Source organism: Rhodoferax mekongensis, assembly GCF_032191775.1.
Classification (GTDB): domain Bacteria; phylum Pseudomonadota; class Gammaproteobacteria; order Burkholderiales; family Burkholderiaceae_C; genus Allorhodoferax; species Allorhodoferax mekongensis.
The window spans coordinates 250,958-306,522 of record NZ_CP132507.1 but is presented as its reverse complement, the minus strand read 5'-3'; the positions used below and the strand labels follow the sequence as shown (position 1 = coordinate 306,522).

Below are 55,565 nucleotides of genomic sequence, written 5' to 3'. Positions count from 1 at the left end.
CGTTGGTCTGGGCGCTATCGGCGCATCTATCGGTATCGCACTGATGGGTGGCAAGTTCCTCGAATCTTCTGCTCGTCAACCCGAATTGATGAACGAACTGCAAACCAAGATGTTCATCTTGGCTGGTCTGATTGACGCTGCGTTCCTGATCGGTGTTGCTATCGCTCTGCTGTTCGCATTCGCCAACCCCTTCGTTCTGAAGTAATCAACGGCCCCTTCACGTTAGAGAAGGAATCAAACCGTGAACATTAACGCTACCCTGTTCCTGCAGGCTATCGTTTTTGCGATCCTGGTGTGGTTCACGATGAAATTCGTGTGGCCCCCGATCACAAAAGCGCTGGACGAGCGGGCACAGAAGATCGCCGACGGCCTTGCTGCCGCCGACAAGGCCAAGGCGGAACTCGCCAACGCCAACAAGCGCGTGGAAGCCGAACTGGCTACATCACGCAATGAAACTGCAACCCGCTTGGCTGATGCCGAGCGCCGTGCCCAGACGATTGTCGAAGAAGCCAAGGCTCGCGCCGTGGAAGAAGGCAACCGCATCATTGCCGCTGCAAAGGCTGAAGCCGAGCAGCAGTCCGTGAAGGCCCGGGACGCTTTGCGTGAACAGGTCGCCGCTCTTGCCGTCAAAGGTGCTGAGCAGATCCTGCGCAAGGAAGTCAATGCTGGCGTGCACGCAGATCTGCTGTCCCGCCTGAAGACTGAGCTGTAAGGGAATCACATGGCTGAACTTGCCACCATCGCCAGGCCTTACGCCGAAGCTTTGTTCAAGGCTACGCAAGCGGACTTGAGCGCTGCAGCTGTGTGGCTGGACGAACTTGCTGAAGTTGCGCGCAACAGCCAACTGCAGCAATTCGCCGGCAACCCCAATAGCTCCAACACTCAAGTTTTTGACTTGGTTGCCGGAGTTATCAAGGCTGCATTGCCTGAGCAGGGAAAGAACTTCCTGCGCACTGTGATCGATAACGGACGCCTCGCAGCGTTGCCGGAAATCGCAGCCCAGTTCCGTGCACTGAAGAACGCCCAAGGCGGCTTTTCTGATGCCGTTGTGTACAGCGCCTTCCCGATCGATGCAGCTGCATTGGCGGAAGTCGCCGCTTCTCTCGAGAAGCGTTTCGGCCGCAAGCTCAACCTTTCCGTTGAGTTGGACGCTGAATTGATCGGCGGGATCCGCGTGGTGGTGGGTGACGAAGTTCTTGACACATCCGTCAAGGCCCGTCTGGAACAAATGAAAGTGGCTCTTTCAGCGTAAGGCTTAGCCTTTCGCTGTCAGCCCAACCAAAGAAAGAAGGAAAGAGTCATGCAACTCAATCCCGCAGAAATTTCTGAATTGATCAAGAGCCGCATTGACGGTTTGTCCGCGAGCGCAGACATCCGCAACCAAGGTACCGTGGTCTCTGTGACCGACGGTATCTGCCGTATTCACGGTCTGTCCGACGTGATGCAGGGCGAAATGTTGGAATTCCCCGCCGGTAGCGATGGCTTGCCCACCTACGGTCTGGCTTTGAACCTGGAACGTGATTCCGTGGGTGCCGTGATCTTGGGTGAATATGAGCACATCTCCGAAGGCGACACTGTGAAATGCACAGGTCGTATTCTGGAAGTGCCCGTGGGTCCCGAGTTGCGTGGCCGCGTGGTCAACGCGCTGGGTCAGCCTATCGACGGCAAAGGTCCTATCAACGCCAAGATGACTGACGTGATCGAAAAGGTGGCACCTGGTGTGATCGCCCGCGAATCCGTGAGCCAGCCTATGCAGACCGGCCTGAAGTCTATCGACTCCATGGTTCCCGTCGGCCGTGGTCAGCGCGAATTGATCATCGGTGACCGTCAGACCGGCAAGACTGCCGTGGCGATTGACGCGATCATCAACCAGAAGGGTCAAAACATGACCTGCGTGTACGTAGCGATCGGTCAGAAGGCTTCTTCTGTCAAGAACGTGGTGCGCGCACTGGAACAAGCCGGTGCCATGGAGTACACCATTGTGGTGGCTGCTACTGCCTCTGAGTCTGCAGCGATGCAGTACGTGTCTGCCTACTCAGGCTGCACCATGGGCGAGTACTTCCGTGACCGTGGCGAAGACGCCCTGATCGTGTACGACGACTTGTCCAAGCAAGCCGTGGCCTATCGCCAGGTTTCCTTGCTGTTGCGTCGTCCTCCAGGCCGCGAAGCTTACCCCGGCGACGTGTTCTATCTCCACAGCCGTTTGCTGGAACGCGCAGCTCGCGTGAACGCCGACTACGTGGAAGCGTTCACCAAGGGTGCTGTGAAGGGCAAGACTGGTTCTTTGACCGCATTGCCAATCATCGAAACCCAAGCAGGTGACGTGTCTGCCTTCGTTCCTACCAACGTGATTTCCATCACTGACGGTCAGATCTTCTTGGAAACCTCGTTGTTCAACGCCGGTATCCGCCCCGCTATCAACGCCGGTATCTCCGTGTCCCGCGTCGGTGGCGCAGCGCAAACCAAGCTGGTGAAGAACCTGTCCGGTGGTATCCGTACCGACTTGGCCCAGTACCGTGAACTGGCAGCGTTCGCGCAGTTCGCTTCCGACTTGGACGAAGCTACCCGCAAGCAGTTGGATCGTGGCGCACGCGTGACTGAATTGCTCAAGCAAGCCCAGTACAGCCCCCTGACCATCAGCCTGATGGGCGCTACGCTGTTTGCCGTGAACAAGGGTTTCATGGACGACATCGAAGTGAAGAAGGTTCTGGCGTTCGAACACGGCCTGCATGCCTTCCTGAAGGACAAGCACGCTGCCCTGTTGGCCAAGCTGGAAGCAGACAAGGCCATGGACAAGGATGCTGAAGCCGAGTTGAACGCCGCAATTGCTGCGTTCAAGAAGTCTTTCGCCTAATTCCGACCTGATGACCCAAGGAGCCTTGTATGGCAGCAGGTAAGGAAATACGCGGCAAGATCAAATCGGTGGAAAACACCAAGAAGATCACCAAGGCCATGGAAATGGTGGCCGCATCCAAAATGCGCAAAGCGCAGGACCGGATGCGGGCTGCCCGTCCGTATAGCGACAAGATTCGCAATATTGCTACCAACCTCGGCAAGGCCAATCCGGAATACACACACGCATTCATGCAAACCAACGACGCAAAGACCTCCGGGTTTATCGTCGTGACCACAGACAAGGGTCTGTGCGGTGGCATGAACACCAACGTGCTGCGTTCCGTGACCGGCAAGTTGCGTGATTTGCAAGCCGCGGGCGTTTCGGCGCAAGCGGTGGCTATCGGCAACAAGGGCTTGGGTTTCTTGAACCGTGTGGGCGCCAAAGTGGTTTCTCACGCTACCCAGTTGGGCGATACGCCCCACCTCGACAAGCTGATCGGGCCTGTCAAAGTATTGCTGGATGCGTATGTCAAGGGTGAAGTGAATGCGGTGTACCTGTGCTACACCAAGTTCATCAACACCATGAAGCAGGAACCCGTGGTTCAGCAGTTGTTGCCTCTGTCTGCTGCGCAGATGGAAGCGGAATCCCAGGCCAGTGGTTCCCACCACGCTTGGGATTACATCTACGAACCCGATGCGCAAGCGGTGATTGACGATCTGTTGACCCGTTACGTCGAGGCACTGGTGTACCAGGCCGTGGCCGAAAACATGGCGTCCGAGCAATCGGCGCGCATGGTGGCCATGAAGGCTGCGACGGACAACGCTGGAAGCGTGATTGGTGAACTGAAGCTGGTCTACAACAAGACCCGCCAAGCCGCCATTACCAAAGAGTTGTCGGAAATCGTGGCCGGTGCCGCGGCGGTGTAAGCCGGACCGCACGGAAGCATCCGAGTTTTTGTTAAAGATTTAATTTTTGGAGCGAAAAATGGCTCAAGCTAACTCCCAAGTCCAGGGAAAAATTGTTCAGTGTATTGGCGCTGTGGTGGACGTTGAGTTCCCACGTGACAAGATGCCCGGCATTTATGACGCGCTGAAGATGGAAGGCTCTACCCTGACGCTGGAAGTTCAGCAGCAGCTGGGTGACGGCATCGTCCGTACCATCGCTTTGGGATCTTCCGACGGCTTGCGTCGCGGCATGATCGTGTCCAACACCGAGAAGCCCATCATGGTCCCCGTGGGCCAGGCTACTCTGGGTCGCATCATGGACGTGTTGGGTGCGCCCATCGACGAACGTGGTCCTGTAGCTTCCGAGCTGACAGCATCTATCCACCGCAAGGCTCCTACTTACGACGAGCTGAGCCCATCGCAAGAGTTGCTGGAAACCGGCATCAAGGTGATTGACTTGGTTTGCCCGTTTGCCAAGGGCGGCAAGGTCGGTCTGTTCGGTGGTGCCGGTGTGGGCAAAACCGTGAACATGATGGAACTGATCAACAACATCGCCAAGGCGCACAGCGGTTTGTCCGTGTTTGCCGGTGTGGGTGAGCGTACCCGTGAAGGGAACGACTTCTATCACGAGATGGCTGACTCCGGCGTTGTGAATCTGGAAGACCTGCCCAAGTCCAAAGTGGCAATGGTGTACGGCCAGATGAACGAGCCACCAGGCAACCGTTTGCGCGTTGCATTGACTGGTTTGACCATTGCGGAATCTTTCCGTGACGAAGGCCGTGACGTGTTGTTCTTCGTGGACAACATCTACCGTTACACCTTGGCCGGTACCGAAGTGTCCGCTCTGCTGGGTCGTATGCCTTCTGCTGTGGGCTACCAGCCTACACTGGCCGAAGAAATGGGCCGTCTGCAAGAGCGTATTACTTCTACCAAAGTGGGTTCCATCACTTCCATCCAGGCCGTGTACGTGCCTGCCGATGACTTGACCGATCCATCTCCAGCGACCACCTTCGCTCACTTGGACTCCACCGTGGTGTTGTCCCGTGACATCGCGTCCTTGGGTATCTATCCTGCTGTGGATCCTTTGGACTCCACCAGCCGCCAGTTGGACCCCAACGTAGTGGGCGAAGAGCACTACAACACTGCCCGTGCAGTGCAGGGTACTCTGCAGCGCTACAAGGAATTGCGCGACATTATTGCGATTCTGGGTATGGACGAATTGGCCCCTGAAGACAAGCTGACTGTGGCACGCGCTCGTAAGATCCAGCGTTTCCTGTCTCAGCCTTTCCACGTGGCTGAAGTGTTCACCGGCTCTCCTGGCAAGTACGTGACCTTGGCTGAAACCATCCGCGGTTTCAAGATGATCGTTGCCGGCGAATGCGACCACCTGCCAGAACAAGCGTTCTACATGGTCGGTACCATCGACGAAGCGTTCGAAAAAGCCAAGAAGGTCTAAGTCATGAACACCATCCACGTTGATGTGGTCAGTGCAGAAGAGTCCATCTTCTCCGGTGAAGCCGTCTTCGTGGCGCTTCCCGGCGAGGCTGGCGAGCTGGGCATCAAGCCCCGCCACACGCCACTGATCACGCGCATCAAGCCCGGCTCGGTGCGCATTCAAAAAGCCGATGGCGGCGAAGAATTTGTATTCGTTGCTGGTGGGCTGTTGGAAGTACAGCCGAACTGTGTGACCGTGTTGTCTGACACGGCCATACGCGGCAAGGATCTCGACGAGGAAAAATCCAATGCTGCCAAAGCGGCTGCGGAAGAAGCCTTGAAGAACGCCAAGAGCGAAATCGACATTGCCCGTATCCAATCGGAAATTGCAGTGATGGCGGCAGAGATCTCGGCAGCCCGCAAGTTCCTGAAAAAGAAGTAAGCCCTCGGTTTACCTCCGTCACAAAGCCACCCTCGGGTGGCTTTGTTGTTGGCGGCTCGGGACTATCGAATGCTCGGAGTGTCCGAAAGCTCATTCGGGTTGTGCTGGCCGGATGCCAGTGGGAAATGCGTCTGTAGCGTCTGGCTCACCGCATCAATGGCCGTGCACAATCCGGTCTCCCAGCGGCCAGCCTGCAAGCTCTCGCCTAAAGAGCCAATTAACTTTGCCCAATGCGTGTCGTCGACCTTGTGCTGTATGCCGCGGTCTGCCACCAACTCTATGGCTCGCTCAGCCAGGCACAGGTAGATAAGGACCCCGTTGTTGTATTCAGTGTCCCATACCCGGAGGCGCGAGAACTCGTCCACGGCGCGCTGGCGTAAAAGCGTCTTCATAGCCGCAGACTGCAACAGGTAGCTACTTGGCAGCGCTGACTCGATAGAGACCCTGATCTCTCCGCTATGGGTGCGCTCAACTCGGCGAACGTGGGCTGCCAATCGATCACTCAAACCTGAGGGCAACTGCCGCACGGCGTCGTCGGCCCAACAATGGCGAACCCAACGGGTCCAAAGCTGCAACATCACCATCCTCCTGAGGCGCCACCGCCTCCGAAATTACCCCCACCGCCTGAGCTGAAACCGCCGCCGTTGTCGCTACCGGACCAGCCACCCGTGCCGCCACCGGAATAGCTGCCCGCATTTACAGAGCCTGTTCCAACGCGACTGAGGCTGGAGATCAAGGTCATCACTAGGCCTGCAAAGCTGGCTAGCAGCGCCAGCCACCAGGTCTTTGTCACAAAGAAGACCACGACCCCACAAGTCACACCTATTAGCATGGAGCCTAATCGTGTCCCGAAGGCCCGGCGGGCCATGGAGCCTGCAATGGCGGACGCAAAAAATAAAAACACGGCCAAATCCATCCATTGAAATCCGGAGCCACTGCGTTGCTCGCTCTGCGGCGCAGGAAGCTGCTCGCCACGTATCAGGCCGGATAACTGGTCTACGCCGGCATCCACACCACCCGCAAAATCCCCTTGCTTAAAGCGGGGTGCAATGGTCTGCGAAATGACCCGGCTGGCCAAAAGGTCTGGGATGGCTCCTTCCAGTGTTTTGGCTACCTCAATCCGGATTTTCCGGTCTTGTTTGGCGACCAACAGAAGGAGGCCATCGCCAACGTCTTTCCGCCCCAATTTCCAGGTGTCACCGACACGTTGGGCAAACACAGCGATATCTTCCGGCGTTGTGGTCTCTACTATCAACACCACCAGTTGTGCTCCAGTCTGTTTCTCTAATGCGGCTAATTTGGATGCAAGAGCCTCACTCTGCACAGCAGTCAACGTGCCTGTTTCGTCAATCACACGCGAAGACAGTTGAGGAACGAGCCGAACGGACTGGGCCCATGCTCCCATGACGAGCAGACTCCACAGGCAGGCGGTGCAGATTGCACGCCCAAGGAGACGGGAGGCCAATAATGCAGACAAGGTTTCTACTTCTTGTTGAAGTCGACCACCGGCGGCGCGCTGATGGCCGCCTCATTGGCCACGGTGAAGGCTGGCTTGGGCTGGTAGCTGAAGACCATGGCCGTCAGGTTGCTCGGGAAGCTGCGCGCCAGTACGTTGTATTCCTGCACGCTTTGGATGTAGCGATTGCGGGCTACGGCGATGCGGTTTTCTGTGCCCTCCAGTTGTACGCGCAGATCGCTGAAACCTTGATTGGCCTTCAGGTTGGGGTACTGTTCACTCACCACCATCAGCCGGCTGAGCGCTCCGCCCAATTCGCCTTGGGCTTTCTGGAACTTGGCGAAAGCATCCGGGTTGTTCAAGGTCTCGGGGCTGACTTGCATGGAGGTTGCCTTGGCACGTGCCTCGACCACCTTGGTCAAGGTGTCTTGCTCAAAGGCCGCTTCGCCCTTGACGGTGGCTACGATGTTGGGCACCAGGTCGGCACGGCGCTGGTACTGGTTCAACACCTCACTCCATGCCGCTTGCGTCTGCTCATCCAAGCGCTGGAAATCGTTGTACCCGCAACCACTCAACAGGAGAGCCAAGGCCACGGCAACACCGCCCGCCAGTCGATGCAACCAACGTGTGCAACCCGATTTCAAAGTCGATTCCATACCCGATCCTTCCATACAAACATAGCCTCACATCCTACAGCCAGCGTACAGCACAGCCGCCGCAGATGCGAGAGAATCCCAGCATGCCAAGACAAAAAGCAAAACTGCATGCCGTAATGGGCGGTACACCCGACGAAGTCGAAGCTGCTTTCTACGAGGCCCTGCAACTGGGTGATCTCGAGAAACTCATGGCTTGCTGGGCTGATGAGGACGATATCGCCTGCATTCACCCCGGCGGCGGCCGCCTGATGGGTGCGGGCGCCATCCGCGCAGCATTTGAAGCCATGTTTGCGCATGGTGGCGCCGTGCAAGTACGGCCGGAACACATACGACGGGTGGACTCCATCGCGAGCGCTGTCCACCATGTGCTGGAAAAGGTCGATATTCTCACGCCTGAGGGGCCGAGCAGCGCCCATGTGATTGCCACCAACGTGTATCACAAGACCCCGCAAGGCTGGCGCCTCGTCGTGCACCACGCCAGCCCCGGAACACCTGAAGATGCAACGGGTCATCTGCACTCTCCCCAGGTATTGCATTGAATAGGCATCTAGCGCCCATGAATAATGCGCGAGCAGCTATGAATTATGTAGCGCCAGCCTGGCTCCCCGGGGGTAACCTGCAGACCATCTGGCCGGCGCTGTATTCCAGGCGTGTATTTGGGCCTCACCCTCAATACCGCAGGGAGCGCTGGGATACCCCCGACGACGACTTTGTCGATGTCGACTGGCTCCACTCGTCCGTAAGCAGCGAAGCGCCATTGCTGGTGCTGTTCCACGGGCTCGAGGGTACCTCCCGCAGCCACTACGCGGAAGCCTTCGCTGACTTTGCACAATCGCGCGGCATGGCTTATGCAGTGCCGCATTTCAGAGGGTGCAGCGGAGAGCTGAACCGTGCGCCGCGCGCCTATCACTCTGGCGACTATGAGGAGATCGGATGGGTGCTCCAGCAGTTCCGCAGTCGACATCGCGGCCCCATCCTCGCTGTGGGTGTTTCCTTGGGTGGCAATGCCCTGTTGCGCTGGGCAGAGGAGTCGGGCGACTCTGCCGCGTCAACGGCCATGGCAGTGGCTGCCGTATGTTCTCCGATCGACCTTGCGGCTGGTGGCTATGCCATCGGCCGGGGTTTCAACCGGCTGGTGTACACACGCATGTTCTTGAACACCATGGTGCCCAAAGCACTGCAGAAGCTGGCTCAGTTTCCGGGGCTGTTCGATGGAGATGCATTGAAGGCTGCGCGCGATCTCTATGAATTCGACAACATCTTCACTGCCCCGCTACATGGCTTCAAAAGTACCGAGGACTACTGGGCCCGTGCATCTGCAAAGCCCCATTTGCACCGGATACGGATACCAGCACTCGTGGTGAACGCGCGAAACGATCCGTTTGTTCCCGCTTGGAGTCTGCCTTCACAGGCAGATGTAGGGCAGCACGTGACACTCTGGCAACCGGCTCACGGTGGACATGTCGGTTTTCCGCAAGGACGGGTACCGGGGCACGTGCGCACCATGCCGGAAGCCGTAGGGTCGTGGCTAGCTGGCTCCCTTTCAGGCGGAATGAACTAGCTATGGACGATATCGTGAAGCAGGCGATGGCCAAGTGGCCGAATGTGCCGGATTGTTTTGGATGGCTGGGCTTGGACGGCCGCGGTGATTGGTACCTTCGAGACGACGCCGCACAGGCGGCCGGAGCTTTCACCAGCGGGGCCCAAGGTGCCAAAGGCAGCCGCCTGCAACACGAGAAACTGATTGACTTCATCCAGCGCAACTACGCTGTTGACGCTGACGGTTGCTGGTACTTCCAGAATGGACCGCAGCGGGTGTACGTCGAACTGCAACACACGCCATGGGTCTGGCGCGTCAGCTCAAGCGGCGAGGTGGCCTCCCACAGTGGCTTGCCTACCCAAGTCTCGGCCAGCTATCTGGACGAGGCGGGCCACCTCTATCTGGCAACTCCACTCGGCATGGGTCTTGTGCACACGGCTGACATGGAGAACGCTGCTGCTATGGTGGAGGCGGGCCATTGGGCCCCGGAGGATGTGAGTCAGGCGACCCTAGAAAGCCGCTTTGGCTTTCTTCGCAGTCCTTCAGCCCGGCTGAAAACAACGTAGAGGTGCTATAAAAAAAGTAGCTGCTCGCGCAAGTTCTACGGGCGCCTGGCACAAAAAAGCCGACGTGAAGTCGGCTTTTTTGAAGTCTGTTGAAAGCTTACTTGGCTTCGGCAGCAGGCTTCTTGGGCTCATCGAATTTGGCACCACCGGCGTTGGCCATGTAGACCACAGCACGGGCAACTTCATAATCAGAGAAATCACCACCCCCTTGAGCGCCCATGGCGCCTTTGCCTTTGATGGCAGAGGTGTACAGAGCCTCAAAGCCGGTCTTCACGCGTGCGCCCCAAGCGGCGGTGTCGCCAAATTTAGGTGCGCCTGCAGCGCCAGTCGCGTGGCACGCAGCGCACTGGGCCTTGAACACTTCTTCACCGCTCTTCATTTCGCGGTTGGCATCGCGGATTTCCACCATGCCGACTTTTTGAATGCGCTCAGCGGTCGCTTTTTCCATGTTGACCGCACCAGCCGCGGGTTTGTTGGCAGAAGTGACGTAGTACACGAGCCCGATGATCACGAAGATGGGGATCACAAAAGAGAAGAATGCCGCCAACAGCAATTGTTTGGGCGTTTTGATAGGGCCAGTGTGGTCTTCTTCGTGCCCGGTGGCTTGGCTGTTGTCGCTCATGTGTGTCCTCAAATTAATCGGGGGCTTTCAATCTGGTCGCGATTATAGCGGCCGCCCCTTTGAAAACACCTACAATCCCAGCTCTGTTGCGGCTGTAGCTCAGTGGATAGAGTATTGGCCTCCGAAGCCAAGGGTCGTGGGTTCGATCCCCGCCAGCCGCACCACATTTTTGCAAAGCATAGCCTGCACTTGAATGTTTCATTAGCGCTCTGTGCGCTCACCTCCAGGGGTGATGTCCCCAGTGTCCGTAGCCGAAATGCAGATTTACCGGCGGAAAGTAGTAGGGGCGCGGGTAGTACGGCTGATAAATCACACGGAACTCAATAACCGGCGCGGGCACGTAGGTTTGCTGCACCACAGGCGCCTGTGGGGTGTATGCCGGGTTCGGGTTGTTCAAACCCACCGGAGTGACTTGCAACTGCACAGTCGGGCCCGGGTCGTGGGGCATCTGCACCGAATATTGCCGGCCTGCGTACTCGTAAATCACGTTGTAGCCCACCGTCCGGTTTTCATAGAAATTTTGCGTGTTGCAGTTGCGCACCGTCTGCATTTGGGGTGGAGGTGATCCCTCAATGCGGTCGCCAAGTACAGCTCCGCCCAAGACACCGATCACCGTCGCAGCCGCATTGCCTGCGCCACGACCCACTGCATTCCCGATGGCACCGCCCGCAACTGCGCCCATGGCGGCACCGGCCCCTGATTTCTGGGGAATGACTTCAACCTGCTGGTCGGTACACACTTGCCGCGGAGTGGCTACTTGCTGAACGATAGCTTGGGTGGAGATCACCCGTCCGACCTCCTGTGCTCCGCTGGCTCCTGCAGCGCAGAGCAAGGACAAGGTGAAAAGTGTTTTGAATGTCATGGCATGGTGCTCAAAGTGGCGCCCATTCTGGATCGGGGTCGTCAATCAAGGACGAAGTAGATTTGCTGCCGGGTAAAGAGCCTGCGCCGCAAATCAAATCCAGGGCTTTGTTCCATTAACTCCGGGTGGTACCTCGGGGTTTACCGTTGCAATGTAAAGATGCCGGTGGAGCCCACCGTCACTCTGAAAGGCTATCCGCCCACACCAGTGCTTCCATGTGCGCCATGTTGATATGCCGCAGGGAGTAGGGCAGTCGACTGAATGCCACCGAGAACGCGGCCTCATCGTCCGATTCGCAAGCGCACACCAAGGCCAGCAATGCACCGAACTTCCCGTCGCCGGTCAATAGGGCGTGCGAGACCGCATCGTCCAGCGCCAGTTGTTGCACCAGATCTTCCATGGGCTGACCCAGCAGGGTATCGATTTGCGACAAAAGCCCCACCAAGAACGCAGCCCCAGCCTCTTCCGCATCCATGCTGTGCTGGGCCAGCAGTTCCATCATCCGTCCTCGAACGACTGCAGCTGTGCCTTGAATGTTGGTATGCGCATGGGTGTTGGTGAGAAGCATGGCCGCCCAGCGCACCAGGCGGCCATAACCCAGCAGCATGATGGCCTGGCGGATAGAAGTGACCTTTTGTCGCATGCCTGAGGAGGCAGAGTTGATGATGCGCAGCAGGCTGACCCCCAAGGCAGCGTCCTTTTTGAGCACGGTTTCCACTTCATCCAGGGACGCCTCGGCTTGCACCAGTTTGAACAATTGGATGGCACTGGCTTGGCTCGGGGACAGAACCTTGGACTGCACCGTCTCGGGAATGGAAAACCAATAGCCTTGAAATTCCTCAACCCCCAACGCACGCATGGCTTCAAACTGGGCGCTGTCCTCCACTTTTTCCGCGATCAAACTGGCGGGTGTGCGTTGCCTGGCCGCGGCAACCAGTGGCTTGTATTGCTGAACCTCGGTGCTCGAGGCATTGAGCTTGACGAAATCCGCCAATGCCTGCCAGGGCTTGTAAACAGGCGCGACCACACTGTGCTTAAAGGCCAGCCTGAAGCCCCTCGACTTCAATGCCACAAGTGCCGGCACCTGCGATGCGATGAAGTCTGCAGCGTGTTGGGGGGCGGGCGCTATCTCGATCACGGTTTTGGCCGGGGTCAGAAAGTCCCATTGCGGCCCCGCCAAGCCCTTGTGAACCGAATGAATAAAGATGTCGTGGTTGCTGGTGGCAAAAGGCGCTGCACTTTGGGCAACCGCATGCAGCGCCAGGGCGACATCGCTGGCCTGTGAATGCCCGGATGCCACAGCCGACCGGTTGAACAGCTCATAAGCCAATACGGAACGCTCCGCGTTCACGATGGGCTGTCTGGCGATGGAAATACGGTCCAGGACTTCGCCGGGTACCGGGCTGTGGTCAGGCATGATCTGCGTTCTCCCCCTGCATGGGGCTCAGACTAACCCAGACAACGAAAGCAGACAAGCGGCGGGGAGATTCCGCCGCGCTGCAGCCCGGTTACAACGGCAAGCCGACGTAGTTTTCGGCCAATGCGGTAGACGCGGCCTTGGATTGAACCAGATAGGCCAGCTCCGCATCCTGAAGCTTTTGGCCGATCGCGCCGCCGTCTGGGAAGCGGTGCATCAGGCTGGTGAACCACCATGAAAATCGCTCGCCTTTCCAGATCCGTTGCAGGCAGCGCTGCGAGTAATGGTCGATACCGGCGTTGGAGCGCTCGGTGTAATACTCGGTGAATGCGCTGGAAAGGTACTTCACATCCGTGGCCGCCAGATTCAGCCCCTTAGCCCCGGTGGGGGGAACAATGTGCGCCGCATCGCCGGCCAGGAACATGCGGCCGAAACGCATGGGTTCGGCGACAAAGCTCCGTAGGGGCGCAATGCTCTTTTCCAGAGAGGGGCCCGTGACCAAAGTCTCACGTGCTTCTGGGTCCAGACGTTGTCGCAGCTCGTGCCAGAAGGCTTCGTCCGACCAGTTCTCCGCCTTTTCGGTCAGGGGCACTTGCACGTAATAGCGACTGCGCGTCGCGCTGCGTTGAGAGCACAGGGCAAAGCCCCGGGTGCTGTTGGCGTAAATCAGCTCATGGTGTACCGGAGGCGTATCTGACAACACCCCCAGCCAACCGAAGGGATACACCTTTTCATATTCCGTCACCGCGCCTTCCGGCACGCTGGCGCGGCATACGCCGTGAAAGCCGTCGCATCCGGCGATGAAGTCGCAGTCCAGCGTGTGCCAGGCACCGTCTTGTTGGTAGCGTACCTGGGGGTGCTGGGTATCAAAGTCATGCACCGAAACATCACCGGCCTGGTACACCGTGGGGAGCCCCGCTGCCTGCCGGGCGGCCATCAAATCCCGGGTGACTTCTGTCTGTCCGTAGACCATGACTTGCTGCCCGCCTGTGAGCGAATGGAGGTCAATGCGGTGGCGCTCGCCGCCGAAGAGCAAATCAAAGCCGGTATGGGGCAGTCCTTCCTGATGCATGCGCGTGCCAACGCCAGCTTCGTCCAGCAAGTCGGTGGTGACTTGTTCCAACACCCCGGCGCGTATGCGCGAGAGCACGTAATCAGCGCTTTGACGCTCCAGAATCACGTTGGCTATGCCTGCTTTGTGCAGCAACTGACCGAGCAAAAGTCCGGATGGCCCCGCTCCAATGATGGCGACTTGAGTCCGCATGTGGTGTCCTTCAGAGAGATGGAAGTGAGCGTAGAACCCGCCGGCTCGGAAGTCACCACACAGATTTCAACTTTGTGCGATTATTGGAATCGATGCGCGAATGTCGCGCAAAAACAGAGAGTTTCCACATGCCAAGAACCCCCAAGACAGACCCTGCCTCATCCATCGCCAAAGCGGATCTGATCGCCGGAATGGCCAAGGGCATGGCGGTGCTGGAAAGCTTTGACACCGAGCGCCAACGCCTGAATGCCACTTTGGCCGCCCAGCGTGCCGGAATTACCCGCGCAGCAGCACGCCGTCATTTGCTGACGCTGGCCTCGCTGGGGTATCTGGAGAGTGATGGCAGCTATTTCTGGCTGTCCAGCAAGGTGTTACGGTTCTCCGGCACTTATTTGTCATCCGCGCGGTTTCCCCGGGCGGTGCAACCCACGTTGAACCGTTTGGCAGCCCAGACCCAGGAATCGTTTTCCGCCGTGGTGCTGGATGGCAGCGAGGTGGTCATCGTGGCCCGTAGTGGCAATGATTGGCGCAGCTCCGCCACCGGCAAAACCCAGGTGTTGGCCTATGGCCTGCACCTGGGCGCGCGACTGCCGGCCCATGCCACTTCTACCGGGCGCGTCTTGCTGGCAGGACTCAGCCCCGCCGGATTGACCGGGTGGCTGCAGGCTTACCCCTTGCGCAGGCTCACTGCACACACCGTGACCGATGTGCCGACCTTGCTCTCTCACATCGAATCGGCTCGCCAAAAAGACTACAGCCTTGCTGTGCAAGAGCACGAGTTGGGGGTGCAGGCCTTGGCAGTACCCTTGCGTAATGCCGGTGGTCATGTCGTAGGTGCATTGAATGTAGTGGCCGCACCGCACCGGTGGAGCACGGATGAGTTCATCGCTGCCTTGCTCCCCGTCTTGCAAGACGCTGCGCAAGAGCTTCGCGCTTTGGTGTGATCCAAGCACGCGGCGCCGGGAGTTGGTCGGGATGAATGCTTAAACCTGGAGGTGGCGGGTAATCGTCTGCTTGTTTGAAAGTTGACAAAATACGACGAATCGTTATATTTCAAATACATTGAATTTAACGAATGAAAATCATGTCGCAATCTCGTAAACCAGTGGATCCATTTGTTTCCAGTTTTTGGCTGAATCCAAACGTTTCCTCCCGAATTCCCTCAGGTTTCAAAACTTGCTTGGAAAAACCCATTGAAATCCGGGATCCTGAGCCGGAATATGCGCTGACGGTGCCTGCTGAATTGTCCGCGTTGAACACTCCCGGCGACAAGAACGAGTGGCATTGAGAACACTTCTCGCTCTGCGAGAGGCTTCTGAAATTCATAAATTACTTGTTTTTGAATTTGTAAACCAAAGGGGCATGCTCTAAATCAGTGTACGGAAAGCCCGAGGACTTGCATAAAATGCAATGGAAGCCCCAAAACTGAGAGATTTAAATTTCAGTGCGGGTTAGTGAACTCCAACAGCAGCCGTACCATGACCAACAGCAGCGATGTCCTGACCACTCAACAAGCCGCCCGCATTCTGGGCTTGTCCACCACCTCGGTGCAGAAGATGGTGATCAGCGGTGAGCTCGAAGCCTGGGTCACGCCCGGTGGCCATCGCCGCATTTTCCGTAGCGCCATCGACAAGTTGGTGCAGTCCCGCGGCACCGCAGCGCCCAGCGAATCCGGCGCTCGTCCCATGCGCGTATTGTTGGCAGAAGACGATCCGGTTCAAGTCGCTTACTTTCAGGCATTGCTGGCCCGCGGTGGTCATGAAGTGGCCTTGACCGTAGCCAGCGACGCCTCCCAGGCGCTCATCCAACTGGAACGCCAGCGCCCCGATCTGGTGGTGACCGATTTGATGATGACGCCGTTCGACGGCTACCACCTCATCAATGCCATGGCGCAGGAGCAGGCCTATCAGTCCATCGAGGTCATTGTGCTTACCGCCTTGACCCGCAAGGAAGTGGACGAGGACGGCCGTTTGCCCAATTGGGTCACTTTGTATCAAAAGCCCTTGCAAGCAGAGCGTCTGCTGGGCTATCTGGATGCGTTGGCCACCCGTTTGAATCGCAACGGTCAATTCATCCACGCGCCTGCACAACCCAAACGCGGCCCTGCCGCTTGAACGGCTGCGGGGGCTCATGCCGCCGTGGCTGCCACTGAGTAACCCTCTATGCCGTTTTCCTCACTGGGCCTGACGCCGGCCCTCGCTGCTGCCATGGTGCAGCAACAGTTTTCCACACCCACACCGGTACAAACGGGAGCCATCCCGCCCGCCGTGGCAGGTCGTGATGTTTTGGTATGTGCCCAAACCGGGTCCGGCAAGACGGCGGCCTTCGCGCTGGCCGTGCTGCAGCGTTGGACGCCACCTGCCGCCTCCGGGGCTCGTCGTCCTCAAGCACTCGTTTTGGTCCCCACTCGGGAATTGGCCGTACAAGTAGGTGGCGTGCTCAGCACTCTGGCCCGTGCGGCGGGGCTGCCTGCCAAGATCTCGGTGGTGTTCGGTGGCGTGTCCATCAACCCTCAATTGATGGCCTTGCGCGGTGGAACAGACATTGTGGTGGCCACGACGGGTCGCTTGCTGGATCTGGTGGATCACAACGCGCTGCAACTTCAGCACATCCGGTGCCTGGTGTTGGATGAAGCCGATCGCATGCTCGATCTTGGATTTGCGGATGAGCTGGATCGCATCGATGCCTTGTTGCCCAAACAACACCAGAGCTTGCTGTTCTCGGCAACGTACAGCGCGGGGGTCCGGCAGCTTGCCGAATCCCGTTTGCGCGAGCCTGTTGAAATCACCATCAAGCAAGAAGAACAGGCCGCGCCCGCCATCACCCAGCATGCGATCACGGTGGATGCTTCACGGCGCACGCAACTGCTTCGGCACTTGGTGGTGCAAGAGGCGTGGCCCCGGGTCCTGGTGTTTGTGGCTACGAAGTACGCGGCGGAAATGGTGGCAGACAAGCTGCGCCGTGCGGGGTTGCAGGCAGAGCCATTCCATGCCCAATTGAGCCAGGGCAAGCGCACCCAGGTGCTGGCAGACTTCAAAGCCAGCGTGGTTCAGGTGGTGGTCGCAACCGATGTGGCCGCCAGGGGTGTGGATATCGCTGGCCTGCCGGTGGTGGTGAACTTTGATTTGCCGCGTTCCGCCACGGACTATGTACACCGCATCGGGCGAACCGCCCGTGCCGGGCAGGCTGGCATGTCGGTGAGTTTTGTAAGCGCTGACACAGCAGCCCACTTCGCGTTGATTGAGAAACGCAATGGCGTGCAGGTGCCCCGTGAGGCTATCCGGGGCTTCGAGCCAGAACAAGTCTTGCCCGTGGTGAGCGCCGATCAGGCGGCTGGTGGCGTGAAAGGGCGTCGACCCAGCAAAAAAGACAAACTACGTGCAGCCGGTCTGCTGCCACCTCTCGCTTGATTGTGGGTTGCTATCGAATTGGTAGCTGTTCCCGCCTATTGAGCGGGCGCTAGAGGCATTTTTGATGCAAAAAACTGATTCGCCGTTCGTAATCTTGTTTATCTGCATGGGCAACATCTGCCGCAGCCCGACTGCCCATGGCGTCATGCGCCACAAGGTGGCCGCGCGGGGCTGGAGTGAGCGTGTTCACGTGGACTCTGCCGGCACCCACAATTACCACCCCGGTGAAGCACCAGACGTCCGTAGCCAGACACACGCCCGGCGCCGAGGCTATGACCTTGCTGACCTGCGGGCCCGGCAAATGGTGGAGCAAGACTTTGCGCGCGCTGACCTGATTCTGGTGATGGACTGGGACAACCTCGCCTTGGTGCAAGCACTTTGCCCACCGTACGCAGGCCACAAGGTGCGCCGCCTGACTGAGTTTTGTCAGCGCCATGATGCTCCGGTGGTGCACGACCCCTACTACGGCGGTGACGCGGGCTTCGAGGCCGTTTTGGACCTCGTGGAGGACGCCTGTGATGGCGTGTTGCTCCATGTGGAGCGACAGGGCCGGCGCTTCTTGTAGGCGGGTTGGCGCGAAGCGCAGGGGGGCTGAGCCACAATGGCTCATGACCGAACACGCCCCCCAAATCGACATTCCCCCTTCCTTTTTGGCGTTGTATGAGCCTAGTGGGCGCAGCAAGCCCACTGCGCCATCGACACAGGTCCTTGCGGACTATGAGCTTTGCGAAGACATGGCCAACATGCTGGCCCCCACCGCGGCTGACCTGCAGTTCAAGCTGGGTGTGACAGAGCAAGACGTGATGGAGCGCTGTTACAGCGGATTACGTACAGAGCCTTGTGTCCTCAATGACGCTCAATCGCGCTGGGTCGTGCAACGAATGGCTGAAATTTTGTCGTGGCCGTGGCAAAATCTTGAAAACGTTGTCAAAACGTAACTCATAGGTAACTTTATTGCCAACCCGGACACGTCTCCTTGGGGTTTGCCGCCGGTGTGGCATCTTTGTACAAAATCGGTTTTGATTTTGTAAAAAAAGCTCCGGAAAATGCCTGATTCAAGGGTTTTCCCGAGGTGGATTGAAAGGTAATTTAATTACGATTCATGAAATCTTGTCGCAGCCACCAACCGGCTGCGCACCCCGTCAGGAGCATTTCTATGAGTCAGTCTGATGTCCGCTTGCGCGGAATCATCAAAAACTACGGCAAAGCCGATGTCATCCACGGCATCGACCTCGACATCGAGCCTGGCGAGTTCGCCGTGTTTGTGGGTCCGTCCGGATGCGGCAAGACCACGCTGCTGCGCATGATCGCGGGTTTGGAAGAAATTTCCGGCGGTGACCTCAACATCGGTGGCGCACATGTCAATGATTTGGGGCCTTCTGAGCGTGGCGTGGCCATGGTGTTTCAGAGCTATGCGCTTTACCCCCATAAAACCGTGTTCGACAACATGGCCTTCGCGCTGAAGATCGCCAAAACGCCAAAAGCCGAAATCGAACGCCGCGTACGTGAGGCCTCGGACATCCTTCAGTTGACCGAATACCTGGATCGCCTGCCCAAGGCGCTGTCCGGCGGTCAGCGCCAGCGCGTGGCCATCGGCCGTGCCATCGTGCGCGACCCCAAGGTGTTCCTGTTTGATGAGCCCTTGTCAAACCTGGACGCTGCGCTGCGTACCAAGATGCGCGTCGAGCTGGCAACCCTGCACCGTCGCCTGGGGGCCACCATGATTTACGTAACGCATGATCAGGTCGAGGCCATGACTTTGGCCGACAAGATCGTGGTGCTCAACAAAGGCCGTGTGGAGCAGGTCGGCAAGCCGCTGGATCTTTACAACAAACCTGCCAGCCTGTTTGTTGCTGGCTTCATCGGATCACCGCAAATGAACTTTCTGGGTGGCGAACTTGCAGCGCGTCACAACGTGGCAACCATTGGTTTGCGCCCTGAGCACTTGAAGGTCACCGAGGGCGGTCCGATTCAGGGCACCCTGAAACATTCCGAGCAGCTCGGCAATGAAACCTTTGCTTACGTGAGCGCCGGTGCGTTTGGCGACATTACCGCCCGCATGGATGGCACGCTGGGCCTGCAGCCCGGTTCAGCCATATCACTGGGCTTCGCACCAGAGCACCTTTACAAGTTCAACGCCGACGGCAAGCGCGTCGACTGAAGCCACCAGTTTTTTTAACGTGTCGCGGATGGGCCGCGATGCACCATGAGGAGAAGACGATGATGAAGAAGACCATGATTGCCGGAGCATCCGCTCTGGTGTTGGGTGCAGTTGCCGCTCCGGCGATGGCTGCAGATTACAAAGGGCCGGACCTGAAGGGTGAAGTCATCACCATCACCTGCCCTTGGACTGGTGCCGAAGAAGGCATGTTCAAAAAGGTAATCGCGAATTTTGAAAAGGCCACTGGCGCTACCGTGAAGCACTCCTGCTCACAGAGCTCCGAGCAGCAGATCGTGATCGACATCAAGGCAGGTTCTCCCTCCAATATCTCGGTGTTCCCCCAGCCAGGTCTGGCCGCCAACATGGCAGCTATCGACGGCCTGAAACCACTGGGCCCCAAGGCTCAGGAATGGGTCAAAAAGAACTACGCCGCAGGCAGCTCCTGGGCTGATCTGGGTACCTACGCCAACAAGGCCGGCAAAAAAGAGTTCTACGGCATGTTCTACAACGTGAACGTGAAGAGCTTGGTGTGGTACATCCCTGAGAACTTCAAGGAAAAGGGCTACAAAGTGCCCAAGTCCATGGAAGAACTGCAGGCGTTGACCAAGAAGATCGCAGCCGATGGCGGTAAGCCATGGTGTATCGGTCTGGGCTCTGACGCTGCAACCGGCTGGCCTGCTACCGACTGGGTAGAAGACATGATGTTGCGCACCCAGACTCCCGAGGTGTACGACCAGTGGGTCAGCAACAAGATGAAGTTCAACGACAAGCGCGTGATCGAAGCGATCGAAGCCTACGGCTGGTTCGCCAAGAACGACGCCTATGTGGACGGCGGCGCCAAGGCAGTGGCTACGGTGAGCTTCAAGGACAGCCCCAAGGGCCTGTTCGGCTCCCCACCCAAGTGCTACATGCACCGTCAAGCTTCCTTCATTCCTGCATTCTTCCCCGAAGGCAAGTCTGATGAAGCGGACTTCTTCTACTTCCCTTCTTACAGCAGCAAGAAGCTCGGCAACCCCGTTCTGGGCGGTGGCACCATCATGACCATCACCAAGGAAAGCAAGGGCGCACGTGCATTCATGGAATACCTGCAGCACCCCCAGTCGCATGAAATCTGGATGGCTGAAGGCGGCTTCCTGACACCGCACAAGGGTGTGGACCTGGCCAAGTACAAGACAGCCTCGCTGAAGAAGCAAGGCGAGATCCTGCAAAACGCCACGACTTTCCGCTTTGACGGTTCTGACCTGATGCCCGGCGCAGTGGGCGCAGGCAGCTTCTGGAAGGGCATGGTCAACTACTCCGGCGGCGCATCTGCCAAAGAAGTGGCTGACGAAATCCAGAAGAGCTGGGACGCTATCAAGTAAGTATCTCCTCTGACGTCGCTTCACAGCACGTCTTCAGGCCGGCGGCTTCGGCTGCCGGCCCTTTTGAAATCTCCTTCACGACACGCAAAAGCATTGATCCCATGACTGATCAAGTTATCCAGACCATATCCGCTGTATTGGTCAGCATTGCGTTCTGCCTGCTGTACTTCGCCGGCTCCAACTTTGTGTTGGACAAAATTATTCACCTGCCGATCGGCAGCAAGCACGGCCGTGAAATGTTGCGCACCCATGTGCGACCCTGGTTATTCATTGCCCCGGCCTTGTTGCTGTTGGGCACGTACCTCGTGTACCCCCTGTTTGAAACTTTCCGTTTGAGTTTCTATGACGCCACCGGAGAGCAGTTTGTCGGACTTGCCAACTTCCGTTGGGTCTTTGTCGATCAAAACTTCTTGCTGACCATCCGCAACAACTTCATGTGGCTGCTGGTGGTGCCCGCTGCCGCTACTGCGCTCGGCCTCGTGGTTGCGGTGCTGGCGGATCGTGTGTGGTGGGGCGGCTTTGCCAAATCCATGGTGTTCATGCCCATGGCCATCAGCTTTGTGGGTGCCAGCGTGATCTGGAAGTTTGTGTACGACTTCCGCGGCCCTGAGGCCGACCAGATCGGCATCTTGAACGCCATCGTCATGGGCATGGGTTTCCAGCCTCAGGCATGGGTCACCATTCCCTTCTGGAATAACTTTTTCCTGATGGCCATCCTGATCTGGATCCAGACAGGCTTTGCCATGGTGATTCTTTCCGCCGCTTTGCGCGGAGTTCCCAATGAAACCATCGAGGCAGCCCGTATCGATGGCGCCAGCGAACTCCAAATTTTCTTTGAAATCATGGTGCCGCAAGTTATGTCCACCATTCTGGTGGTGTGGACCACCATCACTATTACAGTGCTCAAGGTGTTCGACATTGTGATGGCCATGACCGGTGGCCAATGGGATACCAGCGTGCTGGGTAATCTGATGTACGACTGGATGTTCCGTGGTGGTGGCGACTACGGCCGCAGCTCTACCCTGGCGATGGTTTTGATGTTTGCAGTGGTACCGGTGATGGCATTCAATATCCGCCGCTTCCGCACCGAGGAGGCACAGCGATGAAAAAGTATTTCTCTCTCCCTTCATTGATGGCGCAGGGCCTGTTGCTGGTCATTGTGCTGATGTGGGTGTTGCCGACATTCGGCCTGCTGGTATCGAGCTTCCGTGAAAAGACACAGCTGGTGTCCAGCGGCTGGTGGACAGCCCTCTCCACTCAGACACGTGCCGACATGCGTCGTACCGCAGGAGCACAGAGTCTGGTGAAAGAGGGTGACCGCTATGTCATAAGCGGTCGCCTGTTTCCTGAGGGTGGCGGCGTCAAGATCAAGAAGTTCTCGCTGAAGTCCTCTAATCCCAACGAATTTGCAGTGGGTACGTCTGTGGAAGTGGCCGATGGACAGGTCTTTGATGAAGAAGACGGCAAGTCCGACGGCACCTTGACCGTACAAGCCGATGGCAGCTACCGCCTGGAGCTCAGTCAGCCCTACGACAAGGACCGCGGTGTCCGCGTGTTTTATGTTGCCGAATCACCCCCGGTGTTCATGACGCAAAACTACGAAAAAGTGATTGCAGGCGAGGGCGTGGGTCAAGCCTTCCTGAATACCTTCAAGGTAACAATTCCCGCCACGTTCATCCCCATCCTGATTGCCGCGTTTGCCGCTTACGCCTTCAGCTGGATGGAGTTCCCCGGCCGCAAATTCCTGTTCATTGTGGTGGTTGGCCTGCTGGTGGTGCCTCTGCAGATGTCGCTGATTCCGCTGCTGCGCCTGTACAACCAGGTGGGCGAGGCCTTCGGGACAGAGTCCAAAACTTACCTCGGCGTTTGGTTGGCCCACTCTGCGTTCGGTTTGCCGCTGGCAATCTACTTGTTGCGCAACTACATCGCTTCATTGCCACGCGACATTATCGAAAGTGCGCGTATGGATGGCGCCTCGCACTTTCAGATTTTTACCGGCATCGTGTTGCCTCTGTCCATTCCGGCGTTGGCCAGTTTTGCGATCTTCCAGTTCCTCTGGGTGTGGAATGACTTCCTGATTGCGCTGGTGTTCCTGGGCAAGGCGCCGGACCAGGTGGTGCTGACCATCAAGCTTAATGATTTGCTGGGTTCACGCGGTGAGAGCTGGGAGATTCTGACGGCCAGCGCATTCGTGTCGATTGCGGTCCCGGTCGCTGTTTTCTTCTCCTTGCAGCGCTTTTTTGTGCGCGGCTTGCTGTCCGGCTCGGTCAAGTAAATCCGGATACATCACACACTGGCGAATTTGCGCAAGCAGGTTCGCCGTTTTCATTTAAGGGAAATCTCAACTATGGCTAAGGCATCCAACAACAACTGGTGGCGCGGTGGCGTGATCTATCAGATTTACCCACGCAGCTATGCAGACAGCAATGGCGATGGCATCGGTGATCTGGAAGGCATCACTGCCAAGCTGGACTACGTGGCTGACTTGGGGGCGGACGGCATCTGGCTGTCCCCATTCTTCAAGAGCCCGATGAAGGACTTCGGCTACGACGTCAGCGACTACTGTGACGTCGATCCCATGTTCGGCACGATTGCAGATTTCAAGAAGTTGGTAGAGCGCGCACATGCGCTGGGACTCAAGGTCATGATCGACCAGGTACTGTCCCACAGTTCCGACCAGCATCCCTGGTTTGTGGAGAGCCGCTCCAGCCTGGACAACCCCAAGGCGGATTGGTACATCTGGGCAGATGCCAAGAGTGACGGCACACCGCCTAACAACTGGCTGTCCATTTTCGGTGGCAGTGCATGGCAGTGGGACACCCGCCGTTGCCAGTACTACATGCACAACTTCCTGACCAGCCAGCCGGACCTGAACTTCCACAACCCTGAAGTGCAGGACGCTTTGTTGGCGACCGTGAAGTTCTGGCTGGAATTGGGCGTGGATGGCTATCGCCTGGATACTGCCAATTTCTATTTCCACGACGCCCAATTGCGCGACAACCCAGCGCGCGGACGCCCTGATGGCGAAGACCCAGCAGTCAATGCCGTGAACCCCTACGGATGGCAATGGCACAAATATGACAAGAGCCAGCCGGAGAACCTGGCTTTCCTGCGCCGTTTGCGTGCCTTGCTGGACGAGTACCCCAACACCACCATGGTGGGTGAGATCGGCGACGACGATGGCTTGGCCCGTGTTGCCGAATACACCAGCGGTGGCGACAAGCTGCACATGGCCTACTGCTTTGACCTGCTAGGCACCGCTCACACGGCTGCGCACTTCCGCAGCTTTGTGAAGCGCTTTGAAGAGGTGGCGCCTGGTGGCTGGCCCTGCTGGGCACTTTCCAACCACGACGTGGTGCGCGTAGCGTCCCGTTGGGGTACCTCGGCACCTACAGCAGCCCCCGCGCTATTGCGCTTGGGGGCCGCCTTGCAAATGTCCCTGCGTGGCTCGCCTTGCATTTACCAAGGCGACGAACTCGGCTTGCCGGAGGCAGACATCGCTTTCGAGGATTTGCAAGACCCGTACGGCATCACCATGTGGCCGGAGTTCAAAGGCCGTGACGGCTGCCGTACCCCCATGCCTTGGAAAGCGGGTGCGTCTGACCTCGGCTTCTCGTCGGCGTCTTCCAGCGCCAAGCCTTGGCTGCCAGTGGCTGCAACGCATCGGGGCTTGACGGCTGATGCGCAGTTGCAGGATGCCGGTTCGTTGCTGCACTTTTACCGCCAGCTTTTGCGCTGGCGCAAGACGCGCCCCAGCCTGGTTTCAGGAACCCTGGAAGTCTTGGAGGCGCATCCGCAGGTGTTGGCCTATGTGCGTCGATTTGAGGGCGAGACAACTCTGTGTGTCTTCAACTTCAGCCCTGAAGCCGTCCAGTGGACTGTGCCGGCTGAATTTGCATCATTGAGCCTTGTGGACGGTAGTGGCCTTGCACAAGTTCATCTGCAGAACGCAGGGCTGGCGCTGCCCGCTTGGGGCGGTGCATTTTTGGGCGCCGCCTGAGCAACACGCCAGACGCTAACAGGGGTACAGTGCTCCCATGAGTACTCCACCCCGGTTGCGGCTGAATACGATCGCCGGGCCTTTGCTCGGCGAATTTCTTTTGGGCATGACCGTGGCCATGGGCGGGCTGTGGCTGGCATCGCACGAGTCCGATGTGGCGGCCGGCGCCTTCGGCCTGGTCAACCAGATTCTTGAAACCCTCAATGTCGCTTTTCGCGTCCTGGCCATCGGGCTGGGAGTGATGGTGACGCAGTACCTCGGCGGGGAGCAGCAAGCCGCAGCCCGGCGCGCTGCACTTTTGGCACTGGGCGCGAGCACCTGGGTCGGCAGCTTGATCGTTGTGTTGGTAGTCGCCGGCAATGACCAAGCGTTGGAGTGGCTCAATGCCCCGCAAGCGGTGGCCGCTTTGGCAGCACCGTATCTCCAGTGGTTTGCGCCTGCCTTGCTCCTGGATGCCTATAACCTGAGCATGGCCGCGGTGCTGCGCGCGCACCTGTTCGCGAAGGATTCCTTGCGCATCATGGTGGCCATGCATGCCACCCACTTGGGACTGGCATTTCTGATCATGCGGGGCTGGGGTGAGTGGGACGGTATGGGCCTGGAGGGTTATGCCATCGCCATGTTGATAAGCCGCGCCTTGGGCTTGGTATTGCACTTGTGGTTTTGGCGGGTGCGCATGCAATTGATCCCCGGCTTTCGTGATTGGTGGACTTTCTCCTGGAAGGACTTGGCCCCTGTGCTGCGTGTTGGCCTACCCGGTGCGGGGGTCGAAATGACCTACCGTGCCGCCTTTATGGTGTCGGTGGCTGCTACCGCGCGTTTGGGTGTAACGGCACTGGCCACCCACTCCTACACCTTGCAGCTGCTGAAATACGTGTTACTCACGAGCATGGCGATCGGCTGGGCCTGCGAAATCATGGTCGGGCGCTTGATAGGGGCGGGCGATCTGCGTGAGGCCAATGGATTGGTGCGCAAAGCCGTGCGCAATGGCTTGCTGGCATCCGGCTCACTGGCTTTGCTGGCTGCGCTAGGCGCTCCCTGGTTGATGCGAGCTTTTACCAAGGACGCTGCTGTCATTGAAGCTGCACAGACCTTGCTTTGGATCTCGTTGCTGTTGGAGACCGGCCGCGTATTCAACCTGATTTTGAATGGTGCCTTGCGTGCCACTGGCGATGCCATCTTTCCCGCGGCGTCCAGTGTGGCGTCGCTGGTGTTGGTGCTGGGTGTGGGGTCGTTCTGGTTAGGGCGCCTGTTCGGCCTGCCCGGCATCTGGCTGGCTTACGCGATTGACGAGTGGATCCGCGGGCTCTTGCTGTTGGCCCGTTGGGTGTGGCGCGGCTGGCTGCCCAATGCCCGGGACAGCCGCCGACGCCTGCGAGCTGACGCCCCTTAACCGAAGGCGAGGGGCAAGACCCCGGTCGCATCAGTTTGCAAGGTGAATACGCTGCCGGAGAGCGGGTATTCGGCCAGGACCGCATCGCTCAAGCCTACACGTGCCGAGGTCACCAACATGGTCTTCAAGTCATCGCCGCCGAAGCTGATGCTGGTGATCTGTGTGGCGGGCATTGGGATGGTTTGCAGGCATTCACCTTCCGGTGTGAAACGGCGTATGCAAGCGCCGCCCCAGAAGGCAATCCAGACGTTACCGGCGGCATCCAGCGTCATGCCGTCCGGAGTGCCTTCCTCATCGGTGAACACGCGCCATATGGTTTTTTCGGTTACCTTGCCTTGTGCATCCATGCGATAGCGGTACACCGTGTTCAGAAAGCTGTCGGTGTGCAGCATCCACGAGGCATCGGCTGCAATGGCGGGGCCGTTGGCAATGTAAATGTCCTGTTCCACCACCTCGCAACTGCCATCCGCATTGAGTCGCGCCAGCTGCCCTTTGCGGCGGCCGGGGTCGTCGTTGTCCATGGATCCGGCCCAGATGCGGCCGTGGGCATCCGCCTTGGCGTCGTTCAGCCGCACCGTGGGTTGACCTGCATGGGGTTGGGCTACCGGCTCCCAGCGTACCGAGGGCTCCAGCCAAAGCCGGACTATACCGCTCTGAAAACCAGCCATGAAGCCATCGCCGTCTTTGCGGGGAATCAGCCAACCCACGCGCTCAGGCATCTTCCAGCTCTGGCGAAGATCGGTGGACGGCGTCCAAGCGTGAACCGCACAGCCGTGAATGTCCACAAAGAAAAATCGCTTGCTTTGCGCGTGCCACAAGGGGCCTTCGCCCAGCAGCAAGTCTGCTGGCCAGGCGGGGGTAGGGGGCGTGTGCTTCAGGTCCATCCGGCGTCCACCACAAAGTCTTGCGCGGTCACCATGCCGCTGTCAGCTGCCGACAAGAACAGAGCCATATTGGCGACGTCCGCACCAAGGATGCGCCCCGGCAGGCAGTGGTTCTCTTTCATGGCACGTTCACCGGCTTCGTCCACCCACATGGCCAGCTGCTTGTCCGTCATGATCCAACCCGGGGTGAGCGTGTTCACGCGGATGTTGAATTCGCCCAGTTCGCGCGCCAGGCTGCGGGTGAGCCCCACAGTGGCAGATTTGCAGGTGGCGTACACGGGGTAGCCTTTGCCCTTGATCTTCCAGCTGGTAGAGCCCAAGTTCACGATGGCGCCGCCGCCTGAGCGCTTCATGCCATCGACCACGGCCTGTGCAGCAAAAAAGTGGGGCCGCAAGTTGACAGAGACACGCCAATCGAAATCGTCGGCCGTAACCTCGGAGAGCTCATGGCGCTGGTCGTTTGCCACGTTGTTCACCAGCACCGTGATGTCGCCGAAGCGCGCTGCCGCCGTGGCAATGGCCGCTTTCAAAGCATCCACGTCTGCGGCATCACTCTGCAAGAACAGGGGCTCGGGTCCGAGCGCTTTCGCTGCATCAATGACCTGTTGGGCCGCCTCTGCATTGCGACCGGTAAAGGCGACCTGGGCGCCCTGCCGGGCAAAGGCAATCACGATGTCGCCGCCGATGCCGGAACTGCCGCCGGTCACGAAGACGCTGCGTCCTTTCAGGCTGGGGTACTGCGCGAAGTGGGAGAGTGATTCCGGCTTCATAGGCTTCCAAAGGGTTAAAAACACGCCATTGTAGGTCTATTCATCATACAAATAAACCACCAATAAGCGCCTTATGTTTCCGGCTGGATGGTGGCGCGGATCAGGCTGCGGGTATCGGACAGCATGCCCGCCATGCGGTGCAGCGCGTTTTGCGGCTCCTGCAGGCGGATGGCATCGAATACTTTCTGGTGGTCCGGCAAGGCTTGTTTGAAGTTGTCCGAGGTGCGTGCCGTCACGCCCAGCAAAGACTCCAGCGCGCTGCCAATGATGGCTGCCAAAGGCATCAGCAACGGATTGTTGGTGGCTTTGAGAACCGCGGTGTGGAACTCCAGATCGGCCTGTACCCACTGGGCGATGGTGCTAGCCGTTTCCATGGTGCGAAGCGCCTGCGCAATGGACTCCAGCTGCTCCGGGCTGCGGCTGGTGGCTGCGAGCGCTGCCGCGGAGGGCTCAATGATTTCGCGCAGTTCTGTGAGGTGGCGCAAAAAATCGGCATCCACGCCGGTGGCGCAGCGCCAGGCCAGAATGTCTGGGTCCAGCAAATTCCATTGGTCTTTGGTGCGCACGCGCGTGCCGATGCGTGGCCGGGCTTCCAGCAGCCCCTTGGCTGCGAGCACCTTCACCGCTTCGCGCAATGCGGTGCGGCTGACCGCGAGCTCCTGGCACAACAGTTCTTCGTTAGGCAGTACTTTGTCCGCAGGGTATTGCCCGCCGACCACGCGACGCCCCAGTTCCTGAACGACTTGGCCATGGAGCTTTCGGCCGGTGTATGTAGTGTGGGGCGCTGAAAATGTCCTGTTCATGGTGGCAAGAGTATGCGCTGGAAACCCGATGAATCATCATATGTTTAAATCGGGGCACTCAACACAGGCTCAATTCCTTATGTCTTTGAAACCTTCTGCGTCCATTGTCGGTGTGGATTGGGGGACCACCCACCGCCGCGCCTATGCCATCACCCCCTCTGGCGAATGCCTGAGCGACATGAGCGACAGCGATGGCGCCATGGCGTGCAAAGGGCGCTTTCCGCAGGCATTGGTTGCTGCGATGAATCAACTCAATACCACGCCTTCGCTGGTGGTTGCCTCGGGCATGGTGGGCAGCGCACTGGGTTGGCACGAAGTGCCGTATGTGGATGCCTCGGTGCCGCTGCATGCGCTGGCGGAACACGCGTTTCGAGTGCCGGATGCACCTGCCGCCGTACCCGTGTTGCTCTTGCCGGGCTATTGCATCCGCAACTCGGCGGGCGTGCCGGACGTGATGCGCGGGGAGGAAACGCAGCTTCTGGGCGCGTGGGCCATGGGGCACCAATCGGGCTGGTTTGTGTTGCCCGGCACGCATAGCAAATGGGTGCTGCTGCAAGACGGCGTGGTACGCAAACTGCGCACTTACATGACGGGTGAACTCTACGACTTGCTGCGCAAGCACGGCACGCTGGCCGCTGCTGCGGGCGGACAGGCAGAGTGGGACGACGCAGCCTTTGCAGCGGGCGTGGATGCGGCAGGTGCCCATGCCTTGAGCCATGTGTTGTTCAGCGCAAGAGCGCGAGTGGTCAGCAAAGACATGCCGGCGCAGTCCACTGCGTCGTATCTGAGCGGCGTCCTGATCGGTACCGAGTTGAAAGATGTCCTCGGCGTGGACACGGGCGAAGTCCCCACCTTCCAGCTGATCGGCTCCCCGCAGCTAGCAGAGCTGTACCAAAAAGCGGCTTCGCGTCTGGGCTGCCGCTTTGACATTCTGGATGCCCGCCAGGCCTTTCTCGCAGCGGTGCAACACATTCATTCTCATTGGAGCGCTTGATGACTTCCGTTTTTCCCTTGTTGGCGCAAGCCCGACATTTGCCCTTGATTGCCATTCTGCGGGGGCTCAAGCCTGAAGAGGCACTGGATATTGGACAGGCCTTGTTTGAGGCTGGTTTCCGTACTCTCGAAGTACCGCTGAATCGACCCGGTGCTATCGAATGTATAGCTGCTCTCGCAGGTGGATTGGGCGCTGATGCCCTGATTGGTGGTGGAACCATGTTGACCGTGGCCCATGTGGATGCTGTGCATGCCGCAGGTGGCCGCTTGATGGTTTCGCCCAATTGCGAACCGGCTGTGATCCGCCGTGCCGTGGGTTTGGGCATGCTGGCAGCCCCTGGTGTGGCGACCCCCACCGAAGCCTTTGCCGCGTTGGCGGCCGGCGCGCATGCATTGAAGCTGTTCCCCGCAGAGTCGCTGGGGCACGGTGGCTTGAAGGCGCTCAAGTCTGTAGTACCGACCGGGACCGACCTCTGGCCGGTGGGAGGCATCACTCCCGAGAGCATAGGGCCTTGGGTCAAAGCCGGCGCCACAGGCTTCGGCATCGGCAGCCAGTTGTACGCACCGGGCGTCACTGCGGCGCAGGTTCACGATCGTGCCAGCGCCTATGTGCAGGCCTGGCAAGCCACCAAGGCCTAGTCTTCGCTCGTGGAGCCTTGCTTGAGCAGCAGTGCCCGTTCGTACAGCGCGTTGCGCGGCTCGCCGGTGATGTCGGCGGCCAGCTTCACGGCTGATTTAAGCGGCAATTGCTCCAGCAGCAAGCTCAGCACGCGGTCATCCGCCGTGCTGGCGGCCGCAGCCGCAGGGTGTATCACCAGCGCGAACTCGCCGCGCAAGCGGTTGGCATCTGCGGCCAACCATGCGCTGAACTCGCTCGCATCGACGGTGGCCACCTCTTCAAACTGCTTGGTCAGTTCCCGGCCTACCGTGACTTTGCGTGCGCCCAGGGGTGCAAGCGCCTTGGCCAGTGCTTCCAGCCGGTGTGGAGCCTCGAGCAGCACCACTGCGTCGGGCTGGGCGGCAATCGCCACCACCTCGTTCGCACGTTCGGTGGCCTTGGAAGACAGAAAGCCCCGGAAGACAAAACCGCCATGGCCTTCGCCCGCAGCGACCAGACCGGCTACAGAAATAGCGGTCACCACGCTGCTTGCTCCCGGCAGGGGAATAGCGCGCAAGCCTTGCGCCCGCACTTGGGCCACCAGCCGTGCGCCGGGGTCGCTCACGCCGGGTGTGCCGGCGTCGCTCACATAGGCCACGCGTTGGCCTTCCCGCAGGCGGGCGATCACCGTCTGCGCCGCTTCGGTTTCGTTGTGCTGGTGCACAGCCAGCAGGGCTGCGCCCGCTTTGTCGATGCCATAAGCGCGCAGCATTTGCTGGGTGTGGCGTGTGTCTTCACAGGCGATGCAATCAACGAGTCCCAGCACGTGCAGGGCACGCAGGGTGATGTCTGCCAGATTGCCAATGGGTGTGGCGACCACATAGAGGCAGCCTTGCGGATAATGCTGCTCACCGGCCGCATCCTTGGCGGCCTGGATGGCTGAAGAAAAAGACGCACTCATATGGGCTTACTTCCATCACGACCGGCCCGCGCCACCACCAAACAGGTTGGTGATGCGGCAGAAGAGCAGGCCTTGGGTTTTTTGCAAGCCAAAGGGCTGCAATTCGTTGCGCGCAATTATCGGACGCCCGGCCGGGGTGGCGGAGAAATCGACCTCATCCTTCGCGACAAGGACGGAACTCTCGTCTTCGTGGAGGTGCGAAAGCGCAATCGTACCGACCACGGCGGAGCTGCTGCCAGCATCGGGCATGTGAAGCAGCGGCGCATCATCTTCGCCGCCAGGCACTACTTGTTGGGCTTGCGTACCATGCCACCTTGCCGGTTTGACGTGGTGGTGATTGACGGTGATGCGGTGGAATGGCTGCGCGCTGCCTTTGACGCATCCTGATACAACCCTTAAGCGCGCTGTAACAAGGGCTTCTAGGGGGCACGGTATCATGCCGCCCATGCTGGAACAACGTATACAACAACACTTTATCGACAGCGCGGACCTCAAATACCAATCCGCGCAGGGCTTGAGCAAGCCCATCACAGACGCAGTGCAAGCCATGTTGGCCTGCGTCACCAGTGGCGGCAAAGTGCTGGCCTGCGGTAACGGTGGATCGGCGGCAGACGCCCAACACTTCGCTGCAGAATTTGTGGGTCGGTTCGAGCGTGAACGGCCCGAGCTCGGCGCCATTGCGCTGACCACCGACACCTCCATCATCACCGCGATAGCCAACGATTACGACTACAACGTGATCTTCTCCCGCCAGGTGCGCGCCTTGGGCGCGCCCGGTGATGTGTTGCTGGCCATCTCGACCAGTGGCAATTCGGCCAATGTGCTGGCGGCCATTGAAGCCGCGCACGAGCGCGAAATGGTGGTGGTCGGGCTGACCGGCAAAGGCGGCGGCAAAATGGCCCAAGTGCTTCGCGATACCGATGTGCACATTTGTGTGCCTCACGACCGCACGGCCCGTATTCAAGAAGTCCATATTTTGGCGCTGCACTGCATCTGTGACGCAGTCGACGCCCAACTCCTCGGTGAACAGGAACCCCAATCATGAAAAAAATCGTCTCCCGTATTGTTATCGGTACCTTGCTTGCCTCCAGCTTGAGCGGCTGCTTCCCCCTGCTGGTCGGTGGCGCAGTAGTAGGCGGAAGCCTGGTCGCTACGGACCGCCGCACTTCCGGCAGTTTGGTGGAGGATGAAGGCATTGAATTGCGCGCCTCGAGCCGCATCCGCGAAAACCTGGGCGAGCGCGTGCATGTGAACGTGACCAGCTACAACCGCCAGGTACTGTTGACCGGCGAAGTGCCCAACCTGCAGGACAAACAGCTGGTAGAAAAAATTGTGTCCGGCGTCGACAACGTGCGCAACATCGTGAACGAGCTGGACGTGATGGGCAATTCCACCTTGACCCAGCGCTCTTCAGATTCGCTGGTGACAGGCCGTGCCAAAGCCGCTCTGGTGGATGCCAAGGACCTGTTTGCGAGCGCCTTCAAATTGACCACCGAGCGCGGCACGGTCTATGTGATGGGCCGGGTCACCGCACGCGAAGCCAAGCGCGCCACCGACATCATCAGCAACACCAGTGGTGTGCAGCGTGTGGTGCGGATTCTGGAAATCATTTCCGAAGAAGAGCTGGCCCGTACCTTGCCGCAGCAACCCCCTGCCGAACAGAAAAGGTAAATAAAAAAGGCCCCTCGGGGCCTTTTTTGTTGGGGGCAATCAACTGCCGTTTACTTGAGTCGCTTGATCAAGCTGCTGGTGTCCCAGCGGTTGCCACCCATGAGTTGTACATCGGCATAAAACTGGTCGACCAGCGCCGTCACCGGCAGGCGGGCACCGTTGCGCTTGGCTTCGTCCAGCACCAAACCCAGGTCCTTGCGCATCCAGTCCACCGCAAAGCCGAAGTCAAACTTGTCTGCCACCATGGTCTTGCCACGGTTGTCCAGCTGCCAGCTTTGTGCAGCACCTTTGCCGATGACGTCCAGCACCTGGTTCATGTCCAGCCCGGCACGCTGACCGAAAGCTACCGCTTCCGACAAGCCTTGTACCAACCCGGCAATGCATATCTGGTTCACCATCTTGGCCAGTTGGCCCGAGCCGCTGTCCCCCAAGAGCGTGAACGCCCGGGAAAAGGCCATGGCCACCGGTTTGACCGCTTCAAAGGCAGTGGCGTCTCCACCGCACATCACGGTGAGCATGCCGTTTTGTGCGCCCGCTTGTCCACCGGACACCGGGGCGTCAATAAACTGCAGGCCCCGCGTTTGGGCTACCGCGCTCAGCTCGCGTGCCACGTCGGCAGAAGCGGTGGTGTGGTCCACAAAAATGGCGCCGGGCTTCATGCCCGCAAAGGCGCCATCTGCACCCAACACAACGCTGCGCAAATCCGCATCGTTGCCGACGCAGCAAAACACGATGTCCGCGTTCTGCACTGTCTCACGCGGGGTAGCTGCGTGCGAATGTGTGCCCAATTGGCTGCTGGCGCCCGCAAATTCTTCGCACCATGCTATGGATTTAGTAGCGGTCCGGTTGTAAACCGCCACTTGGTGGCCCGCGCGGGCCAAATGACCGGCCATGGGATAGCCCATGACCCCCAAGCCCAGAAAGGCAACCGAGTAAGCAGGGGAGGGATCGTAGGTTTTGTCGTTGATGTTTGGCATGGCTTACATGATGGCGAAGTTCTCAGTGCCGGCCGACAGGTCTTGCGACTTGCCACGGTGGCTGTTGAGCTTGATTTGGAGACGCAAGTCGTTGAGCGAGTCGGCGTTGCGCAGTGCGTCTTCGTAGGTGATGGCGTGGCCCTCGTACAGATCGAAGAGGGCCTGATCGAAGGTCTGCATGCCGGCCTGGCGGCTCTTCTTCATGATCTCTTTCACTTCCGAGACTTCACCCTTGAAGATGAGGTCAGAGATCAGCGGGGAGTTGATCATCACTTCCACCGCCGCCACTCGGCCCTTGCCGTCCTGCTTGGGGATCAGGCGCTGGGACACCATGGCGCGCAGGTTGAGCGACAAGTCCATCAGCAACTGGCTGCGCCGCTCTTCAGGGAAGAAGTTGATCACGCGGTCCAGCGCCTGGTTGGCACTGTTGGCGTGCAGGGTGGCCAGGCACAGGTGACCGGTTTCAGAAAACGCGATGGCGTGTTCCATGGTCTCGCGGTCGCGGATCTCGCCCATCAGAATCACATCCGGCGCCTGGCGCAAGGTGTTCTTCAAAGCCGCGTCCCAGCTGTCCGTGTCCAACCCGACTTCGCGCTGGGTGATTACGCAGTTCTTGTGAGCATGCACAAACTCCACCGGGTCTTCGATAGTGATGATGTGGCCGTAGGAGTTCTCATTGCGCCAGTCCACCATGGCAGCCAGCGTGGTGGATTTGCCGGAGCCGGTGGCGCCCACCAGAATGCACAGTCCGCGCTTGCTTTGCACAATGTCTTTGAGCACCTGGGGCACACCCAGACCGTCGATGGTGGGCAGAACTTGCGGAATCACGCGCAGCACCATCCCGACCTTGCCCTGCTGGATAAAAGCGTTGACCCGGAACCGGCCGATGGTGGCCGGTGCAATCGCGAAATTACTCTCCTTGGTGCGCTCGAACTCGGCAATCTGCTTGTCGTTCATGATGGAACGCGCCAGCGCCATGGTGTGGGCCGAGTTCAGCGGCTGTGGCGACACCTTGGTGACTTTACCGTCTACCTTGATGGCGGGCGGAAACTCCGCGGTGATGAACAAGTCGCTGCCATTGCGGCTGACCATCAACTTGAGCAGATCGTTGATAAATTTCGTGGCTTGATCGCGTTCCATCAGAACACCTCCTATTCACTAAAACATGGTGGCGTGCACATCCGCCCAAAACCAGAAATGCCGTGGAGCCAGCTTTGCTGGGCCACTGGCATTGCCCCCTGCAAGGGGGAAAGCGCAGCGACACGCAGTGCGCGGAGCCGGGGGGTGTTCCACAGTTACCCTGGGAAGTTCTCAGGAATCTTGGCTTTGCTGCGTGCTTCGGCCGCGCTGATTACGTTGCGCTTAACTAGCTCGGTGAGGTTCTGGTCCAGGGTTTGCATGCCTACGCTGTTACCGGTCTGGATGGCGGAGTACATCTGCGCGACCTTGGCTTCGCGGATCAGGTTACGGATCGCGCTGGTGCCCAGCATGATCTCGTGGGCTGCCACGCGGCCCTGGCCGTCTTTGGTTTTGCACAGGGTTTGCGAGATTACGGCTTGCAGCGACTCGGACAACATGGCCCGCACCATTTCTTTTTCTTCGGCCGGGAACACGTCGATGATCCGGTCAATGGTTTTGGCAGCACTGGAGGTGTGCAATGTGCCGAACACCAAGTGGCCGGTTTCCGCCGCTGTCATGGCCAGGCGGATGGTTTCCAGGTCGCGCATTTCGCCCACCAAAATCGCGTCCGGGTCTTCCCGCAGGGCGGACTTCAGGGCGGCGGCAAAGCTCAGGGTATGGGGGCCGACTTCACGCTGGTTGACCAGGCACTTCTTGGATTCGTGCACGAATTCGATCGGGTCTTCCACCGTCAGGATGTGGCCGAACTCGGTTTCGTTCAGGTAGTTCACCATGGCCGCCAGGGTCGTGGACTTGCCGGAACCGGTAGGGCCGGTCACCAGCACCAGACCGCGGGGCTTCAGGGCCAGGTCTGCAAAGATGCGGGGGGCGTTGAGCTGTTCCAGCGAGAGGATCTTGCTCGGAATCGTCCGGAACACGGCGCCTGCGCCGCGGTTGTGGTTGAAGGCGTTGACGCGGAAGCGGGCCAGGCCATCAATCTCGAACGAGAAGTCGATTTCCAGAAACTCTTCATACATCTTGCGCTGGGTGTCGTTCATGATGTCATACACCATGGCGTGAACCTGCTTGTGGTCCAAGGGTTCGACGTTGATGCGGCGCACATCGCCGTGCACCCGGATCATGGGCGGCAGTCCTGCCGAGAGGTGCAAGTCAGACGCTTTGTTTTTGACGCTAAATGCGAGCAGCTGGGTAATGTCCACGGAGTCCTCTCTAGGGGAATGGCAGGTTTGTTACGCTCGAGAGATTATGACGATGATTGCGGACAATCTCCACGCTGTTGCACAGCGTATTGCGCAGGCGTGCACCCAGTCCGGACGGCCGGCGGGCAGCGTGCGCCTCTTGGCTGTTTCCAAGACCTTCGGGCCTGACGCGGTGCAGCAGGCGTTTGATGCCGGGCAGCGCGCCTTCGGCGAAAACTACATCCAGGAAGCGGTCGACAAGATCACCGCGCTCAGCGCCCTGGCCATCGAATGGCATTGCATTGGGCCCATCCAGAGCAACAAGACCCGCTTGGTGGCCGAGCATTTTCAGTGGGCGCACACCGTTGACCGGCTCAAAATTGCCCAGCGCCTGAGCGACCAGCGCCCGCCGCACTTGCCGCCTTTGCAGGTGTGCATCCAGGTGAATGTGGACGGCGGCCCCAACAAGTCCGGCGTGACGCCGCAAGACGCGGTGGCGCTGGCGCTGGAAGTGGCGCAGCTGCCGCGTTTGCAGCTCAGGGGCATCATGTGCATTCCGGAGCCCGCTCCTGATTTTGTAGCTGCTCGCGCAGTATTCATGAGCGCCAAGGCCGTATTTGATGCCATGGTGGCGCAAGGGCTGCCGCTCGATACCCTCTCCATGGGCATGAGCGGTGACCTGGATGCCGCCGTAGCCGGTGGCAGCACCATGGTGAGGGTGGGCAGCGCCATTTTCGGAGCCCGCCCTACCCCGGCGTCTGCCTAGGTACGCACCCGGCCGTCGCCGGTCAGCATGGACATTTCCACAAAGGTGGAGGCGGCGTGGTCCGACTTGGAGAAGTTCACATTGAAGCCGCCGAAAGGCTGACCATTGATGCTCTCCATGGCAGCAATCAGGGAGTCCGCTCCGCCTTTGCCGCCGCTGCGACGTAGCGCCTCGGCGACCACTTTGGCGGCGATATAGCCCTCCATGCTGGAAAAGTTGGCTTGCACAGCGCCGTTGGTCTTGCGTACAGCCTCGGCGAATTCGCGTGATATCGCCTTGTTGCCCACATAGGGCGAAGGCACCACCTGGGACACCACGACGCCGGCGCCGTCCTTGCCCAGCTCGTCGGCCAGGGCTTGCGTACCTACGAAGGACACGTTGTAAAAGCCGCCGCCATAGCCTGCTTTGCGGGCCGCACGGATGTAAGCCGCGCTGGACTTGTACGCAGTGATCTGTACCACCGCCTCTGGGGCCGCTGCATTGAGGGTCTCTACCGCCTTGGCCACATCCACCGAATTGCGCTCCACGGTCGCCAGTGCCACCGGTTTGAGGTTCAGGGCGGTCAATGCCGCTTGCACGCCGTCCAGACCGGCTTTGCCGTAAGCGTCGTTCTGGTAGAACACCGCGACTTTGGTAATGCCCATGTTGTGCAGTTGTTTGACGATAAGGGCAGTCTCGTCGTTGTACGAGGCGCGTACGTGGAAGGCGTAGCGGTTAAACGGGTTGCGCAGTGCCATGGCGCCGGTAAACGGGGCAATAAACGGTACCCGGGCCTTGATGGCCAGGGGCAGGGCCACGGCGCTGGTGGGGGTGCCCACAAAAGCAAACAGTGCGGCTACGTCCTCTTCCAGCAACTTGCGGGTGTTTTCCTCGCAACGTGCGGGTTCATAGCCGTCGTCCAGCTTGCGGATCTCCACATTGCGCCCGCCGATGCCGCCTTGGGCATTGAGCTGGTCAAAGAACAGTTTGGCCCCTGCGTGGAGCTGGATGCCCAGTTGAGCGGCGGGGCCGGTGAACGCGGCAGACTGGCCAAGCACGATCCTGTCGGACTGGGCGTGAACTGCGGGGAAACCGGTCAGCGCGGTAGCGCCGGCGGCCAGGGTGAAATGACGTCGATTAAGCATCCGGTCATTGTCCCTGAATAGTTGTAACAGCTGTGTCGCCTGTTACAACTTGAGATGGGTTGTGTTCTTCACTTCTTCCATCACCGCGTAAGTGCGGGTTTCGCGCACACCGGGCAATTGCCAGAGCACCGTGCCTGCAAAGTGGCGGTAAGCGGCCATGTCGGCCATGCGGGTTTTGAGCAGGTAGTCAAAGCCGCCAGCCACCATGTGGCACTCCATGATTTCCGAATGCACTTGTACCGCGGCCTTGAAGGCCTCAAAGACATTGGGCGTGGTGCGGTCCAGCAACACCTCTACAAACACCATCATCCCGGCGCCCAGCTTGAGTGGGTTCAGGCGGGCTTCGTAGCCGAGGATATAGCCCTCTTTGCTGAGCTTCTGTACACGGGCCAGCACTGCGGTGGGGGAGAGGCCCACCGTTTCCGCCAGCTTCAGGTTGGCAATGCGCCCGTCTGCTTGCAAGCAGCTCAGGATGCGCAGGTCGATGCGGTCAAGTTCGATGTGGTCAATCACACCGTGAGCTTACTTCAGCTTGAAGAAGGACACCTCTTCGGCCAGGCGGGAGGCTTGCTCAGACAGTGCGGTGGCTGCTGCCGCAGTTTCTTCCACCAGCGCAGCGTTCTGCTGGGTGTTCTGGTCCAAGTCGTGCACAGCCGCGCCTACCTGGTTCACACCCAAAGATTGCTCCTTGGTGGCATTCGCAATTTCGGTCATCAGGCTGTCGATGCGGGCGGCGTTCGTCACGATGTCTTCAATGGTCTTGCCTGCTTCGCCCACCACCAGGCTGCCGCGTTCCACTTGCTCGATGCTGGCGGTAATCAGGCTCTTGATTTCCTTGGCCGCCTCGGCACTGCGGCCCGCGAGCGAGCGTACTTCAGATGCCACTACCGCAAAGCCGCGGCCTTGCTCGCCTGCGCGGGCGGCTTCCACCGCCGCGTTCAGGGCCAGGATGTTGGTCTGGAAGGCAATGCCGTCAATCACGCTGATGATGTCGGCAATCTTGTTGGACGAGGCATTGATGCCCTGCATGGTGCTCACCACCTGCGAGATGACCTCGCCGCCGCGCTTGGCGGATTGGGCGTTGGAGCGCACGATGTCAGCCGCGCCACTGACCGTGTCCGAGGTGCGCTGCACGGTCTCTGAGATTTGCGTCATGGTGGCTGCAGTTTGTTCCAGCGCAGCAGCGCTGGCCTCGGTGCGGCGGGACAGGTCTTGCGAGGCGGAGGCAATCTCTTCACTGGCCGTATTCACGTTGCCAGCGCCGTCCAGGGTGTTGCGCACGATCACACGCAGGCTGGCTTCCATGTCGCGCAGAGTGATCATGAGGTGCGCAGCCTCATCCTTGCCCCAAGGCGTCGGTGCGGTGACCAGGTTGCCCTTGGTGATTTGCTCCAGGTGGCCGGTGACTTCACGCAAGCCACCCATCATCACCTTGTAGAACGCCAGGAGCATGTAGAAGGCAATGGCCACGGAAAATGCGGCAATGTCGAGTCGAGTCCAAAAGCTCATGCGCAGATCAGCGATGCGCTCGCCCAAGCGAAGTTCGAGCTGTGCGAGCATCTTCTCGTTAAGTTGGCGCTCGGCTTCCAGAGAGGCCAATCCCATCTTGAGATAGGCATCGGCGTCGCCTGCAGTACTGCTTCCAAGTACCTGCTTTTTGGTTGCTTCTTGGAAGGCGTCATATGCGTCGTCATTGGCCTTCATGCCGAATTTCGCATCCGCCTCGGGGGTGCCGCCGGTGCTGCGGATGTAGGCGTTTTCGACAATGTTGTCTACGAAGCGCAAAATGCCGAAGTCCTCGTTAATACGAGAGTCAACGTAGTCGTCTTTAGACCCGGCTTTCAAGGCTGCCCAACCCAATGCGGATAACTCTGACACGTTTTCCATTTGCTGAGGGCCGTACAGTATTGAGTACACCATCAGGTAGTAAGTCTCCAGCTGCGGGTCCAGCGCCAGTTCTGAACTGTCGGCGACATGCTCGCCCAACTTGATCAGCGCATCGATGAAGTCGTTATGGACTTCAAACGTCTCTTCCTCGTCTTTGCCATTGGGGTTGGCCAACAAGGCCTGGTGCAGTTTCTCAACCTTGCCCAGCGCTTCAGCGGTATCCAGGTCCTTGCTCAATGCCTTGTCCACGGCTTGCAGCTTGGCGAACGCCTGGGTGACTGCGGTTTGGCTGGCGCTGAGTTCGGGGGATTTGGTGATGGCGTTGAGCCGCCGCAGCTGCGCTTGGCGGATCAATTCGTGCAATGGTTTGACGTAGGCCACACCTTGCAGCTCGTGTTCGGTGGTGACGACCTGAGCGCGGGTGTTGTTCCAAGTGTCCGCAATCAATAGCACGATGGGAATCAGGAACATCACCGCAATCCACGCGGATTTGGCAGGGAAGTTCAGCTTGCGGAACAAGCGGACGCCGGGGGACAACCAGCCGTGGTAGCGAAAGAAAGAACCAAACCCGGCGTCGCCGGCCAACGTTGTCTTGCTCACGAAATCCCCTTTATCAAGCGGGTTAATTTAAATGCATCATAACGGTGCGGAACACGTTCAAACGATTTTGAAAAGGGCTTTGTCGCCTCATTCCGGAGGATTTGATGACTTGACCGCGAACCCACCACGAGGAGTGGAGATGCCGAAAAATCGCTCCTCGGATTCCTCGGAGAAAACACGGTGGAGTTTGATGGGGAAGCCTGTGTGTCAAACAAGGATTCGATCGGGGGGGAGTGGTTCAAAGCAGTTGTTGAACTGGTTGCAGATTAAATCACTACTTTTCAATGAAATTTTGGATAAAAACTCATTTCAATAGTTGGAAGAATAGCGATTAATCAAATCATTGCAATGCGCAGGAGTCGCTATGTCTTCCCCCACCTGTTCCACCACGTTCACCTCCGTTCCACCCCGCCTACCCATGCCTTACCGTGCGGAAGACGAGGTCGTTTCCCACCGCTTGCAGATGCTGGATGGCGCGCTCGACTGGGCCCACGCCGCTCGCAGCGCCGAGCCTTGGGTGCAAGCGGTGCGCGACAACCCGCCCCCCTTCTGGGCGATGGAGAGTCTGCTCAAGGAATACCCCATCTCCAGCGCTGAGGGCCTGGCCCTGATGCGCCTTGCCGAAGCCCTGCTGCGCGTGCCCGATGCCGAAACCGCGATTGCGCTCACCACCGACCAGCTCGGCCGCGCCGACTTTGAGGCCAGCGGCGACAAGGTGCTCTCCCGCCTGTCCAGCACCGCCATTGCCCTGTCCAAACACTTTTTGCCGGATGCGCAAAACGAGCCCGGCTTGATGGCCAAGCTCGGCGCCCGTACGGTGGTGGCCGCCACGCTGCGCGCGGTGCAGTTGCTGGGGCGCCAATTTGTGCTCGGCCAGACCATGCCGGAGGCGATGAAAGAGGCCGATGTGTCTCGCAAAAAGGCCAATGTGCGCTTCAGCTACGACATGCTGGGCGAAGGCGCCCGTACTGACAAGGACGCGCTGCGCTACCTCAAGAGCTATGCGGACGCTATTGAATTCATAGCTGCTCGCGCAAACAAGACGGGCGCTCTGGCCGAAAACGATGGAATTTCCATCAAGCTCAGCGCCCTCTACCCGCGCTATGAAGACGCACATCGCCAAGCAGTCTTGGACGAGTTGGTGCCCCGCGTCTGGACGCTGTGCGAAGCCGCCGCTGCCGCCAACATCAACCTCACCATCGACGCCGAAGAGGTGGATCGCCTAGAGCTGTCGCTCGAAGTGCTGGAGGCCCTGTTGGCGCAAGTGGCTGCGCACTGCCCCCAGTGGGCGGGGCTGGGGCTGGCCATGCAGGCCTACCAGACTCGCGCGCTGGAGCTGATAGCCCACGTCACCGCACTGGCTCGCAAATACAAAATCAAGCTGATGTGCCGCCTGGTCAAGGGCGCGTATTGGGATGCCGAAGTCAAACGCGCCCAAGAGCTGGGCCTGCCGCATTACCCCGTGTTCACCCACAAGCACCACACCGATGTGTCCTACCTGGCCTGCGCCCGTGCGCTGCTGGCGGTGCCCGATGCCATTTACCCCCAGTTCGCCGGCCATAACGCCGGCACCATTGCGGCCATCCTTCAAATGGGCGCCAAAACGGGTGCGCCCTTTGAGCTGCAGCGCCTGCACGGCATGGGCGAGGGCATCTTCCGCGAAGTGCTCAAAAACCCGTTGGTGGCCTGCCGCGTCTACGCCCCGGTGGGCGCACACAAAGACTTGCTGGCTTACCTGGTGCGCCGCCTGCTGGAGAACGGCGCCAATTCCAGCTTTGTGCACCAGCTCGCCGACGAATCGGTGGGTATGGGCGAGCTGCTGATTTCACCTTTGCGCCTGGAGCCACACCCCAGCCTGCCGCTGCCCGCCGACCTGTTCGGCAAGCACCCCGGCAGCCGCGCCAATAGCACCGGTCTGGACCTGACCGTGGCCGCCATGCGCAACCCACTCTTGGCCGCGTTGCAGACCGCCTCCGTACCGGTGGTGCCGGAGTTTGATGTCAAAAACATCCCTGGCGCCTATGTGGCTTGCGCGAGCAGCTACCAAAAGTGGAGCAAAGTGCCGGTGGAAGAGCGCGCTGCCACTCTGCGCCGTGCGGCCGATGCGCTGCAAGCCGCGATGCCGCAGTTCTGCGCGCTCTTGGTGAAAGAAGCCTTCAAGACTTGGGGCGACGCGGTCAGCGAAGTGCGCGAGGCGGTGGACTTCTTGCGCTATTACGCCGACGAGGCGCAGCGCATCATGCAGCCCATCAGCTGCCCCGTCGTCGCCAACGCGCAGGCGGGCTACCAATACGGCGTAACCGGTGAGACCAACACCTTGCGCCTGACCGCGCGCGGAGTCTGGGTGTGTATCAGTCCTTGGAACTTCCCACTCGCCATCTTCATGGGTCAGGTCGCAGCGGCGCTAGCTACCGGCAACACCGTAATGGCCAAACCCGCCGAGCAAACGCCCGGCGTGGCAAAAGCCGCTGTCGATTTGATGGTGGCTGCCGGTGTGCCAGCTGACGCGTTGCAGCTCTTGCACGGCGCTGGCGAAACCGTGGGTGCGGCACTCGTCGCTCAGCCCGGCGTGGCTGGAGTGGTGTTCACCGGTTCCACTCAAGTGGCCAAAATCATCCAGCGTGCGCTGGCTGCCAAAGACGGCCCCATCGTCCCGCTGATTGCCGAAACGGGCGGCATCAACGCCATGCTGGTGGATAGCAGCGCACTGCCCGAGCAGGTGGTGGACGCGGTGGTCATGAGTGCCTTCCGCTCCGCCGGCCAGCGCTGCTCTGCGCTGCGCCTGCTGGTGGTGCACAGCGCAATTGCCGATGGCGTGATCGAGATGCTGCAAGGCGCAGCCCAGGAACTGCAGGCCGGCGACCCCGCCGACCTGGCCACCGACCTCGGCCCGGTGATTGACCGTGAGGCGTTCGACAACATCCAGCGCCACATCAGCCGTCTTCAGATGGAATCAAAAGTGCTGGTCGGAGCGGGCGTGGCAACGCGGTTTGCGCAGGTCAAGGAGGAGCCCGCAAATCGGGCGGGGGACACGGAGCAAAGCGCGTTGCCGCGCCCGCTCATAGCAAACCTGATTGCTCCCCATGCGTTTGAGGTGGCGAGCATTGCACATGTGAAGGCCGAAATCTTCGGCCCGGTGCTGCAAGTGGTGCGCTGGGACGGCAACCCGGAAGACGTAATCGCCCAAATCAACGCGCTGGGTTACGGCCTGACATTGGGTATCCAGACCCGCATCGACAGCCGTGCGCAGGCACTGGCTGCTGCCGCACACGTGGGCAACATCTATATCAACCGCAACATGATTGGCGCTGTGGTGGGCGTGCAGCCCTTTGGTGGAGAAGGCCTCTCCGGCACCGGCCCCAAGGCTGGTGGCCCGCACTACCTGTACCGCTTCTGCGCGGAGCAGACCGTGACCGTGAATACCACGGCCGCAGGTGGTAACGCGGCCTTGCTGGCGAGCTTGCACTGAGTGCCTCTACCCAATGGCGCGGGGTGCCCTTGGGTAGGCAGCTTAAAACAGGCAACCCGCGCTCACGCTGGGCGAGGCAGTCACAGCGGCAGGACTGGGATTGGGGTTTGGATTGGGGTTGCTGGTGGTACACGATGGCACGATGGCGGCCTTGCCCTCGCTATTGACGTTGTTCCCGCCAATGGTGATGGTCTGACGCAAATCGGGCAGTTCCAGGGTGGCTTGGGGCGACGTCATGATCGGGAGAAGTTCGTTGCCTTGAACTACCACGGATTGGCCCACCCCAAGGCCAATGCACCCGGCTTTGGTACACACCTCGATCTCGTCGAGCTCACCGGAGACGGTGACCGTGCCATCCGGGTTGTAGACGCTGCTGAAGCCCGAACCGCGAATGCCGATGGTGGACGCAGAGGTTTGCACCTTGTAGTTGTCGCGGTTGCGCTTCCCTATCAGTCCGGTAATGGCGCGCAAGCCCCCGCGGACAAAGTTCACCAGAAAGCTGTCCTGGGAGCCGTCCTTGGCATCGTTGTAGCGCTGAATCACCAGCTGACTGTCCGGGCTGAGCGACATGACGCCGCCATCGGTGAACTTGACTTGGGCGCGCCCCTGCGGCCCTGTGTTCAGGACGTCGCCGCTCTCGATGGAATCCCCTTTGATCAAGGGCGCGTTCTTGCCGGAGCGCTGGACTTGTACTTCGCCGAAGGTGAATTGGGCGATGCCCGCCGCCGCATGTCCGGTGGCAGGTACCCAGCCGAGGGCTGCCACGAAAGCCAAAGCGCCGGCAGCGCGAGTGAAGGACAGGATGGTCATGGTGTGAGCTCCTTGCACGGCGCTTAAAAATCGCGCCGCACGGCGACGGAGGCGCTGGTCTTGGCGTAAGAGTTGATGCTGATGGTCGAGTCGGTGCGAACCCACGAGACCACCGGTGTCACACGCCATTGGGGCGCAGGCACCCAAGAAAGCCCCAGGTCAATCATGCTTTGCTTGTCGCTGCGCGTTGTCTGAAACAGGCTGTCGTCGCCCCCGTACGTCCGGTCTTCCCAGCCCACACTGGCGAATCCGGAGAGGTTGGAGGTCCATGCCATTTGCGCGCCCAGGCGCAGGCCACCCAAGTTGTGGCCGAGCACATACTGGTCGCTATCAAATGGCCGTTCATTGCCCATGTACAGACCGCCGTAAGCCGTGACTCCGGACGGAAAGACCTGCACATACGTGCTACCGATGACTTGGCGCTTCATGTCACGCACCGCCTGGCTGGCATAGCGAACTTCACTGAGCTGCACAAAGGTGCCGAACTGACGGAAACCATCGAGGCGGTAAATCCACTCGCCCACAAGCCCGCCCTGTTGCCGGAATGCATTGCTGTAGAGCTCTTCATTGACAGCTTGCCAGCCGAGACTGAATTCATTCTTTTCGTGCCGGTATGCAACCCCGCCCAAAGCGGCATAACTGCGTGTGTCGAACTGATTGGCGTTGGAATCATTGGCCCGCAAATTGGCGCTGGCGCGACCGATCAAAGACCATTCGGGCGTGATCGCAAACCGGTTAGAGATGCCTGCGCGCAGATTGGCAAAGTTAGCCCTGACTTTGACGCCATCGGCGTTCAATGACACAACAGATCCGCTATAGGCAGGGACGGCCACAGAGTCATCATTGGGTGCGCCGTTGACGTTGGTATCCATGCCGATGGCACCTTCGAGGTAGGCTTTGAAGTTGCGTCGCCCCTTGGCATCCACTTTGTCGAGAGACTGAAGAAACTGGTCCATGGTGCTTGACACTTCGACCGGCGCACCGTCTTCCCGCGCACGGTTCAAAACCTCGCGGGCTTGACCGCCTTGTCCTACCGCATACAGCGCCCGTGCCAGCTCGATGCTCGCCTGTTTGTTTTGAGGTTGGGCGAGCAATACCCGCTCCAATGCAAAGATGCCCCGGCTGAATTTCTTGGTGCGATTGGCGGCAATGCCTAAAGCGAGGTCAAAGTCGGGGTCTCCCGCACGCCGTTCTTCCAGAGCCGATAGTGCTTCAAACGCCTCCGCGGGCTTGCCGGCTAAAGTGTCCGCCATGGCCTTGATGACGGCATCATCCATCTCTGCGTGTGCAGCGAGACTGAGTGGAATCCAGCCCGCCATCACGCAAACTCGTACAAATTTCATTGCTTCTCCCTGATGTAGGTACCCAACCTGCATGCCTTCTCACAATTTTAGATTGATACGTTGGCGATGGCAAAAAGCCATAGCCGGCAACAACGCATCTTTCCGTGCACCCAAAGTGAGCGCGCTACTGCTGGGACATTGATTGGTTTGTCGAGTCGCCGTGGGTTGCAGGTACATGAAGCGTCGTCGCCTTGAGACTGCGGCGCAACAGGCTGCGTAACTTGGCGGGTTGTAGCGGTTTCTTCAGCAAGACCAGGCCAGCTTGGTGTGCCTGATGTTTAACGTCTTCTTCAAGGTCCCCGGTGATCAGGCACGCGGGTATGTCTCTTTGCATTATGTTTCGCAATGCCACGATAACGTTGATGCCGTTTTGGTTGCGCGGCAACCGGAAGTCGCTGATGATGAAATCCGGAGGCTCGCCAACCTGCGCCGCGCGATGAACTTGTTCGGCGCTGTCAAAGAGGCTGGCCCGGCAGCCCCAGGATTGCAGCAGACCTTGCAGAGCTTGCCCGCCCAGGATGTTGTCTTCAATCAGCCAAATGCTGGCACCTTGAACGTCTGCAGTGGCTGACAGGTCTTCGGTGGCAGCACTGCCTGAGTTCGCAGGCCGCAAAGGGGTCGCTGTTGCGGTGACCGTGAAGCGGGTGCCGCACCCCAGCTGAGACCGCAGCACTAAAGGGTGACCCAACAAGCGGCAGGACCGGTCCACCATACTGAGTCCCAAGCCCAGTCCTTTGGCTCGATCTCTCTCCGGATTCTCGACTTGGAAGAACTCCTCAAACACCGTCTGGTGCAAGGACTCCTCAATGCCGATGCCGCTGTCCCACACCTGGATGCAGGCTTGGCTGCCCCTGGCGCTGGGCCGGCAAGTTACCAGCACGGTGCCGCGCGGGGTGTACTCCAGCGCGTTGCTCACAAGGTTCAGCAATATGCGTTGTAGCAGCACCGGATCGCTCATGACCCACATTGACGTGGGACGGATGCGCAGGTGCAGCCCTTTGGACGCGGCGGTGTTGGCAAAGAGAAGCCGCAACTGCTCGAAGATGTCGTTGACGTTCACCGGGCGTAGGGTATTTCCCGAAGGGTTGGACTCCAGTCGCGAGTAGTCGAACAGCACATCCAGCAGCTCCTGCAATGCGGTTGCAGATGCTGTCACTCCTTGCACCAGTGCCGCGCTCCCGTCCCGTTCCAGGGTCTCCGGATTACGCTCGGCATGGATCTGGCTTAACCGGGCTACGAACATCCCCAGCGCGTGCGCCGGTTGGCGCAAATCGTGGCTGGCGGCAGCCAGGAACCGGGATTTGGCCACATAAGCGGCTTCCACTCGGTCGTTGGCCACACGCAGCTCGCGGTTGCGGAATTCGGACTCCTGAAGCGCCTGGTTTTTCGTGCTCTCAAAGATTTGTGTCAGCACAAACAGAAGCAACACAAAACCGAACAGACTGTTGCTGAAGAACAGATGGGTCAATTCTGCGTTGTATTGCACAGGGGGGTGCACACCCACGGACGGCATCCACCCAAATGCCGCCACGGTCGCCAGTGTCATGGTCAGCCAGAAAATGGTTTTGGCGGTAAATCCGAAGAGAAGGGTGGCTGCAATTGGCGCAAGGGCAATCCACACGATCACGGGCGATTGCACGCCCCCGGAAAAGTAGGTCACCCCCACGACGGCGGCAAAGCAAATGGCGGTCTGTGCCATTGCGAGGCGGTTGTAGTGAATCTGAGTGCGCAGTCTGGGCAGCCAGAGTTGGTTCACCATCAACAACGCGCCATTACCCACCATCAACAGGATGCCGGGAAAGAATCCCATGAGCCAATTGAATCCGGCATATAGCAAGCTGGAAAGTGCGACGGCGGAGCCGAAATGGCTTAACAGTCTCAGCTTCTTTGGGTCCAGCGCCCCGTCCTCCGGTCGGCTCACTGTGAGGCTGGCCCCATGAATGTTGGTACATACAAGGTGCCATCCAGCACTTGGCGCAGCGCATGCCGCATGGTGCGCAATCCTGCAGATTTGGGGCAATACCCGTTAGCGCCGGCCTGAATCGCCGCGTGAAAGTCTTCGGGCTGCTCGGAGCCTGCGACTACCAACACCGGCAAGGCAGGTTGCATTTGACGGATCTGGCGTATGGTCGGAATGCCACCCAAGGGTTGCATTTCCAGGTCGATCAGAACCGCTTTGATGCGCGGGTTCGCTTCCAGCAGTTCAAGCCCATGGGCACCATCGCTGGCCTCCAGCACTTCTATGCCCGCTTGAAGTTGACGCAGCGCCGCCACCATGCCTTGGCGCACGATAGGGTGGTCATCAATCACAAGCAGTTGCATGCCGTGGAGTGTAGTCGTGGGGATCCATTGCTGGCTCAATTGCGGTGTGGAAAGCAGTGTTTGCAGCGCATCCGCGGGCATGGGCCGTGAGAAAAAGTAGCCTTGAGCGAAATCGCATCCCGCTTCGATGAGCAGATCGCGTTGTTGTGAAGTTTCAACTCCTTCAGCCACCACGCGCAGGCCCAACGCATGCGCCATGACCACCATGGCTTTGCACAAAATAAATTGGGTGCCCCCCAGTCCAAGCCCTGCACAAAAGATTTATCGATCTTGATGTAGTCGATGTCCAGTTGTTGCAGGTAGGCCAGCGACGAATAGCCCGTGCCGAAATCGTCCAGTGCGACCTGGATGCCAGCATCCCGCCATTCGAGCAATTGCTCGGAGACCGACGCATTGGTCTCCAGCAGCAGGCCTTCGGTGATTTCAACCACCAGGCTCATGCCGGGAAGACCCATTTCTTCGAGTCGTTTCACCCATGATTTATCGGCCGGCCAGCGCCTGCGGAACTGCACCGGGGAACTGTTCATGCTGACCTGGAAGTGCGGGTGGAGCCTGTCTCGCCATACCATCAGCTGCCGCGACACCTCTGAAAAAACCCAGTCTCCGATCTCCACTATCAGGTCGCTGCTCTCGGCTACCGGGATAAAGTCTGCCGGACTGATCATTCCGAGCAGAGGGTGACGCCATCGCAAAAGAGCCTCAGCCTTGCGGACTTGGCCATTGTTCAGGTCCACAATTGGTTGATAGTGCAGTTCAAACTGCTGATGCGCGAGCGCGTCGTGCAGGTCATTGGTAATGCGGGCACGCTGTACAGCGGCGTCATGCAAGGCGGGCGTGAAGAAACTGAATCGGTTGCGTCCGGCTCCCTTGGCTTCGTACATCGCTTGGTCCGCATTTTTGTACAGGGTTTCGACCTCTGAGCCATCGTCCGGGCAAAGCGTGACACCGATGCTGGCTGACACGAATACGCGCTCCCGGTGCAACTCAAACGGACTCGACAGCGTATGCAGCAGCTTCTGCAGCAGGTGTTCCAAGTGGAAGTCTGTATCCAGCTCGGTAATCAACAACGTGAATTCGTCACCACCCATGCGCGCAACCGTGTCGTGCTCCCGCACACAAGAGCGCAAACGTCGGGCGGCTTCAATGAGCAACAGATCACCTGCGTCGTGCCCCATGGTGTCATTGACCTCCTTGAAGTGGTCGAGGTCAATGAACAGGACTGCCATTTTCCGGCCATCACGTCGGTTGCGTTTGATCTCCTGCTCGATACGGTCCCGCAGCATGCGCCGGTTGGGCAGCCCGGTGAGCGGGTCAAAGTAAGCCTGTTGACGCACCAGTGCCTCGGCCTGTTTGCGGTCGGAGATGTCTGTGTGGGTCCCGACCATCCGCAGGGGCTTGCCCTCAGCATCCCGGCTGACAACCATGCCGCGGGTAAGAATCCATTTCCATGTGCCGTCTTTGCACCGTACTCGGTGTTCGTTATGGTAGGTCGGCGTCAAACCATCAAAATGAGCTTGCCTGTCGTTGAGCATCTGCGGCAAGTCATCGGGGTGTGTCCGGCTATCCAAGGCGTCCGGGTGCTGGTGGAGCTCTTCTTCCGTGAACCCATACATCTCCACCAGTCGCTTGGAGTAAAATTCCCGACCCTCGGGGATGTGCCAGTCCCAGATGCCGTCCCCTGTGCTCTCCATCGCCAATTTCCAGCGCTCTTCACTTTGCTGGAGCAGCGCCTCTGCTTCTTTGCGTTCCTGGATATCGACGTGGGTGCCGATCATCCGCAGCGGCTTTCCGTCTGCGCTTCTGCGGACCACCATGCCGCTGGTCAAAATCCATTTCCAGCTTCCGTCCTTGCAACGGAGTCGGAGCTCGGTGGAGTAGCTGGCAGACTTGCCTTCCAAATATTGGTTGAAGGAGCGTTCCACCCGATCACGGTCCTCAGGGTGGATACGTTCCACAAAGCTACGGTTGCGTGCTTCTATCTCGCCATATTCATATCCCAGCATTTCCTGCCATCGGCGAGAGTGCATCTGGTCGCCGGTCTCGAGGTTCCAGTCCCACGCACCTGCACCGGACCCCTCCAAGGCAAGCTTCCACAGGCTGGCATCGTTTTCATCAAAACGATCCTCCCCGCCTGCAGGCGCGGCGTCAGCGGAGAAGGGTTTTGGAGGGGTCACAGTCGTGTGCTGAGTGATATTTTTCACTTTACCCGAAGGTGCATCCATTGATGCACCGTGAAGTGTGAAATTTATGAGGTGCCGACATGCGAAAAGCCTTGGATTTCAGAGGCTCTTTTGAACGATAACTTAAACAGAGTGAAATATAATTTATTTAAATTGTTAAAAATGTTAGGATGAGCCATGACCCATGCTCGAACCCGTACCAGTACTGAAGCGCTTGCCATGTTGGGAGATCGCGTTCTCCTGAGCTACATCGTCCTTTCTGCGATAGCGGCTGTCGTTTTGGGTTTTTCCTTTGTGGACAGCGGGTTGGCCATAGGCGCTACGGTTGTGCTGCTAGGGGCTGCTGTCGGTGTTTTCGCTGTAGCCAGATACACCTTGCTAAGCCGTTTTATATTGGCTTTTGTGCTCGTTGCCTTCGTGGTTTTGCACATTCAATTGGCGCGCGGCATGGAGGAAATGCACTTCGGTGTGTTCGTGTCACTCGCGCTGTTTTTGACCTACCGCGATTGGCGTGTCATCGTGTTCGGAGCGGTATTGTTCGCCGTACACCATGTGGTGTTTGACCGTCTACAGGCGGCAGGCTTCGGTTTGTATTGCATCAGCCAACCCGATTTCGGTCGCATTGTGATCCATGCTGTTTACGTCATCATCCAGACGAGTGTGGAGTCGGTCATGGCGATCAACATGGCGCGTGCTGCCCGCGAGGGCGACGAGTTGCGGGTGCTCGTGGCCCAAGTCAATCGTGATGCCACCATTGACTTGAATGTCCACGACGTGAAAACCACGACCAAAGGTGGTGACATGTTGCGCGAAACCCTGGCGCGTATGGAAGCCGCAGTGGCGGCGGTGCGCAGCAACTCTGCGAGCATCGAGGTGGCTTGCTCTGAAATCGCCAGCGGTAACCAGGACCTCAGCAACCGGACAGAGCAGACGGCTGCCAATTTGCAGCGTACCTCCAGCAGCATGACCCAGCTGACCAGTGCGGTTCAACAGTCCGCAGAAAATGCGCGCGAGGCGAACCAACTGGCCATGACGGCCAGCACTACCGCCACCAAGGGGGGTGAAGTGGTGGGCCAAGTGGTGCAGACCATGCAGGGCATCAACGAAGCCAGCCGCAAGATCAGCGACATCATCAGCGTGATCGACGGCATCGCTTTCCAAACCAATATTCTTGCCTTGAATGCGGCGGTGGAGGCTGCGCGTGCCGGAGAGCAAGGCCGTGGATTTGCCGTGGTGGCAAGCGAGGTCCGCTCGCTCGCTGGCCGAAGCGCAGAAGCCGCAAAGGAAATCAAGACCCTCATCAACGCCAGTGTTGAGCGTGTGGAACAAGGCAGTGCACTGGTGAACCATGCAGGCGAGACCATGACGGAAGTCGTGACCAGCATCCGCCGTGTGACCGACATCATGGGTGAGATCAGCGCCGCCAGTACCGCTCAGGCCCAAGGCGTCAGCGAAGTCAGTGAAGCGGTCACCGAGATGGACCAAGCGACACAACAGAACGCGGCGTTGGTGGAAGAGATGGCAGCGGCAGCCGGCAGCTTGCGCAGCCAGGCCCAGGAGCTGGTGCAGACGGTTTCGGTGTTTCACCAATAAGCGTCAACGGATCTGAATCCGCCCTTGTGCCTCCCGGTCTTTTCCGGCTGAGGCATGATCAGTGCGTCCATCGCTTCTGGTCGCGTTATGTCCTCTGAACTCCGCCCTGCACACCGGTACGCCAACTCCGATCCTGAGGTCGTGATCGGCAATATCCCATGGTACGAGATGGTCTGGCGCTCACTCCGTGGGGATTTCAAGCCCAAGGCTGAACCCGCTGACGGGTACGCTGGATTTGAAAAGGCCTGGTCGGTGCCGGTGGACCATGCGCGGTTGCTGCAGCGGCAGGACGCGCCTCGCGTGACATGGCTGGGTCATGTAACGGTTCTGTTGCAAGTGGCCGGACTCAATGTGTTGATGGATCCGACCCTCGCCGATTTTGCCGGACCCATGGGCAAGTTCGGCGCGCGACGCAGAGTGCGTGCTCCCATCAGCCCTGAGCAATTGCCGCCCATTGATCTGGTGCTTATTTCGCACAACCATTACGACCATTTGTGCGATGCCACCATCACGCGCCTGTTGGCCTCGGGCCAAACGCCTGAGTTTCTGGTGCCCAAGGGCTTGAAGTCCTGGTTTGACCGGCGGGGTATTGCCAACGTGACCGAGTTGGATTGGTGGCAGTCCGTGGACATGCCCCACAAGGTCAAGCTGCACTTCACACCATCGCAGCATTGGAGCCGGCGCACACCTTGGGATACCAATGCATCGCTGTGGGGCGGATATTGTCTGGAGTGGTCACGCCCCGGGGCTCAGCCATGGCGCTTTCTATTCCCTGGCGATACGGGCTACAGCAAGGATTTCAAAACCATACGCCAGCGCATAGGCGCCATGGACTTTGTGGCATTGCCCATAGGCGCTTATCTGCCACGGGACTTCATGAAACCGATGCATGTGAACCCGACGGATGCTGTACAGATGCTGTTGGATCTGGAAGCGCCCTTGGCCATGGGGGTGCATTGGGGCACCTTCATGCTCACTCAAGAGGCCTTCGACCAACCACCACACGATCTGGCCGCTGCGCTGCAAGCGCAAGGGCTGGCGCAAGACCGCGTGTGGTTGTTGCGGCATGGCGAAACCCGCGCCATACCGCTGCCTGCCTAAGCGGGGTTACGCCGCGCGGGGCTTGACCTTGGAGGCCGCCAGCTTCGCGTTGGCGCGGGCCGTGTCGGTATCGGTGGCGCGCGCCAAGGCCACGCCCATGCGTCGCTTGGTAAAACTCTCGGGTTTGCCGAACAGGCGCAGGTCGGTGTTGGGCACACGCAGGGCCTCTTCCACACCATCAAACACAATGCCTTGTGCTTCCACGCCGCCGTAAATCACAGCGCTGGCACCCGGATTGCGCAAGGAGGTGTCCACCGGCAAAGCCAGAATGGCACGTGCGTGCAACTCAAACTCGCTTTGGTGCTGCGTGCACAGAGTCACCAGCCCGGTGTCATGCGGGCGTGGGCTCACTTCGCTGAACCACACCTGCTCGCCCTTTACAAACAACTCCACACCAAAAAGGCCCTGGCCACCGAGGTTGTCGGTCACAGCTTTGGACACTTCACGCGCACGCGCCAATGCGGCAGGGTGCATCGCCATGGGTTGCCAGCTTTCCACATAGTCGCCGCTGACCTGGATGTGGCCGATAGGATCGCAGAAACTGGTCACGATGTTTCCATCCGCACCCACGGAGCGCACGGTAAGTTGCGTGATTTCATAGTCGAAGTCGATGAAGCCCTCTACGATCACACGACCATGGCTCACCCGGCCCCCAGCCATGGCGTAGTCCCATGCTTTTTGCACGTCAGCTGGTCCGTCGATTTTGCTTTGGCCCTTGCCGGAGCTGCTCATCACCGGTTTCACGATGCAGGGGTAGCCGATGCCCGGCTTGCCTTCGACACCTTCAATCGCAGCCTGGAGTTCAGCCAGCGAGTCGCAGAATTGGTAGGGGCTGGTTGGCAAGCCCAGTGTTTCCGCTGCAAGGCGGCGTATGCCTTCGCGGTCCATGGTCAGGCGCGCAGCGCGTGCTGTCGGAATCACGCGGACGGTGCCAGCGGCCTCCAGCTCTTCAAGCATGGGGGTGGCAATGGCTTCAATTTCGGGGACCACCAGCATGGGGCGCTCGGCTTCCACCAGCGCCTTGAGCTGGGCGGGGTCGCTCATGGTGATGGTGCGTGCATGGTGGGCCACCTGCTGGCCGGGTGCGTTTTCATAGCGGTCCACGGCAATGGTCTCCACGCCCAGACGCTGCAGCGCTATCAGTACTTCTTTGCCCAGTTCTCCGCTGCCCAGCAGCATGACTTTGGTGGCATTGGGGGACAGTGGGGTTCCGAGGGTGGTCATATCAGGTGTGTGATGAGAGAGCGGGGCTCTATTGTCGCTTGCCTCCCATCAAGCCTTTGGGCCACTCACGATGTGCGTTTGAGTGTTCACAAAACGATCGGCGATTGAAGTAAATGCTGGATTTAATTAATCTATTTGTGTTAATTAATTAATTAAATAATATAAATTTGTGTTGCCTGAAGTCCCTTTGTGGAGAGGTTCTCATGAACAAAACGCCGTGGTATTCCCGTTTGGGTGTGGGTGGCAAGCTCTCTTTGAGCATCGTCGCGCTGGTGGGTGTCTTTGTGGCGGTGCTGGTCGGCAGCATCGGATATACCTTGGGGCAGGTGATCGAAAGCCGTGCAAACCGCGAGGTGGGAGACAAAACCAAGCTCATCGTCGATCTGGTGGAGGCCACAGACGCTGACTTGCGTAACCGTGCGGTCGGCCTCTCCAAAATCTTCGCGGCCAAGTTGAGTGGGGGCTTTGCGCTCAGCGGCGAGACCGTCAACATCGGAGACAAACCCACACCCGTCCTGACACTCGCGGGCAAACCGGTCAACATGGATTTCGGTCTGGTGGACCAGTTCACAGAGGCTACCGGCGCTGTAGCGACCGTTTTCGCGAGCAGTGGAGAGGACTTCGTCCGTGTGACCACCTCCCTCAAGAACGACAAAGGTGAGCGGGTGGTGGGTACGCAACTCGACCGGGCCCACCCGGGTTACAAGGCGGTCCGCGAGGGCAGCAGCTACACGGGCCTTGCAGCATTGTTCGGCCGCCAGTACATGACGCACTACGAACCCATAAAGGATGGCATGGGCAAGGTGG

At 59.2% G+C, this 55,565-nt stretch carries 54 protein-coding genes, 1 tRNA gene and 2 pseudogenes (2 of these 57 running past the window's edge); 33 read left to right on the top strand and 24 right to left on the bottom strand.

Annotation, left to right across the window (positions count from 1 at the left end; translation table 11 throughout):
* The 7 genes in view from atpE to RAN89_RS01415 are tightly spaced (at most 58 nt apart) and all read left to right on the top strand, a layout consistent with a single transcriptional unit that may run on beyond the window.
* A protein-coding gene (gene atpE / locus RAN89_RS01445; protein ID WP_019429175.1) for a F0F1 ATP synthase subunit C crosses the window boundary here: on the top strand, window positions 1-205 show its 3' portion. It extends 44 nt beyond the left edge of the window; the window shows 205 of its 249 coding nt (coding positions 45-249); its start codon lies beyond the left edge, outside the window; it ends in the stop codon at window positions 203-205.
* 36 nt (window positions 206-241) lie between these two features.
* Window positions 242-712 (top strand): F0F1 ATP synthase subunit B, encoded by a 471-nt coding sequence (locus RAN89_RS01440; protein WP_087495437.1) that lies wholly within the window; start codon window positions 242-244, stop codon window positions 710-712.
* A gap of 9 nt (window positions 713-721) precedes the next feature.
* On the top strand, window positions 722-1,252 hold the full coding sequence (locus RAN89_RS01435; RefSeq protein ID WP_087495436.1) for a F0F1 ATP synthase subunit delta: 531 nt from the start codon (window positions 722-724) through the stop codon (window positions 1,250-1,252).
* Between the two features lie 48 nt (window positions 1,253-1,300).
* The gene (gene atpA / locus RAN89_RS01430) at window positions 1,301-2,854 is read left to right on the top strand and encodes a F0F1 ATP synthase subunit alpha (RefSeq protein WP_313867914.1); all 1,554 of its coding nucleotides are present in this window, start codon (window positions 1,301-1,303) and stop codon (window positions 2,852-2,854) included.
* Between the two features lie 29 nt (window positions 2,855-2,883).
* Window positions 2,884-3,762 carry a F0F1 ATP synthase subunit gamma gene (gene atpG / locus RAN89_RS01425; protein WP_313867913.1) on the top strand — a complete coding sequence of 293 codons (879 nt, stop codon included), beginning with the start codon at window positions 2,884-2,886 and terminating at the stop codon, window positions 3,760-3,762.
* 58 nt (window positions 3,763-3,820) lie between these two features.
* Window positions 3,821-5,236 (top strand): F0F1 ATP synthase subunit beta, encoded by a 1,416-nt coding sequence (atpD, locus tag RAN89_RS01420; protein ID WP_087495433.1) that lies wholly within the window; start codon window positions 3,821-3,823, stop codon window positions 5,234-5,236.
* Window positions 5,237-5,239: 3 nt separating this feature from the next.
* The gene (locus RAN89_RS01415) at window positions 5,240-5,656 is read left to right on the top strand and encodes a F0F1 ATP synthase subunit epsilon (protein ID WP_313867912.1); all 417 of its coding nucleotides are present in this window, start codon (window positions 5,240-5,242) and stop codon (window positions 5,654-5,656) included.
* A 62-nt stretch (window positions 5,657-5,718) separates the two neighbouring features.
* On the opposite strand, the gene RAN89_RS01410 is transcribed toward RAN89_RS01415, so the two are convergent.
* Genes RAN89_RS01410 through RAN89_RS01400 form a run of 3 tightly spaced genes read right to left on the bottom strand, consistent with a single transcriptional unit; the run spans window position 5,719 to window position 7,768 of the window.
* On the bottom strand, window positions 5,719-6,234 hold the full coding sequence (locus RAN89_RS01410) for a TPM domain-containing protein (RefSeq protein WP_313867911.1): 516 nt from the start codon (window positions 6,232-6,234) through the stop codon (window positions 5,719-5,721).
* On the bottom strand, window positions 6,234-7,133 hold the full coding sequence (locus RAN89_RS01405) for a TPM domain-containing protein (RefSeq protein ID WP_313867910.1): 900 nt from the start codon (window positions 7,131-7,133) through the stop codon (window positions 6,234-6,236). Before RAN89_RS01405 ends, RAN89_RS01410 begins: the two co-directional genes overlap by 1 nt.
* Window positions 7,134-7,138: 5 nt before the next feature.
* Window positions 7,139-7,768, bottom strand: a complete 630-nt coding sequence (locus tag RAN89_RS01400) for a LemA family protein (RefSeq protein ID WP_313867909.1) — start codon at window positions 7,766-7,768, stop codon at window positions 7,139-7,141.
* Window positions 7,769-7,851: 83 nt separating this feature from the next.
* Here RAN89_RS01400 and RAN89_RS01395 point away from each other — a divergent pair, with 83 nt between their 5' ends.
* From RAN89_RS01395 to RAN89_RS01385, 3 genes are read left to right on the top strand one after another with little or no spacing between them, the layout of a single operon-like run.
* Complete coding sequence (locus RAN89_RS01395) at window positions 7,852-8,307, top strand: YybH family protein (RefSeq protein WP_313867908.1); 456 nt, start codon at window positions 7,852-7,854, stop codon at window positions 8,305-8,307.
* 38 nt (window positions 8,308-8,345) lie between these two features.
* The gene (locus RAN89_RS01390; RefSeq protein WP_313867907.1) at window positions 8,346-9,329 is read left to right on the top strand and encodes a YheT family hydrolase; all 984 of its coding nucleotides are present in this window, start codon (window positions 8,346-8,348) and stop codon (window positions 9,327-9,329) included.
* Between the two features lie 2 nt (window positions 9,330-9,331).
* Window positions 9,332-9,874: a DUF2946 family protein gene (locus RAN89_RS01385; protein WP_313867906.1), complete on the top strand. Its 543-nt coding sequence runs from the start codon at window positions 9,332-9,334 to the stop codon at window positions 9,872-9,874.
* Between the two features lie 97 nt (window positions 9,875-9,971).
* Here RAN89_RS01385 and RAN89_RS01380 read toward each other — a convergent pair whose 3' ends face one another.
* Complete coding sequence (locus RAN89_RS01380; protein WP_313867905.1) at window positions 9,972-10,496, bottom strand: c-type cytochrome; 525 nt, start codon at window positions 10,494-10,496, stop codon at window positions 9,972-9,974.
* 88 nt (window positions 10,497-10,584) lie between these two features.
* Here RAN89_RS01380 and RAN89_RS01375 point away from each other — a divergent pair.
* Window positions 10,585-10,660, top strand: a tRNA-Arg gene (locus RAN89_RS01375).
* A 53-nt stretch (window positions 10,661-10,713) separates the two neighbouring features.
* Here the strand turns inward: RAN89_RS01375 and RAN89_RS01370 are convergent.
* The 3 genes from RAN89_RS01370 to pobA all read right to left on the bottom strand — a co-directional run bounded on the left by RAN89_RS01370 (window position 10,714) and on the right by pobA (window position 14,039).
* The gene (locus RAN89_RS01370) at window positions 10,714-11,358 is read right to left on the bottom strand and encodes a glycine zipper 2TM domain-containing protein (RefSeq protein WP_313867904.1); all 645 of its coding nucleotides are present in this window, start codon (window positions 11,356-11,358) and stop codon (window positions 10,714-10,716) included.
* Between the two features lie 178 nt (window positions 11,359-11,536).
* Window positions 11,537-12,775, bottom strand: a complete 1,239-nt coding sequence (locus RAN89_RS01365) for an EAL and HDOD domain-containing protein (RefSeq protein WP_313867903.1) — start codon at window positions 12,773-12,775, stop codon at window positions 11,537-11,539.
* A gap of 91 nt (window positions 12,776-12,866) precedes the next feature.
* A complete protein-coding gene (gene pobA / locus RAN89_RS01360; protein WP_313867902.1) occupies window positions 12,867-14,039 on the bottom strand; it encodes a 4-hydroxybenzoate 3-monooxygenase in 1,173 nt (390 codons plus the stop codon).
* A gap of 128 nt (window positions 14,040-14,167) precedes the next feature.
* On the opposite strand from pobA, the gene RAN89_RS01355 reads away from it, so the two are divergent.
* The 12 genes from RAN89_RS01355 to RAN89_RS01300 all read left to right on the top strand — a co-directional run bounded on the left by RAN89_RS01355 (window position 14,168) and on the right by RAN89_RS01300 (window position 26,364).
* Window positions 14,168-14,983, top strand: coding sequence for an IclR family transcriptional regulator domain-containing protein (locus tag RAN89_RS01355; RefSeq protein WP_313867901.1), 816 nt, complete (start codon window positions 14,168-14,170; stop codon window positions 14,981-14,983).
* A 140-nt stretch (window positions 14,984-15,123) separates the two neighbouring features.
* The gene (locus tag RAN89_RS01350) at window positions 15,124-15,327 is read left to right on the top strand and encodes a hypothetical protein (protein WP_313867900.1); all 204 of its coding nucleotides are present in this window, start codon (window positions 15,124-15,126) and stop codon (window positions 15,325-15,327) included.
* Between the two features lie 190 nt (window positions 15,328-15,517).
* A complete protein-coding gene (locus tag RAN89_RS01345) occupies window positions 15,518-16,153 on the top strand; it encodes a response regulator (RefSeq protein WP_313867899.1) in 636 nt (211 codons plus the stop codon).
* Between the two features lie 48 nt (window positions 16,154-16,201).
* Window positions 16,202-17,449, top strand: coding sequence for a DEAD/DEAH box helicase (locus tag RAN89_RS01340; protein WP_313867898.1), 1,248 nt, complete (start codon window positions 16,202-16,204; stop codon window positions 17,447-17,449).
* Between the two features lie 64 nt (window positions 17,450-17,513).
* Complete coding sequence (locus RAN89_RS01335; RefSeq protein ID WP_313867897.1) at window positions 17,514-18,014, top strand: low molecular weight protein-tyrosine-phosphatase; 501 nt, start codon at window positions 17,514-17,516, stop codon at window positions 18,012-18,014.
* Window positions 18,015-18,057: 43 nt separating this feature from the next.
* Window positions 18,058-18,387: an ATPase with chaperone activity gene (locus tag RAN89_RS01330; protein ID WP_313867896.1), complete on the top strand. Its 330-nt coding sequence runs from the start codon at window positions 18,058-18,060 to the stop codon at window positions 18,385-18,387.
* Window positions 18,388-18,605: 218 nt separating this feature from the next.
* Complete coding sequence (locus tag RAN89_RS01325; protein ID WP_313867895.1) at window positions 18,606-19,610, top strand: ABC transporter ATP-binding protein; 1,005 nt, start codon at window positions 18,606-18,608, stop codon at window positions 19,608-19,610.
* Window positions 19,611-19,669: 59 nt separating this feature from the next.
* On the top strand, window positions 19,670-20,971 hold the full coding sequence (locus RAN89_RS01320) for an ABC transporter substrate-binding protein (protein ID WP_198301809.1): 1,302 nt from the start codon (window positions 19,670-19,672) through the stop codon (window positions 20,969-20,971).
* 101 nt (window positions 20,972-21,072) lie between these two features.
* Window positions 21,073-22,077: a carbohydrate ABC transporter permease gene (locus RAN89_RS01315; RefSeq protein WP_313867894.1), complete on the top strand. Its 1,005-nt coding sequence runs from the start codon at window positions 21,073-21,075 to the stop codon at window positions 22,075-22,077.
* Window positions 22,074-23,246 (top strand): carbohydrate ABC transporter permease, encoded by a 1,173-nt coding sequence (locus RAN89_RS01310; protein WP_313867893.1) that lies wholly within the window; start codon window positions 22,074-22,076, stop codon window positions 23,244-23,246. The genes RAN89_RS01315 and RAN89_RS01310 overlap by 4 nt, the downstream gene beginning before the upstream one ends.
* Window positions 23,247-23,318: 72 nt before the next feature.
* Complete coding sequence (locus RAN89_RS01305) at window positions 23,319-24,971, top strand: alpha-glucosidase family protein (RefSeq protein ID WP_313867892.1); 1,653 nt, start codon at window positions 23,319-23,321, stop codon at window positions 24,969-24,971.
* Window positions 24,972-25,008: 37 nt separating this feature from the next.
* On the top strand, window positions 25,009-26,364 hold the full coding sequence (locus tag RAN89_RS01300) for an MATE family efflux transporter (protein ID WP_313867891.1): 1,356 nt from the start codon (window positions 25,009-25,011) through the stop codon (window positions 26,362-26,364).
* Here the strand turns inward: RAN89_RS01300 and RAN89_RS01295 are convergent.
* From RAN89_RS01295 to RAN89_RS01285, 3 genes are all read right to left on the bottom strand, one after another.
* A complete protein-coding gene (locus RAN89_RS01295) occupies window positions 26,361-27,248 on the bottom strand; it encodes an SMP-30/gluconolactonase/LRE family protein (protein ID WP_313867890.1) in 888 nt (295 codons plus the stop codon). The two genes, RAN89_RS01300 and RAN89_RS01295, sit on opposite strands and share 4 nt — an antisense overlap.
* Window positions 27,239-28,018 carry an SDR family NAD(P)-dependent oxidoreductase gene (locus tag RAN89_RS01290; RefSeq protein ID WP_313867889.1) on the bottom strand — a complete coding sequence of 260 codons (780 nt, stop codon included), beginning with the start codon at window positions 28,016-28,018 and terminating at the stop codon, window positions 27,239-27,241. The genes RAN89_RS01295 and RAN89_RS01290 overlap by 10 nt, the downstream gene beginning before the upstream one ends.
* Before the next feature lie 71 nt (window positions 28,019-28,089).
* Window positions 28,090-28,821, bottom strand: coding sequence for a FadR/GntR family transcriptional regulator (locus RAN89_RS01285; RefSeq protein ID WP_313867888.1), 732 nt, complete (start codon window positions 28,819-28,821; stop codon window positions 28,090-28,092).
* Window positions 28,822-28,900: 79 nt separating this feature from the next.
* On the opposite strand from RAN89_RS01285, the gene RAN89_RS01280 reads away from it, so the two are divergent.
* Entirely contained in the window at window positions 28,901-29,815 is a 915-nt protein-coding gene (locus RAN89_RS01280; protein WP_313867887.1) for a 2-dehydro-3-deoxygalactonokinase, read from the top strand.
* Window positions 29,815-30,453, top strand: coding sequence for a 2-dehydro-3-deoxy-6-phosphogalactonate aldolase (locus RAN89_RS01275; RefSeq protein ID WP_313867886.1), 639 nt, complete (start codon window positions 29,815-29,817; stop codon window positions 30,451-30,453). Before RAN89_RS01280 ends, RAN89_RS01275 begins: the two co-directional genes overlap by 1 nt.
* On the opposite strand, the gene rsmI is transcribed toward RAN89_RS01275, so the two are convergent.
* The gene (rsmI, locus tag RAN89_RS01270) at window positions 30,450-31,373 is read right to left on the bottom strand and encodes a 16S rRNA (cytidine(1402)-2'-O)-methyltransferase (RefSeq protein WP_313867885.1); all 924 of its coding nucleotides are present in this window, start codon (window positions 31,371-31,373) and stop codon (window positions 30,450-30,452) included. The genes RAN89_RS01275 and rsmI overlap by 4 nt on opposite strands.
* On the opposite strand from rsmI, the gene RAN89_RS01265 reads away from it, so the two are divergent.
* Genes RAN89_RS01265 through RAN89_RS01255 form a run of 3 tightly spaced genes read left to right on the top strand, consistent with a single transcriptional unit; the run spans window position 31,374 to window position 33,044 of the window.
* Window positions 31,374-31,760: a YraN family protein gene (locus RAN89_RS01265; protein WP_313867884.1), complete on the top strand. Its 387-nt coding sequence runs from the start codon at window positions 31,374-31,376 to the stop codon at window positions 31,758-31,760. It abuts the gene before it with no gap.
* 58 nt (window positions 31,761-31,818) lie between these two features.
* Entirely contained in the window at window positions 31,819-32,418 is a 600-nt protein-coding gene (locus RAN89_RS01260) for a phosphoheptose isomerase (RefSeq protein WP_313867883.1), read from the top strand.
* A complete protein-coding gene (locus tag RAN89_RS01255) occupies window positions 32,415-33,044 on the top strand; it encodes a BON domain-containing protein (RefSeq protein WP_313867882.1) in 630 nt (209 codons plus the stop codon). Before RAN89_RS01260 ends, RAN89_RS01255 begins: the two co-directional genes overlap by 4 nt.
* Window positions 33,045-33,094: 50 nt before the next feature.
* Here the strand turns inward: RAN89_RS01255 and RAN89_RS01250 are convergent, their stop codons facing one another.
* From RAN89_RS01250 to RAN89_RS01240, 3 genes are all read right to left on the bottom strand, one after another.
* A complete protein-coding gene (locus RAN89_RS01250; protein WP_313867881.1) occupies window positions 33,095-34,021 on the bottom strand; it encodes an NAD(P)-dependent oxidoreductase in 927 nt (308 codons plus the stop codon).
* A 3-nt stretch (window positions 34,022-34,024) separates the two neighbouring features.
* Complete coding sequence (locus RAN89_RS01245; RefSeq protein WP_087495403.1) at window positions 34,025-35,161, bottom strand: PilT/PilU family type 4a pilus ATPase; 1,137 nt, start codon at window positions 35,159-35,161, stop codon at window positions 34,025-34,027.
* Between the two features lie 155 nt (window positions 35,162-35,316).
* A complete protein-coding gene (locus RAN89_RS01240) occupies window positions 35,317-36,360 on the bottom strand; it encodes a type IV pilus twitching motility protein PilT (RefSeq protein ID WP_313867880.1) in 1,044 nt (347 codons plus the stop codon).
* A 46-nt stretch (window positions 36,361-36,406) separates the two neighbouring features.
* Between RAN89_RS01240 and RAN89_RS01235 the strand changes: the two genes are divergently transcribed.
* On the top strand, window positions 36,407-37,105 hold the full coding sequence (locus RAN89_RS01235; protein WP_313867879.1) for a YggS family pyridoxal phosphate-dependent enzyme: 699 nt from the start codon (window positions 36,407-36,409) through the stop codon (window positions 37,103-37,105).
* On the opposite strand, the gene RAN89_RS01230 is transcribed toward RAN89_RS01235, so the two are convergent.
* From RAN89_RS01230 to RAN89_RS01220, 3 genes are read right to left on the bottom strand one after another with little or no spacing between them, the layout of a single operon-like run.
* Window positions 37,102-38,229 carry an ABC transporter substrate-binding protein gene (locus RAN89_RS01230; protein WP_313867878.1) on the bottom strand — a complete coding sequence of 376 codons (1,128 nt, stop codon included), beginning with the start codon at window positions 38,227-38,229 and terminating at the stop codon, window positions 37,102-37,104. The genes RAN89_RS01235 and RAN89_RS01230 overlap by 4 nt on opposite strands.
* Before the next feature lie 42 nt (window positions 38,230-38,271).
* Window positions 38,272-38,742, bottom strand: a complete 471-nt coding sequence (locus RAN89_RS01225) for an Lrp/AsnC ligand binding domain-containing protein (protein ID WP_087495399.1) — start codon at window positions 38,740-38,742, stop codon at window positions 38,272-38,274.
* Between the two features lie 9 nt (window positions 38,743-38,751).
* Window positions 38,752-40,716 carry a methyl-accepting chemotaxis protein gene (locus RAN89_RS01220; RefSeq protein ID WP_313867877.1) on the bottom strand — a complete coding sequence of 655 codons (1,965 nt, stop codon included), beginning with the start codon at window positions 40,714-40,716 and terminating at the stop codon, window positions 38,752-38,754.
* A gap of 364 nt (window positions 40,717-41,080) precedes the next feature.
* Here RAN89_RS01220 and RAN89_RS01215 point away from each other — a divergent pair, with 364 nt between their 5' ends.
* Window positions 41,081-44,185 carry an L-glutamate gamma-semialdehyde dehydrogenase gene (locus RAN89_RS01215; RefSeq protein WP_313867876.1) on the top strand — a complete coding sequence of 1,035 codons (3,105 nt, stop codon included), beginning with the start codon at window positions 41,081-41,083 and terminating at the stop codon, window positions 44,183-44,185.
* Window positions 44,186-44,227: 42 nt separating this feature from the next.
* Here the strand turns inward: RAN89_RS01215 and RAN89_RS01210 are convergent, their stop codons facing one another.
* The 6 genes and pseudogenes from RAN89_RS01210 to RAN89_RS01185 form a co-directional block, all read right to left on the bottom strand.
* Window positions 44,228-44,995, bottom strand: a complete 768-nt coding sequence (locus tag RAN89_RS01210) for a FecR family protein (RefSeq protein WP_313867875.1) — start codon at window positions 44,993-44,995, stop codon at window positions 44,228-44,230.
* A 23-nt stretch (window positions 44,996-45,018) separates the two neighbouring features.
* Window positions 45,019-46,338 (bottom strand): porin family protein, encoded by a 1,320-nt coding sequence (locus RAN89_RS01205; RefSeq protein WP_313867874.1) that lies wholly within the window; start codon window positions 46,336-46,338, stop codon window positions 45,019-45,021.
* 124 nt (window positions 46,339-46,462) lie between these two features.
* Window positions 46,463-48,148 carry an ATP-binding response regulator gene (locus RAN89_RS01200; RefSeq protein WP_313867873.1) on the bottom strand — a complete coding sequence of 562 codons (1,686 nt, stop codon included), beginning with the start codon at window positions 48,146-48,148 and terminating at the stop codon, window positions 46,463-46,465.
* A gap of 107 nt (window positions 48,149-48,255) precedes the next feature.
* Window positions 48,256-48,660, bottom strand: coding sequence for a response regulator (locus RAN89_RS01195; protein ID WP_313869322.1), 405 nt, complete (start codon window positions 48,658-48,660; stop codon window positions 48,256-48,258).
* A gap of 141 nt (window positions 48,661-48,801) precedes the next feature.
* Window positions 48,802-48,858 (bottom strand): annotated as a pseudogene (locus tag RAN89_RS01190) (hypothetical protein); the annotation flags it as partial.
* Window positions 48,859-48,959: 101 nt separating this feature from the next.
* Window positions 48,960-50,882, bottom strand: a pseudogene (locus tag RAN89_RS01185) (putative bifunctional diguanylate cyclase/phosphodiesterase); the annotation flags it as partial.
* A gap of 135 nt (window positions 50,883-51,017) precedes the next feature.
* Here RAN89_RS01185 and RAN89_RS01180 point away from each other — a divergent pair.
* Together RAN89_RS01180 and RAN89_RS01175 are read left to right on the top strand one after the other, a co-directional pair.
* Entirely contained in the window at window positions 51,018-52,433 is a 1,416-nt protein-coding gene (locus RAN89_RS01180) for a methyl-accepting chemotaxis protein (RefSeq protein WP_313867872.1), read from the top strand.
* 87 nt (window positions 52,434-52,520) lie between these two features.
* Complete coding sequence (locus RAN89_RS01175) at window positions 52,521-53,534, top strand: MBL fold metallo-hydrolase (RefSeq protein WP_313867871.1); 1,014 nt, start codon at window positions 52,521-52,523, stop codon at window positions 53,532-53,534.
* Between the two features lie 6 nt (window positions 53,535-53,540).
* Here the strand turns inward: RAN89_RS01175 and purT are convergent, their stop codons facing one another.
* The gene (gene purT / locus RAN89_RS01170) at window positions 53,541-54,758 is read right to left on the bottom strand and encodes a formate-dependent phosphoribosylglycinamide formyltransferase (protein ID WP_313867870.1); all 1,218 of its coding nucleotides are present in this window, start codon (window positions 54,756-54,758) and stop codon (window positions 53,541-53,543) included.
* A gap of 203 nt (window positions 54,759-54,961) precedes the next feature.
* Between purT and RAN89_RS01165 the strand changes: the two genes are divergently transcribed.
* Window positions 54,962-55,565, top strand: partial view of a methyl-accepting chemotaxis protein gene (locus RAN89_RS01165; protein WP_313867869.1) — the start only. Its footprint extends 1,403 nt past the window's final position; 604 of the gene's 2,007 nt are visible here — the first part of the coding sequence; the start codon lies at window positions 54,962-54,964; its stop codon lies off the right edge, out of view.

Excerpts from the sequence above, each read along its gene's own strand:
- RAN89_RS01265 (WP_313867884.1), top strand. The coding sequence starts at position 31,374 with ATGGGCTTACTTCCATCACGACCGGCCCGCGCCACCACCAAACAGGTT.
- pobA (WP_313867902.1), bottom strand. The coding sequence starts at position 14,039 with ATGCGGACTCAAGTCGCCATCATTGGAGCGGGGCCATCCGGACTTTTG.
- RAN89_RS01305 (WP_313867892.1), top strand. The coding sequence starts at position 23,319 with ATGGCTAAGGCATCCAACAACAACTGGTGGCGCGGTGGCGTGATCTAT.
- RAN89_RS01350 (WP_313867900.1), top strand. The coding sequence starts at position 15,124 with ATGTCGCAATCTCGTAAACCAGTGGATCCATTTGTTTCCAGTTTTTGG.
- atpG (WP_313867913.1), top strand. The coding sequence starts at position 2,884 with ATGGCAGCAGGTAAGGAAATACGCGGCAAGATCAAATCGGTGGAAAAC.
- RAN89_RS01320 (WP_198301809.1), top strand. The coding sequence starts at position 19,670 with ATGATGAAGAAGACCATGATTGCCGGAGCATCCGCTCTGGTGTTGGGT.
- RAN89_RS01245 (WP_087495403.1), bottom strand. The coding sequence starts at position 35,161 with ATGGAACGCGATCAAGCCACGAAATTTATCAACGATCTGCTCAAGTTG.
- RAN89_RS01200 (WP_313867873.1), bottom strand. The coding sequence starts at position 48,148 with ATGGGATTCTTTCCCGGCATCCTGTTGATGGTGGGTAATGGCGCGTTG.
- rsmI (WP_313867885.1), bottom strand. The coding sequence starts at position 31,373 with ATGAGTGCGTCTTTTTCTTCAGCCATCCAGGCCGCCAAGGATGCGGCC.
- RAN89_RS01330 (WP_313867896.1), top strand. The coding sequence starts at position 18,058 with ATGACCGAACACGCCCCCCAAATCGACATTCCCCCTTCCTTTTTGGCG.
- RAN89_RS01340 (WP_313867898.1), top strand. The coding sequence starts at position 16,202 with ATGCCGTTTTCCTCACTGGGCCTGACGCCGGCCCTCGCTGCTGCCATG.
- RAN89_RS01175 (WP_313867871.1), top strand. The coding sequence starts at position 52,521 with ATGTCCTCTGAACTCCGCCCTGCACACCGGTACGCCAACTCCGATCCT.
- RAN89_RS01210 (WP_313867875.1), bottom strand. The coding sequence starts at position 44,995 with ATGACCATCCTGTCCTTCACTCGCGCTGCCGGCGCTTTGGCTTTCGTG.
- RAN89_RS01290 (WP_313867889.1), bottom strand. The coding sequence starts at position 28,018 with ATGAAGCCGGAATCACTCTCCCACTTCGCGCAGTACCCCAGCCTGAAA.
- RAN89_RS01400 (WP_313867909.1), bottom strand. The coding sequence starts at position 7,768 with ATGGAATCGACTTTGAAATCGGGTTGCACACGTTGGTTGCATCGACTG.
- RAN89_RS01280 (WP_313867887.1), top strand. The coding sequence starts at position 28,901 with ATGTCTTTGAAACCTTCTGCGTCCATTGTCGGTGTGGATTGGGGGACC.
- RAN89_RS01435 (WP_087495436.1), top strand. The coding sequence starts at position 722 with ATGGCTGAACTTGCCACCATCGCCAGGCCTTACGCCGAAGCTTTGTTC.
- RAN89_RS01295 (WP_313867890.1), bottom strand. The coding sequence starts at position 27,248 with ATGGACCTGAAGCACACGCCCCCTACCCCCGCCTGGCCAGCAGACTTG.
- RAN89_RS01300 (WP_313867891.1), top strand. The coding sequence starts at position 25,009 with ATGAGTACTCCACCCCGGTTGCGGCTGAATACGATCGCCGGGCCTTTG.
- RAN89_RS01395 (WP_313867908.1), top strand. The coding sequence starts at position 7,852 with ATGCCAAGACAAAAAGCAAAACTGCATGCCGTAATGGGCGGTACACCC.
- RAN89_RS01385 (WP_313867906.1), top strand. The coding sequence starts at position 9,332 with ATGGACGATATCGTGAAGCAGGCGATGGCCAAGTGGCCGAATGTGCCG.
- RAN89_RS01380 (WP_313867905.1), bottom strand. The coding sequence starts at position 10,496 with ATGAGCGACAACAGCCAAGCCACCGGGCACGAAGAAGACCACACTGGC.
- RAN89_RS01415 (WP_313867912.1), top strand. The coding sequence starts at position 5,240 with ATGAACACCATCCACGTTGATGTGGTCAGTGCAGAAGAGTCCATCTTC.
- RAN89_RS01325 (WP_313867895.1), top strand. The coding sequence starts at position 18,606 with ATGAGTCAGTCTGATGTCCGCTTGCGCGGAATCATCAAAAACTACGGC.
- RAN89_RS01315 (WP_313867894.1), top strand. The coding sequence starts at position 21,073 with ATGACTGATCAAGTTATCCAGACCATATCCGCTGTATTGGTCAGCATT.
- RAN89_RS01230 (WP_313867878.1), bottom strand. The coding sequence starts at position 38,229 with ATGCTTAATCGACGTCATTTCACCCTGGCCGCCGGCGCTACCGCGCTG.
- RAN89_RS01255 (WP_313867882.1), top strand. The coding sequence starts at position 32,415 with ATGAAAAAAATCGTCTCCCGTATTGTTATCGGTACCTTGCTTGCCTCC.
- RAN89_RS01205 (WP_313867874.1), bottom strand. The coding sequence starts at position 46,338 with ATGAAATTTGTACGAGTTTGCGTGATGGCGGGCTGGATTCCACTCAGT.
- purT (WP_313867870.1), bottom strand. The coding sequence starts at position 54,758 with ATGACCACCCTCGGAACCCCACTGTCCCCCAATGCCACCAAAGTCATG.
- RAN89_RS01235 (WP_313867879.1), top strand. The coding sequence starts at position 36,407 with ATGACGATGATTGCGGACAATCTCCACGCTGTTGCACAGCGTATTGCG.
- RAN89_RS01285 (WP_313867888.1), bottom strand. The coding sequence starts at position 28,821 with ATGAACAGGACATTTTCAGCGCCCCACACTACATACACCGGCCGAAAG.
- RAN89_RS01390 (WP_313867907.1), top strand. The coding sequence starts at position 8,346 with ATGAATTATGTAGCGCCAGCCTGGCTCCCCGGGGGTAACCTGCAGACC.
- RAN89_RS01180 (WP_313867872.1), top strand. The coding sequence starts at position 51,018 with ATGACCCATGCTCGAACCCGTACCAGTACTGAAGCGCTTGCCATGTTG.
- RAN89_RS01215 (WP_313867876.1), top strand. The coding sequence starts at position 41,081 with ATGTCTTCCCCCACCTGTTCCACCACGTTCACCTCCGTTCCACCCCGC.
- RAN89_RS01370 (WP_313867904.1), bottom strand. The coding sequence starts at position 11,358 with ATGACATTCAAAACACTTTTCACCTTGTCCTTGCTCTGCGCTGCAGGA.
- RAN89_RS01335 (WP_313867897.1), top strand. The coding sequence starts at position 17,514 with ATGCAAAAAACTGATTCGCCGTTCGTAATCTTGTTTATCTGCATGGGC.
- RAN89_RS01410 (WP_313867911.1), bottom strand. The coding sequence starts at position 6,234 with ATGTTGCAGCTTTGGACCCGTTGGGTTCGCCATTGTTGGGCCGACGAC.
- RAN89_RS01250 (WP_313867881.1), bottom strand. The coding sequence starts at position 34,021 with ATGCCAAACATCAACGACAAAACCTACGATCCCTCCCCTGCTTACTCG.
- atpA (WP_313867914.1), top strand. The coding sequence starts at position 1,301 with ATGCAACTCAATCCCGCAGAAATTTCTGAATTGATCAAGAGCCGCATT.
- RAN89_RS01310 (WP_313867893.1), top strand. The coding sequence starts at position 22,074 with ATGAAAAAGTATTTCTCTCTCCCTTCATTGATGGCGCAGGGCCTGTTG.
- RAN89_RS01195 (WP_313869322.1), bottom strand. The coding sequence starts at position 48,660 with ATGCAACTGCTTGTGATTGATGACCACCCTATCGTGCGCCAAGGCATG.
- RAN89_RS01260 (WP_313867883.1), top strand. The coding sequence starts at position 31,819 with ATGCTGGAACAACGTATACAACAACACTTTATCGACAGCGCGGACCTC.
- RAN89_RS01355 (WP_313867901.1), top strand. The coding sequence starts at position 14,168 with ATGCCAAGAACCCCCAAGACAGACCCTGCCTCATCCATCGCCAAAGCG.
- atpD (WP_087495433.1), top strand. The coding sequence starts at position 3,821 with ATGGCTCAAGCTAACTCCCAAGTCCAGGGAAAAATTGTTCAGTGTATT.
- RAN89_RS01365 (WP_313867903.1), bottom strand. The coding sequence starts at position 12,775 with ATGCCTGACCACAGCCCGGTACCCGGCGAAGTCCTGGACCGTATTTCC.
- RAN89_RS01345 (WP_313867899.1), top strand. The coding sequence starts at position 15,518 with ATGACCAACAGCAGCGATGTCCTGACCACTCAACAAGCCGCCCGCATT.
- RAN89_RS01275 (WP_313867886.1), top strand. The coding sequence starts at position 29,815 with ATGACTTCCGTTTTTCCCTTGTTGGCGCAAGCCCGACATTTGCCCTTG.